This is a genomic window from Zhongshania aliphaticivorans (assembly GCF_902705855.1).
Taxonomy (GTDB): domain Bacteria; phylum Pseudomonadota; class Gammaproteobacteria; order Pseudomonadales; family Spongiibacteraceae; genus Spongiibacter; species Spongiibacter aliphaticivorans_B.
The window spans coordinates 284226-341896 of sequence record NZ_CACSIJ010000014.1; the positions used below are offsets into that span (position 1 = coordinate 284226).

The 57671-nt window shown below is 48.2% G+C and carries 52 protein-coding genes (1 of these 52 only partly in view); 36 read left to right on the top strand and 16 right to left on the bottom strand.

Going from position 1 to position 57671, the window contains the following annotated elements; all coding sequences use genetic code 11:
• The first annotated feature begins 318 nt into the window (after window positions 1-318).
• Window positions 319-2502, top strand: coding sequence for a malate synthase G (locus tag GVJ32_RS13385; protein WP_159240603.1), 2184 nt, complete (start codon window positions 319-321; stop codon window positions 2500-2502).
• 147 nt (window positions 2503-2649) lie between these two features.
• On the opposite strand, the gene GVJ32_RS13390 is transcribed toward GVJ32_RS13385, so the two are convergent.
• Both GVJ32_RS13390 and GVJ32_RS13395 read right to left on the bottom strand, forming a co-directional pair.
• Entirely contained in the window at window positions 2650-3828 is a 1179-nt protein-coding gene (locus GVJ32_RS13390) for a sulfotransferase family protein (protein ID WP_159240604.1), read from the bottom strand.
• Between the two features lie 21 nt (window positions 3829-3849).
• Window positions 3850-4869: an NAD(P)H-dependent amine dehydrogenase family protein gene (locus GVJ32_RS13395; RefSeq protein WP_159240605.1), complete on the bottom strand. Its 1020-nt coding sequence runs from the start codon at window positions 4867-4869 to the stop codon at window positions 3850-3852.
• Between the two features lie 62 nt (window positions 4870-4931).
• Between GVJ32_RS13395 and GVJ32_RS13400 the strand changes: the two genes are divergently transcribed.
• The 12 genes from GVJ32_RS13400 to GVJ32_RS18490 all read left to right on the top strand — a co-directional run bounded on the left by GVJ32_RS13400 (window position 4932) and on the right by GVJ32_RS18490 (window position 16788).
• Window positions 4932-5582, top strand: coding sequence for a TetR/AcrR family transcriptional regulator (locus GVJ32_RS13400; protein ID WP_159240606.1), 651 nt, complete (start codon window positions 4932-4934; stop codon window positions 5580-5582).
• Between the two features lie 575 nt (window positions 5583-6157).
• Entirely contained in the window at window positions 6158-7234 is a 1077-nt protein-coding gene (locus GVJ32_RS13405; protein ID WP_435808086.1) for a sulfotransferase family protein, read from the top strand.
• An 86-nt stretch (window positions 7235-7320) separates the two neighbouring features.
• Window positions 7321-8517 (top strand): DUF1214 domain-containing protein, encoded by a 1197-nt coding sequence (locus GVJ32_RS13410; RefSeq protein WP_159240608.1) that lies wholly within the window; start codon window positions 7321-7323, stop codon window positions 8515-8517.
• 56 nt (window positions 8518-8573) lie between these two features.
• Window positions 8574-9350: an SDR family NAD(P)-dependent oxidoreductase gene (locus GVJ32_RS13415; protein WP_159240609.1), complete on the top strand. Its 777-nt coding sequence runs from the start codon at window positions 8574-8576 to the stop codon at window positions 9348-9350.
• 255 nt (window positions 9351-9605) lie between these two features.
• Window positions 9606-10553, top strand: coding sequence for a LysR family transcriptional regulator (locus GVJ32_RS13420; RefSeq protein WP_159240610.1), 948 nt, complete (start codon window positions 9606-9608; stop codon window positions 10551-10553).
• A 235-nt stretch (window positions 10554-10788) separates the two neighbouring features.
• Window positions 10789-11274 carry an FKBP-type peptidyl-prolyl cis-trans isomerase gene (locus GVJ32_RS13425; protein WP_159240611.1) on the top strand — a complete coding sequence of 162 codons (486 nt, stop codon included), beginning with the start codon at window positions 10789-10791 and terminating at the stop codon, window positions 11272-11274.
• Window positions 11275-11456: 182 nt separating this feature from the next.
• Entirely contained in the window at window positions 11457-12365 is a 909-nt protein-coding gene (locus tag GVJ32_RS13430) for a phosphoribulokinase (protein WP_159240612.1), read from the top strand.
• Window positions 12362-13183 (top strand): HAD-IIB family hydrolase, encoded by an 822-nt coding sequence (locus GVJ32_RS13435; RefSeq protein ID WP_159240613.1) that lies wholly within the window; start codon window positions 12362-12364, stop codon window positions 13181-13183. Before GVJ32_RS13430 ends, GVJ32_RS13435 begins: the two co-directional genes overlap by 4 nt.
• Window positions 13184-13248: 65 nt before the next feature.
• Complete coding sequence (locus tag GVJ32_RS13440) at window positions 13249-14469, top strand: glycosyl transferase (protein ID WP_159240614.1); 1221 nt, start codon at window positions 13249-13251, stop codon at window positions 14467-14469.
• A complete protein-coding gene (locus GVJ32_RS13445) occupies window positions 14470-16248 on the top strand; it encodes a sugar phosphorylase (protein WP_159240615.1) in 1779 nt (592 codons plus the stop codon). It abuts the gene before it with no gap.
• A 201-nt stretch (window positions 16249-16449) separates the two neighbouring features.
• Window positions 16450-16587, top strand: a complete 138-nt coding sequence (locus GVJ32_RS18485) for a BrnT family toxin (protein WP_200841417.1) — start codon at window positions 16450-16452, stop codon at window positions 16585-16587.
• 24 nt (window positions 16588-16611) lie between these two features.
• Window positions 16612-16788 carry a BrnA antitoxin family protein gene (locus tag GVJ32_RS18490; protein WP_353652908.1) on the top strand — a complete coding sequence of 59 codons (177 nt, stop codon included), beginning with the start codon at window positions 16612-16614 and terminating at the stop codon, window positions 16786-16788.
• A 168-nt stretch (window positions 16789-16956) separates the two neighbouring features.
• Here GVJ32_RS18490 and GVJ32_RS13465 read toward each other — a convergent pair whose 3' ends face one another.
• Entirely contained in the window at window positions 16957-18027 is a 1071-nt protein-coding gene (locus GVJ32_RS13465; protein WP_200841418.1) for a DUF429 domain-containing protein, read from the bottom strand.
• 30 nt (window positions 18028-18057) lie between these two features.
• Window positions 18058-18930 (bottom strand): helix-turn-helix transcriptional regulator, encoded by an 873-nt coding sequence (locus GVJ32_RS13470; protein WP_159240616.1) that lies wholly within the window; start codon window positions 18928-18930, stop codon window positions 18058-18060.
• 91 nt (window positions 18931-19021) lie between these two features.
• Here GVJ32_RS13470 and GVJ32_RS13475 point away from each other — a divergent pair, with 91 nt between their 5' ends.
• Both GVJ32_RS13475 and GVJ32_RS13480 read left to right on the top strand, forming a co-directional pair.
• The gene (locus tag GVJ32_RS13475) at window positions 19022-19366 is read left to right on the top strand and encodes a hypothetical protein (RefSeq protein WP_159240617.1); all 345 of its coding nucleotides are present in this window, start codon (window positions 19022-19024) and stop codon (window positions 19364-19366) included.
• A gap of 423 nt (window positions 19367-19789) precedes the next feature.
• Window positions 19790-20302: a DUF1993 domain-containing protein gene (locus GVJ32_RS13480; protein ID WP_159240618.1), complete on the top strand. Its 513-nt coding sequence runs from the start codon at window positions 19790-19792 to the stop codon at window positions 20300-20302.
• Window positions 20303-20334: 32 nt separating this feature from the next.
• On the opposite strand, the gene oxyR is transcribed toward GVJ32_RS13480, so the two are convergent.
• Window positions 20335-21228, bottom strand: coding sequence for a DNA-binding transcriptional regulator OxyR (gene oxyR, locus GVJ32_RS13485; RefSeq protein ID WP_159240619.1), 894 nt, complete (start codon window positions 21226-21228; stop codon window positions 20335-20337).
• 140 nt (window positions 21229-21368) lie between these two features.
• Between oxyR and ahpC the strand changes: the two genes are divergently transcribed.
• The 6 genes from ahpC to GVJ32_RS13515 all read left to right on the top strand — a co-directional run bounded on the left by ahpC (window position 21369) and on the right by GVJ32_RS13515 (window position 29989).
• Window positions 21369-21938 carry an alkyl hydroperoxide reductase subunit C gene (gene ahpC / locus GVJ32_RS13490; RefSeq protein ID WP_159240620.1) on the top strand — a complete coding sequence of 190 codons (570 nt, stop codon included), beginning with the start codon at window positions 21369-21371 and terminating at the stop codon, window positions 21936-21938.
• Between the two features lie 78 nt (window positions 21939-22016).
• Window positions 22017-23618: an alkyl hydroperoxide reductase subunit F gene (ahpF, locus tag GVJ32_RS13495; RefSeq protein WP_159240621.1), complete on the top strand. Its 1602-nt coding sequence runs from the start codon at window positions 22017-22019 to the stop codon at window positions 23616-23618.
• A gap of 485 nt (window positions 23619-24103) precedes the next feature.
• Window positions 24104-25288 carry a Fic family protein gene (locus tag GVJ32_RS13500; protein WP_159240622.1) on the top strand — a complete coding sequence of 395 codons (1185 nt, stop codon included), beginning with the start codon at window positions 24104-24106 and terminating at the stop codon, window positions 25286-25288.
• Window positions 25289-25694: 406 nt separating this feature from the next.
• Window positions 25695-25889: a helix-turn-helix domain-containing protein gene (locus GVJ32_RS13505; protein WP_159240623.1), complete on the top strand. Its 195-nt coding sequence runs from the start codon at window positions 25695-25697 to the stop codon at window positions 25887-25889.
• 6 nt (window positions 25890-25895) lie between these two features.
• A complete protein-coding gene (locus GVJ32_RS13510) occupies window positions 25896-28721 on the top strand; it encodes an SNF2-related protein (protein WP_159240624.1) in 2826 nt (941 codons plus the stop codon).
• A 26-nt stretch (window positions 28722-28747) separates the two neighbouring features.
• Window positions 28748-29989 (top strand): RNA-binding domain-containing protein, encoded by a 1242-nt coding sequence (locus GVJ32_RS13515; protein ID WP_435808088.1) that lies wholly within the window; start codon window positions 28748-28750, stop codon window positions 29987-29989.
• On the opposite strand, the gene GVJ32_RS13520 is transcribed toward GVJ32_RS13515, so the two are convergent.
• The gene (locus GVJ32_RS13520; protein ID WP_159240625.1) at window positions 29954-30274 is read right to left on the bottom strand and encodes a hypothetical protein; all 321 of its coding nucleotides are present in this window, start codon (window positions 30272-30274) and stop codon (window positions 29954-29956) included. The two genes, GVJ32_RS13515 and GVJ32_RS13520, sit on opposite strands and share 36 nt — an antisense overlap.
• Here GVJ32_RS13520 and GVJ32_RS13525 point away from each other — a divergent pair.
• The 5 genes from GVJ32_RS13525 (at window position 30260) to GVJ32_RS13545 (ending at window position 39273) form a co-directional block, all read left to right on the top strand.
• Window positions 30260-32131 carry a site-specific DNA-methyltransferase gene (locus tag GVJ32_RS13525; protein ID WP_159240626.1) on the top strand — a complete coding sequence of 624 codons (1872 nt, stop codon included), beginning with the start codon at window positions 30260-30262 and terminating at the stop codon, window positions 32129-32131. The genes GVJ32_RS13520 and GVJ32_RS13525 overlap by 15 nt on opposite strands.
• A gap of 8 nt (window positions 32132-32139) precedes the next feature.
• Window positions 32140-35106 carry a DEAD/DEAH box helicase family protein gene (locus GVJ32_RS13530; RefSeq protein ID WP_159240627.1) on the top strand — a complete coding sequence of 989 codons (2967 nt, stop codon included), beginning with the start codon at window positions 32140-32142 and terminating at the stop codon, window positions 35104-35106.
• 95 nt (window positions 35107-35201) lie between these two features.
• Complete coding sequence (locus GVJ32_RS13535) at window positions 35202-35897, top strand: hypothetical protein (protein ID WP_200841420.1); 696 nt, start codon at window positions 35202-35204, stop codon at window positions 35895-35897.
• Window positions 35898-36245: 348 nt separating this feature from the next.
• Window positions 36246-36692 (top strand): DUF6010 family protein, encoded by a 447-nt coding sequence (locus GVJ32_RS13540; RefSeq protein WP_159240628.1) that lies wholly within the window; start codon window positions 36246-36248, stop codon window positions 36690-36692.
• A gap of 259 nt (window positions 36693-36951) precedes the next feature.
• Window positions 36952-39273: a DUF6351 family protein gene (locus GVJ32_RS13545; RefSeq protein ID WP_159240629.1), complete on the top strand. Its 2322-nt coding sequence runs from the start codon at window positions 36952-36954 to the stop codon at window positions 39271-39273.
• A 107-nt stretch (window positions 39274-39380) separates the two neighbouring features.
• Here the strand turns inward: GVJ32_RS13545 and GVJ32_RS13550 are convergent, their stop codons facing one another.
• The 3 genes from GVJ32_RS13550 to GVJ32_RS13560 all read right to left on the bottom strand — a co-directional run bounded on the left by GVJ32_RS13550 (window position 39381) and on the right by GVJ32_RS13560 (window position 40510).
• Complete coding sequence (locus GVJ32_RS13550; RefSeq protein WP_159240630.1) at window positions 39381-39623, bottom strand: helix-turn-helix domain-containing protein; 243 nt, start codon at window positions 39621-39623, stop codon at window positions 39381-39383.
• Window positions 39624-39793: 170 nt separating this feature from the next.
• Window positions 39794-40270, bottom strand: coding sequence for a hypothetical protein (locus GVJ32_RS13555; RefSeq protein ID WP_159240631.1), 477 nt, complete (start codon window positions 40268-40270; stop codon window positions 39794-39796).
• Between the two features lie 9 nt (window positions 40271-40279).
• A complete protein-coding gene (locus GVJ32_RS13560) occupies window positions 40280-40510 on the bottom strand; it encodes a hypothetical protein (RefSeq protein ID WP_159240632.1) in 231 nt (76 codons plus the stop codon).
• A gap of 744 nt (window positions 40511-41254) precedes the next feature.
• Here GVJ32_RS13560 and GVJ32_RS13565 point away from each other — a divergent pair.
• Window positions 41255-41680, top strand: a complete 426-nt coding sequence (locus tag GVJ32_RS13565) for a hypothetical protein (RefSeq protein WP_235035134.1) — start codon at window positions 41255-41257, stop codon at window positions 41678-41680.
• Entirely contained in the window at window positions 41673-42383 is a 711-nt protein-coding gene (locus GVJ32_RS13570) for a hypothetical protein (protein ID WP_159240634.1), read from the top strand. Before GVJ32_RS13565 ends, GVJ32_RS13570 begins: the two co-directional genes overlap by 8 nt.
• Window positions 42384-42406: 23 nt before the next feature.
• Here the strand turns inward: GVJ32_RS13570 and GVJ32_RS13575 are convergent, their stop codons facing one another.
• The 4 genes from GVJ32_RS13575 to GVJ32_RS13590 form a co-directional block, all read right to left on the bottom strand.
• Window positions 42407-43471: a succinylglutamate desuccinylase/aspartoacylase family protein gene (locus GVJ32_RS13575; RefSeq protein WP_159240635.1), complete on the bottom strand. Its 1065-nt coding sequence runs from the start codon at window positions 43469-43471 to the stop codon at window positions 42407-42409.
• 10 nt (window positions 43472-43481) lie between these two features.
• On the bottom strand, window positions 43482-44387 hold the full coding sequence (rimK, locus tag GVJ32_RS13580) for a 30S ribosomal protein S6--L-glutamate ligase (RefSeq protein WP_103683820.1): 906 nt from the start codon (window positions 44385-44387) through the stop codon (window positions 43482-43484).
• A gap of 60 nt (window positions 44388-44447) precedes the next feature.
• Window positions 44448-44900, bottom strand: coding sequence for an ATP-dependent zinc protease family protein (locus tag GVJ32_RS13585; RefSeq protein ID WP_159240636.1), 453 nt, complete (start codon window positions 44898-44900; stop codon window positions 44448-44450).
• A 142-nt stretch (window positions 44901-45042) separates the two neighbouring features.
• Complete coding sequence (locus GVJ32_RS13590) at window positions 45043-46491, bottom strand: coniferyl aldehyde dehydrogenase (protein WP_159240637.1); 1449 nt, start codon at window positions 46489-46491, stop codon at window positions 45043-45045.
• A gap of 106 nt (window positions 46492-46597) precedes the next feature.
• Here GVJ32_RS13590 and GVJ32_RS13595 point away from each other — a divergent pair, with 106 nt between their 5' ends.
• A complete protein-coding gene (locus GVJ32_RS13595; RefSeq protein ID WP_159240638.1) occupies window positions 46598-47305 on the top strand; it encodes an SIMPL domain-containing protein in 708 nt (235 codons plus the stop codon).
• 200 nt (window positions 47306-47505) lie between these two features.
• Here the strand turns inward: GVJ32_RS13595 and GVJ32_RS13600 are convergent, their stop codons facing one another.
• Entirely contained in the window at window positions 47506-48291 is a 786-nt protein-coding gene (locus GVJ32_RS13600; RefSeq protein WP_159240639.1) for a DUF2889 domain-containing protein, read from the bottom strand.
• A gap of 134 nt (window positions 48292-48425) precedes the next feature.
• On the opposite strand from GVJ32_RS13600, the gene GVJ32_RS13605 reads away from it, so the two are divergent.
• From GVJ32_RS13605 to GVJ32_RS13615, 3 genes are all read left to right on the top strand, one after another.
• Window positions 48426-48806, top strand: coding sequence for a DUF4345 family protein (locus GVJ32_RS13605; protein ID WP_159240640.1), 381 nt, complete (start codon window positions 48426-48428; stop codon window positions 48804-48806).
• A gap of 4 nt (window positions 48807-48810) precedes the next feature.
• Window positions 48811-49611 carry a DUF4126 domain-containing protein gene (locus GVJ32_RS13610; protein WP_159240641.1) on the top strand — a complete coding sequence of 267 codons (801 nt, stop codon included), beginning with the start codon at window positions 48811-48813 and terminating at the stop codon, window positions 49609-49611.
• Window positions 49612-49841: 230 nt separating this feature from the next.
• Window positions 49842-50717 carry an OmpA family protein gene (locus GVJ32_RS13615; protein WP_159240642.1) on the top strand — a complete coding sequence of 292 codons (876 nt, stop codon included), beginning with the start codon at window positions 49842-49844 and terminating at the stop codon, window positions 50715-50717.
• Between the two features lie 1712 nt (window positions 50718-52429).
• Here the strand turns inward: GVJ32_RS13615 and GVJ32_RS13625 are convergent.
• The gene (locus tag GVJ32_RS13625) at window positions 52430-52921 is read right to left on the bottom strand and encodes a MarR family winged helix-turn-helix transcriptional regulator (RefSeq protein ID WP_200841421.1); all 492 of its coding nucleotides are present in this window, start codon (window positions 52919-52921) and stop codon (window positions 52430-52432) included.
• 131 nt (window positions 52922-53052) lie between these two features.
• Between GVJ32_RS13625 and GVJ32_RS13630 the strand changes: the two genes are divergently transcribed.
• On the top strand, window positions 53053-54273 hold the full coding sequence (locus GVJ32_RS13630; protein ID WP_159240645.1) for a multidrug effflux MFS transporter: 1221 nt from the start codon (window positions 53053-53055) through the stop codon (window positions 54271-54273).
• Window positions 54274-54339: 66 nt separating this feature from the next.
• Here the strand turns inward: GVJ32_RS13630 and GVJ32_RS13635 are convergent, their stop codons facing one another.
• Window positions 54340-55218 carry a LysR family transcriptional regulator gene (locus GVJ32_RS13635; RefSeq protein ID WP_159240753.1) on the bottom strand — a complete coding sequence of 293 codons (879 nt, stop codon included), beginning with the start codon at window positions 55216-55218 and terminating at the stop codon, window positions 54340-54342.
• A gap of 124 nt (window positions 55219-55342) precedes the next feature.
• On the opposite strand from GVJ32_RS13635, the gene GVJ32_RS13640 reads away from it, so the two are divergent.
• From GVJ32_RS13640 to GVJ32_RS13650, 3 genes are all read left to right on the top strand, one after another.
• Complete coding sequence (locus GVJ32_RS13640) at window positions 55343-56116, top strand: ferredoxin--NADP reductase (protein ID WP_159240646.1); 774 nt, start codon at window positions 55343-55345, stop codon at window positions 56114-56116.
• Window positions 56117-56344: 228 nt separating this feature from the next.
• Complete coding sequence (locus GVJ32_RS13645) at window positions 56345-57484, top strand: alpha/beta hydrolase family protein (RefSeq protein ID WP_159240647.1); 1140 nt, start codon at window positions 56345-56347, stop codon at window positions 57482-57484.
• 132 nt (window positions 57485-57616) lie between these two features.
• Window positions 57617-57671 carry the beginning of an MAPEG family protein gene (locus GVJ32_RS13650; RefSeq protein ID WP_159240648.1) on the top strand. 332 nt of this gene lie beyond the right edge of the window, so only the first 55 of its 387 coding nucleotides appear in the window; the start codon lies at window positions 57617-57619; its stop codon lies beyond the right edge, outside the window.

Consider the following 57671-nt stretch of genomic DNA (forward strand, 5'->3'; position numbering starts at 1 on the left):
TTTTGTTGCGGGTTGGGTGGTGTAATGGTGGCTAGTTTACGTGGCGCGCTTTAATTTTTCTAATTTATAGTTATTATTTCGAGTATTCATTTTGAGAATGATGTTTGCGTGATCGTCGTTAAGGATCTATATAGCTACACAAGAGATTTAGCGCAAATGAATAGAAGTGTTAACTCGGCTTAGTATAGCCTTTAATTGCGGCCATGCTATTCATGTTAAAAATATCAGTGATAATATGGATAAATTTGCAGAATTATCCTCAGCTGCTAGGATAGTCGCTTAAATTAATGCCAAATTTTGATTTTAAAAGGAGTGTTTATGTCTTCGGCCATTTCCAGAGTACAGCACAGCGGACTTCAAATTGCCGATGTACTTTATCGCCTGGTCAATGATGAAGTTGCTCCTGGTACAGGCATAAGCCCCGACAATTTTTGGGCTGCATTTGCAGAGATATTGAAAGATTTGGCGCCTAAAAATCGCGAATTGCTGCAAAAGCGTGAAAATATTCAGGCTCAGATCGACGGTTGGCACCGCGCCAATGCGGGCAAATTCGATGCCGCAGCATATAAAGCGTTTCTGCAAGAAATAAACTACCTACTGCCCGAACCAGCGGATTTTAATGTTTCTACAGAAAATGTAGATGAGGAAATCGCGACGTTGGCTGGTCCGCAGTTGGTTGTGCCAGTAATGAACGCGCGCTATGCGCTAAACGCAGCCAATGCGCGCTGGGGCAGTTTGTATGATGCGCTCTACGGCACCAATGTTATTTCAGAGGCTGACGGCGCTGATAAAGGCAAAGGCTACAACCCTGTTCGCGGTGCGAAAGTTATCGCCTATGCACGTCAGTTCCTCGACCAACACACCAGCTTGAGCGATGGCAGCCATACAGATGCGACTTTATATAGCGTTGTTGATGGTGCATTAGCGGTTACTTTGGCCGACGGTAGCGTCACAGGCTTAGAAGATCCTTCGCAGTTTGTTGGCTACTTGGGCGACGCTGCTGCGCCGACTAATATTTTGCTGATCAATAATGGTCTGCATATCGATATTCAGATTGATGACCAGCATCCTATTGGTAAAGACGATGCGGCCCGCGTGAAAGATGTGGTGCTGGAATCTGCGTTGACGACAATTCAAGACTGCGAAGACTCGGTTGCTGCTGTAGATGCAGACGACAAAGTTGAGGTTTACCGCAACTGGTTGGGTCTAATGAAGGGTGATCTTCAAGAAGCCTTTATGAAAGGCGGCAAAGAGCTAGTTCGCACGCTTGCCGCTGACCGCGTTTTCACCGCTGCCGGTGGTGGCGAAACGGTATTACACGGCCGCAGCTTATTGTTGGTGCGTAATGTTGGTCACTTGATGACGAACGGCGCGATCATTGACGCCGATGGTAATGAAGTGCCTGAAGGCATCATGGATGCCATGGTTACTGTGCTGGCAGCCATGCACGACCTTAAACAAACTGGCGCATTGCGCAATTCACGCGCGGGTAGCGTTTATATTGTTAAGCCAAAAATGCATGGGCCTGAGGAAGTCGCCTTTGCGGCGGAATTGTTCTCGCGGGTTGAAGGCGCTTTTGGTCTGGCGCGCAATACCTTAAAAATCGGCATTATGGATGAAGAGCGCCGCACCACGGTGAACTTGAAAGCCTGTATTGCGGCAGTACCTGAGCGCGTTATCTTTATTAACACCGGCTTCCTTGATCGCACTGGTGATGAAATTCACACCAGCATGGAAGCGGGGCCATTTGTTCGCAAAGCGGATATGAAGCAGCAGGCGTGGATCAAAGCCTACGAAGATTGGAACGTCGATATTGGCTTGGCCTGCGGTTTGAGCGGTCATGCGCAAATCGGTAAAGGTATGTGGGCCATGCCAGACGAAATGGCAGCGATGATGGAGGCCAAAATTGGCCATCCGCAAGCTGGCGCCAACTGCGCTTGGGTGCCTTCGCCAACAGCCGCTACCTTGCACGTAATGCATTACCACCAAGTAAATGTGTTGTCAGTGCAGGAGCAATTGGCCAGTCGTCAGCGCGCTGCACTGGACGATATTTTGACTATCCCCGTGGCGCAAAATCCAAACTGGAGCGCAGAAGAAATCCAGCAAGAGTTGGATAACAATGCTCAGGGTATGTTGGGTTATGTGGTGCGCTGGATTGATAACGGCGTGGGCTGTTCAAAAGTGCCAGACATTAACGATGTGGGTTTGATGGAAGACCGCGCAACCCTGCGGATTTCTAGCCAGCACATTGCCAACTGGTTGCGTCACGGTGTTTGTACTGAGGCGCAGGTGCTAGAAACCCTGAAGCGCATGGCGGCGGTGGTTGATCGCCAAAACGCGAGTGACGCTGACTACACACCAATGGCCGATAATTTTGACGACAGCGTGGCGTTTCAGGCGGCATTGGAATTAGTGCTGAAAGGTTGCGAGCAGCCAAGCGGCTATACCGAGCCAGTGTTGCATCGCCGTCGTATTGAATACAAAGCAAAGCAAGCGGGCTAAGTTTTAGTAAACCCCGCGTCTTGTAACAGTTCCTGTCAGTGAGGCTTGGCCCGGATTTTCCGGGCCTTTTTTATTTTGGGTGTTTATAAAATAACGTTGCCTTTGCTCGCGCCGAATGACGTTCAGTAATCGGGACGTGCTTCCGAATCAGCGTTGAATAAACCGCCTAATATAATCGCCGAAGCGCTCGTTAATCATCGCTTCACTCAGGCCAAATTCTTCGAGAGAGTATTCGTGTTTACCAAAGCGGTGCTGTTCATTATTGCTGTGCCACGCTGCCATTGATTGATAGGCGGGCTCAGTTATTTTGCGTCCGGCGCGCTCGTAAACTCGCTCGACAATACTCATGGGGTTTTCCCGCACATCCGCATAGCGAGCATCGACGATGCAGCGATCCAAGCCCAACTTGTCCCTAGAGGCGAGGTAGCGATCCATTGCCATGCCCCAGTAACGCATAACTTCGCGACCAATCTCATGCTTGTCGACAGGGGCCGATCTTAGCGTCCACATCGCACTGACAAATTTAGCCCACGAGGGAATGGTTTGCAGTGGGTCGCGATGGGTGTGCAAAATGGTGGCCTTGGGGAAGTTGGCAAGCAGCGATTCCATATGGGCGATATAGCCCACACCCTTCATCACCCATGGCCGATCTTTTCTGCCGCCGTCCTGCCATTGCAGGTATTGCACCAGTGATTTCATATAGGCAAATGGGGCAGCGCTGGGGCGGGCCATAACCCAGTCTAAATAGCTTGGGGAGAATACCATTTGATTCCAAATCCAGTCGTCAAAGGTAAACATGCCCAGTAGCCAGTCTTCGTCTACTTCTTGTTCTTCCATATGATGGGCGGCGTGAACCGCAGAGTTGTCTGTTGCTACCAAATTGGCACTGCCCGCTTGAGCAATGCGCGGATCTGGCTGACCGGGGATTGCGTCGGGAAAGGGGGCGGGATTCCATAAGCGCCAGAACGCCATTTTTTGCACACTGTCTGGCGCCGACAGAATTTTTTGCATTTTAGTGGTGCCAGAGCGACCTAGGCCTAAAACAATGATGGGATCATTAACCTGCTCTTGCAGAATTTCTGGGTGGGCACTCAGGTCTTGTTGAAATCGCAGGCGATTGACTAAGCAGCGCACAACATCTGCCTGAATACTCTCAAGCCCCTCTTGGTGGAGCGTGATATGCAGAGGGATACTATCCAGCAGTACTTTCATGGGCTCGATAAAGCCCATATCGCCAAAGCTGCGTAGACCGCTGATTTCGATTGCTTGATTTATCAGCGCATCGGGATCGAGAGCGGCAGAAATATCGGATTGGGAAAGCGTCATTATTGTGTACCTTTTCTTCATTTAGTTTAGAGCGCTGGAGCGTAGTGGCTGATAAGTCCAAATTTCGCGGATACCGGGTTCGGCTGCCAGTACGTCAGGGGCGCGATTAAACAAACTGCTGGCCGACGCCATATGCGAGGCCTCTCGCACAATCCGCACCTCCATGCTGGGTTTGCCTTTCACTTTCCAGATTAATTGTTCTACCTCATTGGGCTTAAAGTCCCTATATTCAAAACAGTTATGGAGGGTGACTCCCTCTCGGGTAGAAATATCAACATGCATTCTGGTGCCGACCACATGGCCGGCAGGTATGGTTTCATTTAGCCAGTGACTTTGGTGGTCTTCTTCCCAAATGATGGGCTCAACTTTTTCTTTTACGTCGATGACATCAAGCCCCAAGGCATCCGCCACGCACAGTGGTGGAATGATAGCGATGCCACCTAAGCCACCATTTCCGGCCACGCTTTTTTCTTCAAACTCTTTTACCGTCAAGCCGGCGCCACAAAAGCGAAGTAAGTGCACGCCTTGGCGAGCGATGTCGGTAAAGGAGGTGTGAGTCATAGATTCGATTTCAGTGTTTGGTCCTACCGACAGAATGCCGGCCCAAATCCGAGTCATATCCCATATACCGCTGCCGGTGAAAGTAACGCCATGCTCAAGGGCCAGCGTCTGAATCTGTTCTGCAATCGCGGGGTTGAGGCGGCGGGGGTTACAAGACTCTGCGCCGTGACAAAGAATGTTTGCCCCCGCAGACATTAGGCGCTGATATGAGGGGAAGTTATCTTCTAGGCGATCAGAGACCGCAACAAAGGCTAGGTCTGCGTTTAGCTGCGAGTAATTAGCTGCCTCGCAATCCTCTACTAAAAGACCGATAGGCTCCCTGCCGATGAGTGTGCCGAGATCCTGGCCCACCTTGTCGCCGGCGCGATTGTAGGCGCCGACAATTTTCCAGCCTTTGTCTAAGGCGAAGCCAGCAAGTTGCTGACCGACAAAGCCGAGGCCATATACTGCAATGCGCGGCGAGATGTTTGAAGTTTTCATGTTAGTATTTCCGGTCTTGTTAATGGGTTTTAAATTTATTGGCTTTGGTGCTTACTAATAAAATGGAAAAAGACACGCCGTATCAGCTTATTCGCCCCAATGACGCAATGCGTCGTCAACCGAAACAAGATCGATCTATCAAGGTCGTTAACGCCATTGTCGAGGCTGCGCATAGCATTTTGTTAGAACACGGTCGTGGCGCTTTATCTACAACAACGCTGGAAGTGGTTTCCGGTGTGCCAAAGTCGTCCATTTATCAATACTTCCCCAATCTCGATACTATTGTGTTTGAGGTTTATCGCCTCGTAATCAGAACGCAGCATTTAAAGGGCTATCAAGAATTTCCAAGAGATAAAGAGCACACCGTACTGTCATTTATTTATTGGTTGCTAGATTGGTCTATTGAAATTCATCGTAAAGTGCTCGAAGTTGATAAAACACTACTTGTTGAGCACAAAGGCTTTCTGGATGCTTGGCAAGAGCTAGATGTTAATATCGCCCCCGAAAGCTCTACGGAATCCTTTATTTATGAACAGTTAAAATTATGTTCAGACTTTAAACCTTCCAGTAATGATATGTTGCGTGTTCACGCCCTTGGCCGCGCAGCTCAGCTCATGGTGTATTCTTTAATTAGCGATAATATCGATTTTATTGATGATCCTGAGTTTCGTAATACCCTAGCTAAAATGTGCTACGCCATATTTGCGGACTAGATTTGGATCGCGAGATAAAATTTATTATCTTCAATATTTGAAAATAACTTACCTAATTTTATAGATGAAAGCCATATATTGTGAGTGAGTGATTTACTGGGATTGCTGTAAATCGCCCTAAAAGTTACTCTTAAATAAAAATGGTTGTTGAGGTGGTATAAAAAATCCTTATTATTCAGTGGCTTGTAATGTCTATTTGTATTCCTAAAAGCTGACCTGCATTTCCTTGTTCCACTCTCCTTGTCATTGCTATATTGATCCTCGAAATAAAAATAACTCGGACTTCTTTAAGTCGTCGTCGATATTATTCGTAAAAATTAAAAATATTTTTAGAATTTTACATTCTATTCATGTTGATAATTTCTTATTTAATTGTGTCTGTGATGGTGGTTCTGGATTGCTCCGAGGAACTTCGATGAGTTTTAACTAGATTATCAATAATAACTTTAGGTGATGTAATGACGAATCAAGCAGCAAGTGCAGAAGCTCCAGCAATGCCAGAAGCCATACCATTCTATGTTGAAGACATGCTGGCGGCAGCAAAAAGCGCCACTGGGCTTTCAGATTTTGGCGATATGGGATTTACCACGGGTTTGGAAATTTTGTGTAATTCCCTACGTAACGAAGCAAACCTCCATGAAGGTGGTGTAATCGGGCAANGCCAGGAAATACTGCGTTTATTGGTCAATCGCCTGCGCTATATCGATGATGTAAAACGTCATCCAGAAATACGCGATGAGAAAATTGTCGCACCGATTGTGGTGGTGGGGCTACCACGAACAGGAACCTCAAAATTACAGCGAGTCATGTCGGGTGACCCAGATGTGCAGCGCTTAGAAGTATGGCGTTTATTGAATCCCGCGCCATTTCCTGATGAAGAAGCTGGCAACCCAGTTGGTCGTATTGAGTTTGGAAAAATTATAGAAGATACCTTCCGCACCCAATTTCCGGGTTGGATGGCGCGTCATCCCATGGAGGCGCAAGAGCCTGATGAAGAACTCTTTATTATGGAGATGTCTTTTGAGTCAGCGGTATCGGCAATGCTGGCGAGAGCGCCGACATTTCGCGAGTTTTCGGTAAAGTGCGACCCGCGTCCGACCTACAAAATTTTGTTTGAAATGATGCAGTATTTGCAGTGGCAGGATGGCGGAGCCAAAGGCCGGCCGTGGATTATGAAGTCCCCTGTGCACATTGGTTACCTCGATATTCTGTTTGAATATTTTCCTGACGCGACGGTAGTTCATTGTCACCGCGACCCAGTAAAAACAGTGCCATCATTTGCGACAACCATTCAAGAGCTGCGTAAAACGACGACTGACGATATTGACCCTGTTGAGGTTGGGCAGGAGTGGTTTGAGTATTGGGCGTCGTTGACGGATCGCTACTTAGCGGTGCGCGACAGTCTTCCGCTAGATCGTATTGTGAATGCGAATTTCTCAGAAATATGCGATGACCCCGTCGCGGTTATTCAGCGAATTTATGAAAAAGCGGGGCGAAAAATGACGCCCGAAGCGATTGATGGATGCAAAAACTATAATGAAAGTCGCCCAGCACATCACTGGGGCGAGTATAGCTATACCCTTGAAGAGTATGGCTTAAGTGAAGATGCGATCAAGGCGCGGTTTTCTGAGTATCTGAAAATTTTTGGCTAACAACTAATACCACTCTGATTAATTGCAATTCCTGCGATTAATCAGAGCTTGGCTACCTTCATATGAATAGTTAGGAGTTGTCACAAATGATTAGTTACCAGCTAGATAGTTGGGGCGATAGCTTGCCCCTAAGCACGGAATCACCAGAATTGTGGGATGCATTAAGCGCGGCGATTAAGCAGTTACAAGGTATTGTTTGGGATGATCCTCGAATTACTGATGAGATGGCCAGAGCCGAAGGTGTGCGGTATTTAACGCGACTTGTTGCTGGCGCCATTCCCATGACAATGGAGTCGTGGAACCCAGAGTATCCCAGTTTTTTCACTTTTTTATCGTCACGTATTCAGTACGGTCTGCCGGCGGCAGACGCGCTTTATCAGTGGGCGCCGATACACGGCGACTATGTGTATCGCATCAAGGGCCGTCGCGGCACCGCGCATATGATGGACATTGAAACCCGCCAGGGGCATTTCGCCCATATTGGTGGCTGGGCCTTGTTTGATCGCTGTAGCGAATTTGAATGCGATGCCGATGGCAATATCGAAATAGTGCTCAGTAAAAACGAGCAGCCTGGCAACTGGGTGAAAATCCCCGATGGTCTTGGCGATCTAATTTTCCGTCAGTATTTCTATGACTGGATTAATGAAGAGCCTGCGCAGTTGCAAATTACCCGTGACGACGCGCATTACCCCGCGCCAGCCATTACCCCGGAGCTTATTGCCCAGCGTACTCGTTTACTTATTGATTGGTTGCACAACTTGCCGGCGTTTTTTGCTGAGCAAGTGCAGAGCTATTACCAAGACACGATAAACACGGTGCGGATTGATGAGGTATCTATCGGCTGGGCTGAGTTACGTTATGGCAAGGCCAACTACGAGTGCGAGCTTGATGAGGCCTTGATCATCGAGGTGGTGCCGCCAGAAGCTAAGTACTGGAGCATTCAGTTGTATAGCCAGTATTGGGATGCGCGGGACTGGAATCTCCGTCAAACCTCCATAAATGGTTTTCAAGCTGTACTCGGTCAAGACGGGGTGTTTCGAGCGGTAATTTCTCATGAAGACCCCGGTGTTATGAATTGGTTGGATGCGGCTAATCATCGAACGGGTTTGTTGTCGCTGCGATACTTTCGGGCGAAAACGGCACCCATACCCACAATCAGGCGGGTTAAATTGTCCGAGGTTTCTTCAATAGTCGATGACAGAAAACTGCGTATTACCACAGATCAACGAAGTGATTTATTGAGGCGGCGAGCGGAATCTGTTGTGAGAAGGGCTTGCCTTTAATTCACTATTTCTTATAAAAAATTCGGTTTAAAAATAATAGTCAAAGGAAAAATACTATGTCTTATTTAGAAAATATGTTCTCAAATAAAGGTCGCGTTGCTTTGGTGACAGGCTCGGGCACAGGTATGGGCGTCAGCTTTGCAAAAGCATTAGCGAAATCTGGGGCGACCGTGATATGCGCCGCGCGCCGTTTAGATAAAGTGGAACAAGTGGCTAAGGAGATTAACGAGGCAGGTGGTAAGGCCGTCGCGTATGCTCTGGATATCGGCAACACCGAAAGCGTTAAACAAGTATTCGATCAAGCTTACGAAGCATTTGGCGTGGTTGATATTTTGGTTAATAACGCAGGCCAGATTCAATTTAAACCCTTTCCTGATGTTGAGGATGAAGAGTGGGGAAACCTACTCAATGTAAATTTAACTGGCACCATGCGCATGGCACGAGAATTCTCGAAGCGTCTTCTTCCGTTGGATGTGCCGGGCAGTATCGTCAACATCACCTCTATCACCGGCATTCAAACCTTAAAAAATGTACCTTGCTACGGCAGTGTAAAAGCAGCCTTGAACCAACTTACCAAACAAATTGCAGCGGATATGTTCGATACTAAAATTCGTTGCAATGCCATTGCACCGGGCTATTTTATGACCGAAATGGTGGATTGGTATTTTGAAACAGAGCAAGGGCAGGCTGAAGTTGCAAGACTGCCTTCTAAGCGCATCGGCAATGTGGAGGAACTAGCAGGTACCTTACTGCTGTTGACCAGTCAGGCGTCAAGCTTTGTTAATGGCGTCATTATCCCCGTCGATTACGGTCACAATATCTTACTTGCTTAAGAGTTAGGTTTAGGCTCTTGAAATTCGGTGCAGGAAGGTTGATATACTGCCCTGCACCGGAAATTAGATCTATAAATGCACAAGCCATACGTTGCTCAGTATTGTGCTTGAGTAGATTCATTAATCATTCCCCTTATAGTGATTATTTCTAGCTTGATTGGCCCTGTATCCTCGTTGTTACTTGGCACTGGAAGTACGGTCAAAAAACGACCATAATTACCGCCGATTATAATATTTTGCGGAGCCATTACTTCCATGAATCTGTCGCGCATAGATTTAAACCTACTTGTTTACCTCGACGTTCTGTTGCGGGAGAAAAACGTTACCCGTGCCGCCGAGCAGTTGGGCATTACCCAGCCGGCCTTAAGCAACGGCCTGCGTCGTCTACGTGATTTGTTTAACGACCCGTTGTTGGTTAGAACCAGTGAGGGCATGACCCCGACTGAGCGCGCCATAGAGCTGCAGCCGCAGGTACGTAATATATTGTCCTCGGTTGAGCAGGCGGTGTTGCCGGTATCTGATTTTGAGGTGACGAAAAGTACCCGCGTATTTCGGATTATGGCAAGTGACTATGCAGAGTCGACCTTGCTGGCGCCCTTGTTATTTAAGCTGAGGGACGAAGCGCCCAATATCACGCTTGACGTTCTTACGCCCAGTGACGTTACCTTCCAAGATTTAGAGCAGGGTAAAATTGATATGGCGATCAACCGTTTTGATCGCCTGCCGCAGTCCTTCCATCAAGCTACTGTCTGGCGCGATAGCTTTTCTTGCTTGATGAGCAGTGAGAACAAGGCCTTAGATAATTTCGATATGGATGCCTTCTTGGCTGCGCCCCATATTTGGGTAAGTAAAACCGGCATGGGTGTCGGTCGAGGAATGAGTCAGCGCGACAGCCAGCGTTTGGGTTGGGTAGATGAGGCTCTGGCAGAATGTGGCCACGAACGCCAAATTCGGGTGTTTACTCGCCATTATCAAGTAGCAGCTTTGTTAGCTAAGCATCCAGATTTGATCGCCACGTTGCCGACACAGGTTGCGCGTTTGTATGATGAAGATCCCCGTCTGGCGACGCGCAAGCCGCCCTTTATGATTATTCCCATCGAGCTAAAACTGGCATGGAGTCCCTTATTACAGCATGACCCCGGCCATATTTGGTTGCGCCGCCGTATTGTTGAAGTGGGGCAGGGAATTACTAATCCCGATTGAGTTGCTGAGAACTGCGTGGGATTGGCGGCACTGAAAAACCTCGTAAGAGGTGATAGCGGCGGTGTCACTGATTCTTAGGCTGCCATCAATCTCGGAATCACTAATTTCGGCATGGCTCGCCGATATCGTCAAATAAGACCTTAATATCGGCCAATTTCCAATAAATTATGGCCCTCGCGTGACCTCGTCGGGCAAAACTGTCATGCTTGTCGGCTTATTTTAACGGGAGGCTCCCATGATTATTGCGAATGATTGCGTAGTGGCGTTTCACTACACCCTGACTGATGACAATGGCACTGAAATTGATTCTTCAAAAGGTCAGGATCCACTAACGTATCTTCACGGCCACGGCGGCATCATTCCAGGGCTTGAGAATGAGCTGGCGGGTAAAACCATCGGCGATGCGATGAAAGTCACTGTTCAGCCTGCAGATGGCTACGGCGAACTAAATCCAGAGCTGATTCAGCCTGTGCCGCGTTCCGCATTCCAAGGCGTCGATCAAATCGAAGTTGGTATGCAATTCCAGGCGCAAGGCGCTGGCGGTCAAATGCAGACTGTTGTGGTTAAAGAAGTAGATGATGAGAACGTTACCGTTGACGCAAACCACCCTTTAGCGGGTCAAGTGCTTAACTTCGATGTCAGCATTGAAGCAGTGCGCGCGGCAAGCGAAGAAGAGCTTAGTCACGGCCATGTACACGGCGCTGGTGGTCATCAGCACTAATTGCGCAAGTGTTATAAAAGAGGCCACGCGGCCTCTTTTTTTTACCTGTCATTTTTCCCAGTCAAACTCCCCCATCACCTGTCCCGTCAAATCTGGCAAGAAATCTGCTTAATTTGCTTGTAGTACTTAGCTGCCAAAATGGTCTAAGGTTAATACCGACACGCGTACAACGGAGGGATGTTTTGCCTAACGCTGTGGATACCCTGAGCGCCTTTCTTATCAAAGAGAAGCTGCCGGATAGTTATCGGGAGCAGGCAGAAAGTTGCTTTATTCCCTTTATTGAAACACTTCGCCCAATACTGGGCACAAACGGGCGCGTCCCGGTATTAGGCATTCACGGCTCTCAGGGCAGTGGCAAATCAACCCTCGCAGAATTCATTTATTGGTATCTGCATACGCAGGGTGGCTTAAATGTCGCATTGCTATCATTAGACGATTTCTATCTCACCTTGGCCCAGCGTCAGCAATTGGCAGACACGACGCATCCCTTGTTACGTACTCGCGGTGTGCCTGGCACGCATGATATTCCTTTGGCCTTGGCGACAATTACCAAGCTGCGTTCACTCGCTGCGAATCAAACTTTGAGTTTGCCACGCTTTGATAAAGCCTGTGATGATAGGGCGCCGGAATCGAGCTGGCCGACGCTTAGTGGTCCAATAGATTTAATCGTGTTTGAAGGCTGGTGTGTCGGCGCATCGCCGCAAACGTCTGCAGAGTTGGCTGTTGCGATAAATGATTTGGAGCGACTAGAGGATCTAGATAGTCGCTGGCGGCAGTACGTGAACGCTTGCTTAGCGAATGACTACCAAGCCCTATTTTCTGAATTGGATTATTTATTGATGCTGTGTGCGCCAAGTTTTGACTGTGTTGCAGATTGGCGTGGCGAGCAAGAACGCAAACTGGCCCTACGTCAGGCTGCCGGGACGATGACGCCGGGCTTGATGGATGCCGCAGGGATACTACGATTTATACAGCACTATGAGCGCCTAACAAGGCACTGCCTCGATACGCTACCCGCCACAGCTGACTGCGTAATGACACTGGGAACACAGCGCGAAATCTTGAATGTGCAGTATCAGGAGGCGAAATGACGATGGCGCTTACCCCAGATGTAATTTTTACGGACCTTGACGGCACCCTCTTAGATCACAACAACTACTCTTTTGCGGCCGCATTGCCAGCCTTGGCGCTTATAGAAGAGAAGTCCATTATCTGGGTGTTAAATACCAGTAAAACCTGTGCGGAATTAAATCCACTTTCTAAAAAACTGGGTAATCGCTATCCCTTTATTATTGAAAATGGCGCGGCGGTGGTTGTGCCTGCTGGCTGCGATTTACTGGCGAATGTAGAGATGGAGTGGGTGGATGGCGCTCGTCATAAACAATTTGCCCCCAAGCGCGGTGACATTGTTGCCTTGCTTCATGGCTGGCGGGAAGAAAAGGGCTACCAGTTTTTAGGCTTTAGTGATTTTGATGCGCAAAATTTGCAGGAAATTACCGGCTTGGATATTGCCGATGCTGAGTTGGCCCTGCAGCGCGATTATTCTGAGCCTATATGTTGGCAAGACAGTGACGAGCAATGGCAGCGGTTTAGCGAAGATCTGCGTGAGGTTGGTTTACAGGCCCTTAAGGGTGGTCGTTTTTACCACATTATGGGGCCGGCAAATAAAGGCGTGGCAATGTCGTGGCTGGTTTCTTGCTTATTCCCTACAGGGCCCGCACCACGGGTGATCGCTCTGGGTGATAGTGGCAACGACGTGGCGATGCTCGCCCTTGCGGATGTTGGTGTTGTCGTGAGGTCTGAGCATCACGAGCCACCAGAGATATCTGGTCCGAATGGCGACATCATAGTGACGGAGAAGTGCGGCCCTGCGGGCTGGAATGAGACGCTACTAGAATTATTGAAGTGATACCTTTCACAAGAGATTATTGTGCTGGGCATTTAAGCAATATTAAAAAATAAAACGAGATTTTTATGGGCGATTTTTATCAGAACGGCATTATTACTACGCTACATAATTTGGTCGATAGGTCAGTCGAAGATCTAGAGGCAGAGTTGTTAACATTTTCTAAGCGGCGGCCTATGGCATTAATTTTACCGTCCTTATATTCAGAGCTGGAAGGTACTGCGTTGACGGCCATTATTGATGAAATCGCTAAAGTCGATTACATCGATGAAATTATTATCGGCTTAGATCAAGCGAACGAAGAGCAGTACCGCCATGCATTAAAATTCTTTAGCCGATTGCCTCAGCGTCACCGTGTATTGTGGAACGACGGGCCGCGCTTACAAGCGATAGATCAGCGCCTTAAAAGTAGAGGTCTATCACCGGCAGAGCCCGGTAAAGGTCGTAACGTGTGGTTTTGTATTGGCTATATCCAAGCATCCGGTCGAGCTGAGGCAATAGCCTTACACGACTGCGATATTTTAACTTACGATCGGCGGCTGTTGGCGCAGTTGTTTTATCCGGTGGCGAATCCGGGCTTTAACTATGAATTTTGCAAAGGCTTTTACGCCCGTGTAGCAGACGGGAAAATTAACGGTAGGGTTAGCCGTTTATTGGTCACGCCATTAATTCGCTCACTAAAAAAGATATTTGGCTCATTAGATTATTTAGATTATCTTGACAGCTATCGCTACCCTTTGTCAGGCGAGTTTTCTATGCGTAAAGATGTGCTGAACGATTTGCGAATCCCAAGTGACTGGGGTTTGGAAATTGGTGTTTTGTCGGAAATGTATCGCAACTATTCAACCAACCGTTTGTGCCAAGTCGATATTGCTGACGTTTATGATCACAAACATCAGGACTTATCTGAGGAAGATGACGGCGGTGGTTTATCAAAAATGTCTATCGACATTTCCAAAGCCGTATTCAGAAAGTTGGCAACCAACGGTGTAGTGTTCAATAGCGAAACCTTTCGCTCTATAAAAGCGACCTACTATCGGGTGGCCTTGGATTTTGTCGATAGTTATCGCAATGACGCCGTGATGAATGGCTTGGATTTAGACTTGCATCGCGAAGAACAGGCAGTCGAATTATTTGCTCAGAATATTGTAAAAGCCGGTAATATGTTTTTAGAAAACCCCATGGAAACTCCCTTTATTCCAAGCTGGAACAGAGTGTGCAGCGCCGAGCCAACCCTGTTAGATGACATGATGGCTGCGGTGGTTGCAGATAATGAGGAATACTCCTGAATGGTAGATTTAGCGCCGCAGCAACATTTACGTGAACGACTCAGCGCCCATCTAGAGGTTTTGTATCCAGCCCTTGATAAGAGCGCTTTGCTAGACGAAATGATTGCTCTCATGGCGCTAGATCAACGCTGCTTTATGCCCGAGGCGCACAAAAATCTGTGGGACGAAAGTGACACGCTAGTCATTACCTATGGAGACTCAATCCTGCGTGAAGGGGAATGGCCATTACATACCTTGCACGATTTCCTGCGCAGAGAACTACGCGGTTTAATCAGCGGCGTTCATATATTGCCGTTTTATCCCTATAGCTCCGATGACGGTTTTTCAGTAATAAATTATGTTGAAGTGAACCCCTCTTTAGGCGATTGGAAAGATATCAATGCCATCGCGCGCGATTTTGATTTAATGGCAGACTTGGTCATTAACCATTGCTCCAGTCGCAGTGTGTGGTTTGAAAACTTTAAACAACGTCGCCACCCAGGCATGGACTATTTTGTAGAAGTAGACCCAGCAACGGATTTAAGCGAAGTTGTACGACCGCGCACCAGTCCACTATTAAATGAAGTGCAGACCTTAGATGGCAAACGTCATGTGTGGTGTACCTTTAGTCATGATCAAGTAGACCTTAATTTTCAAAATCCCACCGTATTACTCGAATTTGTAAAAATTATTCGTCATTACTTAGATATGGGCGTAAAAATTTTTCGACTCGACGCCGTTGCGTTTCTATGGAAAGTACCCGGCACAACGAGCTTAAATTTAGAACAAACCCACGAGGCCGTGCGCCTAGTTAGAACCTTGATTGAACACGCGGTACCTGAAGCAATAATTATTACTGAAACTAATATTCCGCTGCGAGAAAACTTGGCCTACTTCGGTAACGCCAACGAAGCACATTTGGTTTATAACTTTTCTTTACCACCGCTGTTAATTAACACCATGGTCAGCGGCAGTTGCAAGGCGCTAAAAACGTGGATGATGGGCATGCCTGCTGCGCAAGATGGCACTACTTATTTCAATTTCATTGCCTCGCATGATGGCATTGGCTTACGCCCCGCAGAAGGCTTGCTCGATGACATAGAAATTAATCAGCTAGTCACGCTAATGCAAAAGAGTGGCGGCAAGGTGTCTTGGCGGGCTTTGGCTAACGGCGAAAATCGACCCTATGAAATAAACATCAGCCTGTTCGATGCCATGCGGCGCCATTTACATCCAGACAACGAAAATGACGGCGAAGATGGTCTGCAAGAGCAGCGCTTTATTTGTGCGCACGCTTTGATGTTAGCGGTTCAGGGTGTGCCAGCATTTTATATACACAGCCTATTGGCAACCGAGAACGACGAAAATCGCGTACTCCATACCAGCCACAACCGTTCTATAAATCGTCATCAATGGGAGGCAGACGNCCTTGAATCTCAGCTAGGCACCAATAGCCATCACGCAAGAATTTTCAAAGTCCTGAAAGAGCTGATCACACTGCGCTCAGCGCAAGCTGCCTTTCATCCAAACGCCGCACAGTATCCCCTGCATTTGGGGGATCAGGTGTTTGGTATTCGTCGTGAAAGTCACAGCAGTGGCGCGGCCATTGTTGCTGTTTACAATATTAGCGCAGAGCCTCAAGAGATCTTGCTGGCAGATTTAAACCTCGATGGGTCCGCGCACTGGCTGGATATCGTAAACGACGGTGCGGATATGCGCAGTCAGACATGCCTTGTACTAGCGCCTTATGGCTACCGTTGGTTGCGTCGCTGTGACAATGTGAATGCCGTCGGTGAATAGATAATACGCTACCATTACATAAAATTTTTACCGGGGATTGGCTGTTGTAATATGGGCAATGCATTTGAACAGTATCGTTCTAAGCCCTTGACTGTAAATACAATGTAGTTATGGTCAAAGCATGGCTCATTTGCGATTTGAATGGGATCCTAGCAAGGATACCTCTAATGTTAAAAATCACCGCATCTCATTCGATTCATCTTGCTTGGAACAAGTATTCATTCTTGCCTATTGGTCGTCTGTCATTGTGTAAGAGAGGGCGAATTTATTCGTATTATCTCCGATCGAAAGGCAGACAAAACAGAACGAAAAGTATATGAAGGTGCTAAAAATGCGTGACAGCTATGATTTCTCGAAGTCCAAATCAAACCCCTACGCAAAAAAGCTAAAAAGCAGGTAGCCATCCGACTTGATGAAGATACGATCGAGTATTTTAAAGGGTTGGCGGAGGACAAAGGTGTACCCTATCAAAGCCTAATAAATCTTTATCTGCGTGATTGCGCGCAGTCGCATAAAGATCTAACGATGAAGTGGCAGTAAAGACTGTTAGCAAGTTGCTTAAATTTGTTCTGTCCGGTTGTTAGCGGATCAGGAAGTGCCCGCTAGATACTGGGAGTGTTTGGCTGTAGTGTCACAATAGCGGGCACATAAATTGACAGTGGACTAAACGCCATGATTTGACGAGAGTCTCATTAGCCCACTGGTAGATCAGTATGGGATTCCTGGGCGCCCGTCTTGGCACTCAGGGCATTTCCGGAGAAATACATCTGTTCCATTCGCGCCATATAAGTGGCCACATTTTGAATTAAGGCATTCTAATTTGTAGGCTTTGGCACGGTGATCAGTGCCTGATTTTCCTCTAGTACCTAATACTCGTTGTTGGTTTCTGTTGATGTAGCCAATGGTCGTGCTTTGGGTAGTGCCGTTTCGGAAGTCTTCTGTAATTCCTACCTTCGGTGGGGCGGTATGCTTTCGGTTGATCGGCTGAGGTCTTGGTTTTAATGGATGTGCAGGGCCGGGGCTGAAACTTGCCACCTGAGCTGTCGGCACCCAGATATAGCCGTCGATTGTGTCGCCGTATACGGCGGCATCTGCCTGTCGTTGGTATAGCCCGGCGATATATAGGCAAATCAGCGCATCTAAACCATCTTCGTTGGATTTCAGTGATTGTCCCGATAGGTCGTTAATGTAGGGCTCATCCAAGAGCTTAAGGACGTGACCGGGTAAGGATAATTTCAATGCTGAGCTCGTGGCCAAGCTTTTGATCATCATCGCTAGTCGGATCTGACCAAGGCGACGTTCAGTAACAGTGCCTTTTTTGTACTTGTGGCGTTCAGGTAGTCCAAATATTTCAACAATACTGGGATGGGGGTAGCATTCGATCTGCCATGGTGTATCAGTGCTCCCCAAATGCTGGAATCCTATTTCGGATAATTGATCGGCTAGTTGGACGCTTAGCGCATTAGGGTACAGTGTTTGATTGGACGGGTGGCAACCCGCAAATCGTGAATGGTAGTTTGCTGATAGCGTTTTTTCACAGGGGCGCTGGCCGGTTACATTGTTGATGATCAGTGGGGCATCCACTGCAATGCCATGGAGGCTTTCTTCCGCCAGCACACTCCTGATATTTTCAATTCCGTATAGAGCAGGCTCTAGGTGTGTTACATCCAAGGTGTCACCGGCTAATTTACCGAGGGCAACTGCGGAGGGGTTTTTAGTGGTTTGCCACGCCAAATCAATACCCGCAAGTAGTACTTCCGTATTCCGATTGTTCGTCAATTGGCTCATTCCCTTGGTTGCAAGTTGGCTTTAAAACAGCCATTTCGATACTTCCGATCGATTTAGCAGCGTGATTTGCTGAATAGTCGGCGGAGTATCTGCTCGTTCGTGCTCGACCCTGAGTAACTGTAAAACATAATTGGCTAGTGCTGCCCGAGTAGCCACTTTGAGTGTACCATTTTCCATCCCAAAGTCTGTTTCGATTAACCGTTTCTGGTCAGCGTTTAAACGTTGATCAGGGCCGATTTCCAAGTTAATTATTTTATTCCACGCTTCATCTTTTTCTGGGCCATTCTCGCCAGGCAATACTGGATCTGGTAAGTCAGAAATTCGGCTCAATACAAAATCGCTAAAAGCCGCTTTCTTTTCGCACCAGGCTCTAACGTGCCAGCGAAGACCATTAAATACAACCGTATGGGGCTGAATAACCCGATATTCCGGCGCGGGATTAGTCAATGAGCTATAGCAAATTTCAAGGCGCTTTCCCTCACGGGCTGCCTGTATCACTGGTGCTAGTACTTCGGGCCGTAAATCGCGCAGTGGCGGACTTATGCGCTCACTTATAGCTGGCGGCGCACAGCCTAGTAATATTGGTGCGCTGTTTAAGTGGTCGCGAATAGACAGTAGCTGCAAATACTCGTCTGCGACGCCAAGCGTGAATCGCGGCAAGAAATTAGCTGTTGGTTTATACCCCTTTAATCGAGGGTCGTAGATGAGATTGTCGCCTGCAAAATCTATTAAGTAGGCATTGATATCCCTAGATGCCTGCTGTCGACCTATACCAAAAGCATTCATCAGATGGTTTGTGGTGAGGCGCCGCTCCCAATAGGCAATGGTCTCAATATGTCGGTAGCGAAGTAGCAAGTCCCATTTTACGTCCCCTAATTTCCCCGCATGTATCATGATGTCCTACCTGAAAATGCGACATGTATATGTATACAATATATACATGTCCTAGAGAATTGCACTATGGTGACTCTGCGGAGGTAACCCTATGAGTAGTCGTGATGTACGCCGTGGAGTAACACGGGCAGGTTGGAATAAGTCGCACTCAGATTGGTATAGCGCCCATTTTGTAATGCTATGTGTGTTGATTGGGGTGGTATTCACTTCGTGGTGGGTGTTTTTAGTCGCGCTGTTCATTTTTTCGGCTCTGGAAACGACCTCAATAGGTGGGAAAGTAATGCTTTGGGTATACGTGATTCCCTGGGCGATGATTCTCGGTGCAATTGGAGCGGCGATCGGGAGCATTCCGGCCGCTTGTGTTTTTGCAATAATCGGTGGCGGTATTGTGTACGTCACGTTGGAGAGTGGCCGTCAATATCTACATGATTTATAAAATATTTCGTGCAGGTAAAGGCCTGCGGCATTTCCCGCTAAATACGTTGGATCTTAAAGGTTTCAAGATCGGCGAAGTCGGTCGGCTGGGATAGCTTGGGTATTTTCGTGGTCTAGGCTGCATCGTTAAGATTCTTCTTTATTCTTTTTGACTGTCCGCTTGTTACCAGCTGCAGCCGTATACCAAAATCATGATCTTCACGGTTTCACCATAATGATAAAGCTAGTCGCTTGAGAGTAAGGGGCCATACACAGAGTTCGCCGATCAGTAGCGTGCATGTGTATCACAATTATCGTCGAGCTTGTTTTGTGCGCGACATAAAATAATAATTCTTGCGCTATTGAATAGAGAGGCCAAGCACCCCAACTCTGTACCAGCAACAAAAACATAAATAGTTCAATTCATTCGCTGAGGTGATCAACCATGTTTTATGACATTACTGTTGTGCAGGCTAGTAAGATGCTGGGCAATTTGAAGGCAATGCTAGAAAAAGCGGCTGAGTTTGCCGAGGCCAAAAAAATCGAACCGGAGGTGTTGTTAACCTCACGCTTAGCACCTGATCAGTTTCCCTTGGTTCGTCAGGTTCAGATGTGTTGTGATACCGCCAAGCTGGGTGCGGCGCGTCTTGCAGGAAAAGCAGACAGTGCACCAAAACATGAAGATACCGAAACGACCTTGGGCGAGCTCTATACTCGTATCGCGGCTGTGCAGGATTATTTGGCCACGTATAGCGCAGCAGATTTTGCAGATACTGCGTCGAAAGAAATTAGTCTGCCTTGGTTAGATGGCAAGAAAATGCTGGGCAGTACGTTTGCTGTCAGTTTTGTTATTCCCAATTTGTATTTTCACGTGACCACCGCCTACTCGATACTTCGTCACAACGGGGTTGATGTCGGTAAGTTGGATTATCTGGGCGGCATCGCTTTTATCGATTAAGTTGAACGCTCGGGCTGTCGCAGCGGCCCGTGCTATTTTACGTAATCGGCCATTGATGTTCTGATCGACGACACCATGGCCCGTACACATTCCATTCTTGAATAGTTGGGTCTAACCAGTAAACAAATCTCCCGGCTCGGTACTGGTGCTTTAAAATGCGTGTATCGCAGTCCGTGTTCCCCTTCTTTTATGGCTAGCTCTGGTATTAAAGTAATGCCCATTCCGCTGGCGATCATATAGCGCAAGGTCTCTAAGCTCGTTGCTTGAAAGCGGGAGTCCTCCTTAGCACCTGCACTAAAGCAGTAGCCCAAAGCTTCGTCACGCAGGCAATGGCCGTCTTCCAGTGTGAGTACCCATTGTCCGTTTAAGTCTTTTAAAGTAAGCGAGTCGCTGTGCGCCAGGGGGTGATTGACGGGGGAGGCCAGCACCAAGGGCTCATCAAACAGGGTGTAGCGCTCGACATTCGCCATGCTGTCCAGCCAACTTAGAATCAACACATCAAGCTTGCCTTCATCCAATTGCTTTAGCAGTACATCGGTTTGGTTTTCGTGCAGGAAGAAATTGATATTGGGCAGTGCGGCGCTGAGTGCAGACATAATATGCGGCAGTAAATACGGCGCCACGGTGGGGATTAAGCCCACATGTAAGTCACCGTTTAGAGGGTCTGATAGGGCCTTTGCGGTTTCTTCAAAGTCTTCTGCGGAGCGCAGAACTTGCCGTGCGCGTAAGAGCAGTTTTTCACCCGCTGGGGTCAGCATCACCTTCTTGCGGTGGCGCTCAAAAAGACTTAGCCCAAGCTGATCTTCCAGCTTCATAATTTGCCCGCTCAGCGTTGGCTGGCTAACAAAGCAGGCGTCGGCGGCACGACCAAAATGGCCGTGCTTGGCAACGGCGTCGAGGTATTGAAGATCGCGAATCTTTATCATTGGCTGCTCAATATGTATTGGTAAAACCTATCAATATCATAATAACGATCGATTAGATATGAAAGTTACCCTTCCGTAGTATGGCTCCTGAGCTTAAGGCAAACCGAATTTACCTTTATCAAAACGTCAGGAGTGACATTATGTTTCCAACAATTATCAACACCAAAGTACAACCCTTCAAAGCCACCGCCTACCACAACGGCGACTTTATTGACGTAAGCGATGCCGACTTACTAGGTAAGTGGTCAGTGGTTGTTTTCTACCCTGCGGACTTTACCTTTGTATGTCCTACGGAGCTGGGCGACATGGCAGATCACTACGCGCAGTTACAAGAAATGGGCGTTGAAGTGTACTCGGTCTCAACTGATACCCACTTTACCCATAAAGCATGGCACGACACATCCGACACCATTGGCAAGATTCAATACCCAATGATTGGCGACCCAACTGGCCGGATTTCACGCAACTTCGGCGTGATGATTGAAGAAGATGGACTGGCATTACGCGGCACATTTGTTATTAACCCAGAGGGTGAAATCAAAGTGGCAGAACTACATGACCTAGGCATTGGCCGCTCAGCTAAAGAGCTGGTTCGTAAAGTACAAGCGGCTCAGTACGTAGCTGAACACGACGGTGAAGTATGCCCAGCAGCATGGCAGCCTGGTGAAGCAACCTTGTCTCCGTCTCTGGATCTAGTCGGTAAAATTTAACACCCCTGTTGGCCTCGGTAACGGGGCCTTTTTTAAACCGAATTTTTAAAATTAATTTAAATATTTCCGGGAGTTGTCATGTTAGACGCGAAAATGAAAATCCAGTTGGAGACTTACCTCCAAAATTTAAAAACTCCGGTAGAACTGGTCGCGTATCTCGATGGCCAAGACAAATCCCGCGAGCTAGAAAGCCTAATGAATGAGATATCTGCGCTGTCTGCGCTGGTGTCCGTTGTTCAGGGTGAGGACGCTACGGCGCGCCGTCCGGCAATGGGTGTGCGCTCGGTAGCTAAGGGCACAGAAATGCGCTTTGCTGGCGTACCGCTCGGCCATGAATTTACCTCATTGGTATTGGCCGTGTTACACAGTGGCGGCCACCCAATGAAAATCGACAAAGACTTGATTGAGCAAGTGCGCAATCTTGACGGTGAATACCGCTTTGAAACCTATATTTCCTTGAGCTGCCAGACCTGCCCGGAGGTGGTTCAGGCGCTGAATATGATGGCGGCAATAAATCCGCAAATTAGTAATGAAATGATCGACGGCTCGTTGTTTCAGCAAGAAGTAGACGATCGCAAAGTTATGGCGGTGCCAACTGTATTTATGAACGGCCATCAGTTTTCTCAGGGTCGCATTGGCTTGGCCGATATTTTAAAGAAAATCGACAAAAATGCCGGCGCACGCAGTCTTAAAAAGCTAGCCGAAAAAGACCTATTCGACATGCTGATTGTTGGCGGGGGCCCAGCTGGCGCATCGGCGGCTATTTATGCCGCGCGTAAAGGTATAAAAACAGGTGTGCTTGCTGACAAATTTGGCGGCCAATTATTAGATACCGTTAGCATCGAGAATTTTATCTCGGTAACTGAAACCGAAGGCCCTAAATTAGTCGCCAATTTAGAAGCCCACGTTGGCGCCTATGACGTCGATATTATGCGCGGCCATAAAGCATCTGCGCTGAGCGTGGCTGAAGACGGAAGCATAGAAGTCAGTGTTGAAGGCGGCGCTGTATTGCGCAGTCGTTCGGTACTGCTGGCAACCGGTGCACGTTGGAGAGAAATGAACGTACCCGGCGAGCAAGAATATCGTGGCAAAGGCGTGGCCTACTGCCCGCATTGCGACGGCCCTTTATTTAAAGGGAAATCGGTAGCGGTCATCGGCGGCGGTAATTCAGGTATAGAAGCAGCAATTGATCTTGCCGGCATAACCGCACACGTCACGGTACTGGAATTCGATAGCAAATTACGTGCAGATGAAGTGCTGCAACGCAAAGCGCGGTCGATGAAAAATATCGACATTATCACCAGCGCCCAAACCACAGAAGTACTCGGCGATGGCCAGCGCGTTACCGGTTTGCAATATACAGATCGTAATACCGGCGATACAAAGAGCGTCACCCTTGCGGGCATATTTGTGCAGATCGGCTTGGTGCCCAACACCGAGTTCTTGAAGGGCAGCGTGGCATTAACACCCCGTGGCGAAATTGAAATTAACGCACGCGGCGAAACATCAATCCCAGGTGTGTTTGCGGCGGGTGATGTGACCACCGTACCGTTCAAACAAATTGTCGTCGCGGTGGGTAGCGGCGCAACCGCAGCGCTGGGTGCCTTTGATTATCTTATTCGGCAAGTGGTTGATGAGCCGGAGGCGTCAGTAAAGGCTGAGGAAGAACAAGCCGCTTAAAGTGCCCACATTGTATACACCTTATTGCCCCTCCTTTTGAGGGGCTTTTTTTGTCTGGATATTGATCAATGGAAAGTCCATTTCCTCTTGCCTTTTCACTGAGAGGAGGTAGCTCTCTGTCATTTATACGACTACCTGCTAACCAAGCTGCATATCAAGCTAAGCGAGTTTCGGACATAAGAAAAACACTATGTCGAAAATACGCCCCTAATTTGACATAAGGGTGGTCTGGGCATATTTCAGCACCAATGTGGTATTTATCGAGCGAATAAGCTGTTTAAGCAGCCTGTCAGTGAACTACCAGAGCCGTTTAATCGTGCCTTACTTCAGTGAAAATGGCGCTAATATAAGGAGATCAGCCAAGCTTCTGGCTTTTGAGCCGAATAGCTCTTATTATTCGGCTCATATTACGATCCAAATATAGGGTTTATTCGGCTCAAGGCCACTACGCCAATTTGTCATAACCACACGCAGTGCACGCAACCATGCAATACATCTGGCAACTTCCGACTTGGCGGCAGGGCACCGCCCCAGCGTTTCGCTGGCGGGAAGAAGCCTTGCGCCCACAGCTAGAGCGAGTGCGCCTGCAACAGGGGCGGCTGCTTGGTCAGTCAGAATCCCTAAGCACAGAAAACCAGGCCGCGCACTTGGATGCGCTAGTACAAACCGCCCTGCGCACCAGTGAAATAGAGGGCGAAAAGTTGGATGCCGCCGCCGTGCGCTCCTCGGTCGTTCGGCATCTGGGGCTAGAGCAGGCGGCTTTTGTAGGCAAAGCGACTAACTTTGTCGGCACCCCGAAAACCGAAGCACTGGCTAAACTGTTGATCGACGCCACCAGTAATATTCATCAAGCCCTTAGTCAAAATACACTGTGCCAATGGCAGGCAGCCTTATTCCCTGAAACGCCAGAACTGCAAACCCTGTATACGCCTGTTTTAAAAGGCCAGTTGCGCAGCGATGCGCCTATGCAAGTCATCTCTGGTCGCCTCGACGATCCCACTGTGCATTTTGAGGCGCCGCCTCGGCAAGGCTTGGAAGATGAGCTACAGCGTTTTACCCAGTGGTTTAACAAACCATCTGCCGAAGTCGACGCCTTGCTGCGTGCTGCCATTGCCCATCTGTGGTTGATTACCTTACACCCCTTCGATGATGGCAATGGCCGTGTTACCCGCGCTGTCACCGACCGCGCGCTGGCCCAAGCCGAATCCAGCAGCATTCGCTTTTATTCCCTAAGCGCCTCTATCATGGCCCGCCGCAAGGAATACTACGAGCAACTGGAGCAGGCGCAAAAAGGCGACCTCGATATCACTCCATGGCTACAGTGGTTTTTATCCGTATTAGAAGATGCCATTGCCAGCGGCCTGCAACGCTTTGAGCGGGTACTCAATAAAACCCGCTTCTGGCAGCAACACGCACAAACCGTATTAAGCGAGCGTCAAATAAAAGTGCTTAACCGCTTTTTAGATAACCAAGGTGAAGAATTTACCCAAGGTGTAAACGCCAGCAAATACCAAGCATTAGCCAAAGTCAGTAAAGCCACCGCCACCCGCGAGCTAGCCGACTTGGTACAAAAAAACTGTTTCGCGAAATTACCCTGTGGCGGCCGCAGTACTCGTTATGCATTGGTCGTTAGCTATGGAACAGGCTCTCCCCCAACAAAAAGCCAATGAGCACGACCTTATGAGCACACAAAATCGTGTCGCCGAATTCTGGAACCTCGGTGATCTGCTGCGCGGGGACGGTGTGACTACCATGAGTACATTAACGAGCTTACCTTTTTAGTATTTTTAAAAATGGTGTACGAGGCCGGGCAGGAAGAGCTCATACCCACAGGTAACCGTTGGCATAATTTAGAAGCCTATAATTCAGCTACACGTTTAGACTAGTATAAAAAACTGCTGATTCATTTTGTGACATCGCTCAAGTCTCATATTGCCTCCCTTTTTTGAGGCTTCAGACAGCGGGTAGTTGTGTCTGTTGGTATTCGTAGATATGCCGGAAGCCTGCTTATTTCTTATTTTACCCAGCGACTAAAACTGCTAAACTCGTAAAAACCGATAAAAACAAGTAATTACAATGACTAATGAGACAAGCGATCAGGTTATGACTCTAGATGAGCTGGCCAATTACTTAAAAGTCCCGAAATCCACCTTGTATAAAGCCGTGCAGGAAGGCCGCATACCAGGCCAGAAAATCGGTAAACAGTGGCGTTTCGCAAAAGCAGCCATCGATCGTTGGCTGGATACAGAAGCAAAGCAAAACGGAGCTTAGACCAGAATGTTTACTAAACATCAAAGCGCCTATTTTGCCCATTGGCTCACGCAAACAGGGAAATTGCAAAACCAAGTGTCCCGCGTCATGGCCTCCGCCAGAGTGGATATGAACCCACACCAAGTTGAAGCCGCGTGTTTTGCACTGAAATCTCCCATTGAGAAAGGTGTTCTATTGGCCGATGAGGTCGGTCTGGGTAAAACCATCGAGGCAAGTCTTGTGATTGCCCAAAAGTGGGCAGAGCACAAACGTAAAATTTTACTGATTGTGCCGGCGTCACTGCGCAAGCAATGGAATCAAGAACTTCTCGATAAATTTGAGCTGCCTTCAACCATTGTGGACAGTAAAATCGCTAGAGATTTAAAAAAGACTGGTGTCTCCAATCCCTTTGATCAAGATGGCCAAGTCATCATTAGCTCCTATGAGTACGTTGCACTGCAAAAAGACCGAGTGCAATTAATCACTTGGGATCTTGTTGTATTTGATGAAGCGCATAAGCTCAGAAACGTTTATCAGAAAAAAGGTAGTAAACGCGCCAAATCTATAGTGGAGGCCACACAAGAAGCAGCAAGCAGGGTACTGCTTTCAGCAACCCCAATTCAAAACAACTTAATGGAGTTGTATGGCTTAAGCCAAGTCATTGACCCCCATTTTTTTGGCGATGAAAAATCGTTTAAAATTCTGTACGTCAATCGTCAGAAAAATAATACGGCTCTACTCGACTTAAAGCAGCGTATACAGCCACTCTGCCACCGCACTCTACGCAGGCAAGTGCAACAAGAAGGTGGAATCAACTTTACCAATCGCTATGCGTTAACAGAGGATTTCACTCCCACTGCGGAAGAGTGGGATTTATACCAGCAACTATCCGAATACCTGCAAGCGCCAGATAACCAAGCTATTAACCCTCAAGCGAAACATCTTGTCAGCATAGGTTTACGTAAAATATTGGCCTCTTCTTCATTTGCCGTTGCTGAAACCTTAAAAGGCATGGTGCAACGCCTGCGAGACAAGCATTTGTTGGATGAAGAATCACTCGCAGATTTAGAGGACTCAGACGATTGGCGGGACAATGACTTCGGTGATTCAGCATCGTCGAGTTCGCACAAAGCGGATAAGCTACGCTTAGAAATCGAGCTATTAAACTCATTTAAGGAATTAGCAGAAGGTATAAAAACAAATGCTAAAGGTGAGGCGCTATTAAAAGTCTTAAATAAAGCAATGGAGATGACTGAAAATCTGGGTGGACAAAAGAAAGCGGTTATTTTTACCGAATCGTGCCGTACCCAGCAATATTTAAATGATCTTCTGAATAACAATGGCTATCAAGGTCGAACAGTTATACTCAATGGCTCAAATGCCGATGGTGATTCTCAAAATATCTATAAGGCATGGATAGAAAAGCACCAAAACTCCGTACGGATTAGTGGTTCTAAGCCAAGCGACATGAAAGCCGCTTTAGTAGAAAAGTTTAAAAGTAACGAAGCGGATATTTTAATCTCCACTGAAGCTGGGGGCGAAGGTATCAACCTTCAATTTTGTTCCGTGTTGATTAATTACGACTTACCGTGGAATCCGCAAAAAGTGGAGCAGCGTATTGGTCGAGTTCATCGCTATGGTCAAAAGAACGATGTCGTCGTCGTCAATTTTGTTAACCGTAAAAATCCAGCGGATCAACGCGTATTCCAGTTACTAAATGAAAAATTAAAATTATTCGAAGGCGTATTTGGTGCCTCCGACGAAGTGCTAGGGGCAATATCCAGTAGTATTGACATAGAGCAGCGAATTTATCAGATCTATCAACAATGTCGTAGTGATGAAGAGATTGAACAGCAGTTTGATCAGCTGCAAGAGGATATGAGAGAGGCGCTGGAGGTTCGCGAGGCTTTAGCCCGTGAATCCTTGATGTCTAATTTTGACCGCGATGTAGTAGCCACACTCAAAAATACCCGTGACAGCAGTCATGACTTTTTGCAGGAATATGAACGCGTATTGTTGGATTTGGCTAAGGCAGAGCTGCCCGAAGCAAAAATTGCGACCAATCACTTTTTTTATGATAACCGCCGCTTTGACTTAAGCTGGCCATTAGCGCAACAAAATGACTCAGAGTTTTTTCGCTTACAAGCCACAGAGCATTTTCTTGCCTGGGATTTGGTTAGACGAGCCAAAGCTCATCCGCTCACAACAGTGCATTTAGAGTTTCAATATGGCCAGCTTGAAGGCAATTATGCAGCGTTAAAAGCGCTTGCTGGTCAATCCGGTGAGCTTGCGGTATTTAACTTAAGCTTTTCTTATAATTTGGGCAAAGCTAATTCGTCACAACTTTTTATTGTCGCCCAAACCGATGCGGGGGTCGTGCTCAGCCAAGAAAATGCAGCACATCTACTCTGTATACCTGCACAAGAGCGCGCGCTTGATACATCCATTAATGAACAGGTTCTGATAGAAAAGATGGATGAGGTGGTGGAAAAGCAAAAGCTGTTAAAAGAAGATGAACTGGATAATTACTTGGAACAGGAATCCGGTAAGTTAGAGCGATGGGCGCAGGACAAACGCAAAGCCCTAATGGAAACGGTCGATGACCTGGACGAACAAATTCGTCAGTTTAAAAAAGATGCCCGCCAGCTGGCCTCGACTAAAGAAAAAATTGAGGCTAAAAAAAGCCTGCGTAAACTAGAGCGCAAACGTGACGACGCACTCACTGAATACCATCGCGCTAAAAAAGACATTGAACAAGAAGAAGATAAACTGCTTGATGAAGTCAGCGCAAAGCTCGAACTATCTTGCAGCTTAACGCAATTATTCAGCGCACGCTGGACACTCAAACTGTAATTGGGGAACACAAAGTGGCGAATACTGTGGAGCGACAACAACTGGTTAAAGATCTGCTATTTCATATCCGCCTAGGGGAAGATTCCAGTATAGAGTTTAAGGCCATCAAGTTTGACGGTAATAAACCCAAAGAGCCCAATAAAGACAAAATGGCCCACGAGATAGCTGCCTTTGCCAATGGGCAAGGTGGGCGCATGGTCATGGGGGTAGAAGACAAAACCCGTAACGTAGTGGGTATTGATGATGCGCTGGTTGCTATCACTGAAGAATGGCTGGTTAATATCAGCCAACAAAATATTAACCCCCCGGTGCGGATTGATACGCGCTTGCTTCAACTGCCCGACCAGCAAGGCAATTTAAAAACGGTTATCTATGTGGACGTGCCCCGTAGCATCTCTGTGCACCAAAGCGCTGGCCGTTACTATCAGCGTGTGGGCTCCACCAAGCAGGAGATGAAGCCAGAAGTGCTTGCGCGTTTATTTCAGCAGCGTTCTCAATCACGACTAATACGTTTTGATGAAACACCTATACCTAATACGTCGAATGCAGATATAGACGTAAGCCTTAAGGAACGCTTTTTAAAGCCGAATATCCCAGAACACGAACAACTCAAAAAACTGCATTTGACTGCCGCCGACGAACACACGCAAGGGCTTTCAGTGTGCGGAGTAATGCTGCTAACACCAGATCCAACACAGTGGTTAAACAATGCCTATATCCAATGTGTGCACTACAGCGGTGATGTGCGTGACGCCCAAGATCAGCTAGACGCACAAGACCTAACCGGTCCCATCGATCAGCAAATAAATGGTGCTCTGGATTTTGTTAAGCGCAATATGCGTGTCAGTGCAACCAAAGACGTAGGCCGGGTGGACATTCCTCAATACGACTTGGGTGTAATATTTGAAGCAGTAGTAAACGCCGTAGCCCATCGCGACTACTCTATGACCGGCCGCAAAATACGCCTGCATATGTTTGCCGACCGTCTGGAGCTATATTCCCCAGGGCAACTATCCAACAGCCTCACCATTGATGGTTTGATGGATAACACCGTTACCCGTANCGAGGCCTTGGTGAATTTGCTCAGCCGCTACTACGCGGCGCGGGAAGAGGCTGGTCGCCAAGCCTTAATCGAACGTCGTGGCGAAGGGGTACCCAAGATCATTAACCGCAGTAAAGAGCTTAGCGGCAAAGATCCTGAATACACAATGATTGATGACGCTGAATTACTGCTAACGATTTTCGCCGCCGTCAAGCCTGAAAAATAGAAGCAAAAAAAGACGCAAAAAATTAAGTCGCAAGGACTCTTCATGACTGATACAAAAATGAACGGTGACTCCCTCAATATCGCCGCGCAACGCAAGCAAGAACTCAAACAGCTGTTCCCAAGCGCATTTACCGAAACGAAAAATGATAACGGTGACATCGTTGAAACCATCGACTTCGAGCGCCTTAAAGCCGAGTTGGGTGAATTCAGTGAACTTTACGACAACCGCCGCGAGCGCTACGGCATGGATTGGCCCGGTAAGCGCGATTGCTTGCGCCTGATTCAAGAGCCCAGCCGCGCCACCTTAAAACCCTGCCGCGAAGAGTCAGTAGATTTTGATACAACCGAAAACTTATTTATAGAAGGCGATAACCTGGAAGTACTAAAGCTTTTACAAAAAAGCTACTACGGCCAAGTGAAAATGATTTATATCGACCCGCCCTATAACACCGGTAACGAATTTATCTACCCCGATAATTTTAGCGAGAGTTTGGATACCTATTTACAATACGCTGGCTTAAAAGAAGCTGGCGGCGAAGGCCGAAAATGGAGCACCAACTGCGCCAACGAAGGCCGCTTCCATACCAAATGGCTCAATATGATGTTCCCGCGTTTGTATTTGGCGCGAAATTTATTGCGGGAAGATGGCGTGATCTTTATTTCCATTGATGACCATGAAGTGGAAAATTTACGGCGGATGTGTAATGAAATTTTCGGGGAAGAAAATCAAATCGCGTGTCTTGTTTGGGAGAAGGGTCGAAAAAATGATGCTAAATTATTTTCTGTCGGTCATGAATATATGTTGGTTTATGCCAGAAGCATAACAAAATTGAAAGAGCTAGGAGCTATTTGGCGCGAAGAAAAGCCAGGAGCAAAGGAAATTTGGGAGAAATATTCAGAATTGCTTGAAAGGCATGGAAACAGCCACTCAGAAATTGAAAATGATTTACAGTCGTGGTTTACATCACTACCTAAGTCCCACCCTTCAAAAAAATGGAGTAGATACAAACGTATAGATGATTATGGCCCATGGAGAGATAGAGATATTTCATGGCCTGGTGGAGATGGCCCTCAATACGCAGTAGTGCACCCTGTGACAAAGTTGCCCTGTGTAATACCTGAAGCCGGATGGCGGTTTTCCGCACCAGAAGAAATGGAACGACAAATAAAAGCAGGATTGGTGGTCTTTCGCGAAGATCATACTAAGCCACCTTTCAGGAAAGCGCATCTTAGGCCTATTGCGTTGGAGATAGAAGATGGCGGCGGTGATGACGAGGAGGAGGGTGAAGGGTTGGCAACACAAGTCCGCGGGAGCTGCATCTATAAGCAGAGCCAAGTGGCAGTAAAGTATTTGCGGAATCTTATGGGTGCAAAACTTTTTGACAATCCTAAAGATCACGTTGAACTAAAGCAACTGATTAAGTACGTGTGTAGTAATGACGACTTAGTAATGGACTTTTTTTCTGGGTCGGGGAGTTTTGCCGAAGCTTCACTGGATGCTGCAAAAGATGGCTTGATAACAAGTTTTATTGCAGTTCAGTTACCTGAGCCAAATTCTGAAAAAGAAAAATCGGGAAAAGCTGCTCTTAAAAATGGCTACAAAACAATTGCAGATATTACGAAAGATCGAATCCGCCGTACCGGAGTAAAAATTCGCTCTGAAGTAGACGGCCAGCTCGATCTAGAAAATAACCAAATCCTCGATCTAGGCTTCAAAGTACTAAAACTCAATCAAAGTAACTTCAAACAATGGCAAGTTCCCAGCAAAGATGCCACCGACGAAGAGCTGCTAAAACAAATGGCTTTAGGCTTGGACTATATCGACCCCAATGCCTCACAAGAAGATTTACTCTACGAACTATTAATCAAAGCCGGTGTTATGCCCACCGAAAAAGTAGAGCAGATTTCATTGGCTGGCCATAAAGTGTTTTCCATTGCCGAGGGTAGCTTGTTAATCCATCTAGAAAAAACCATTGATCAATCACTAATCGATGCAGTGTTTGCAGAAGCACCAGGGCAATTTATGTGTTTGGATAGCGCCTTTCAAGGTAACGACCAGCTTAAAACCAATGCGGTAAAAACCTTTGCTGCGTTTAATAGCGACAAGCAAGGGCTTGACCGTATTGAATTTAAAACAGTTTAGGGGGCGCAATGAAACTTAAATTCGACCCCAGTCTGGATTATCAGCAAGACGCTATTGCCTCTACCTTAGCGGTATTTGATGGCCTGGCAACAGATGGCGAAGCCTACCGTCGTTTGGGGATTGCCAATACCTTGGTGATAGACCCTGATAAATTACTGGCTAATACTCAAAAAATTCAACAACAAAACGTGATTGAAAAATCTGCTAGCCTGTATGCAGATGATGATACCTATCCTTTTCCAAACTTTTCGGTAGAGATGGAAACAGGCACCGGTAAAACCTATGTTTACCTGCGCACTATTTTTGATTTGCACAAGCAAAAAGGCTTGTGCAAATTTATTATCGTGGTGCCCTCGGTGGCGATTCGTGAGGGCGTGCTGTCCTCCCTCAAATTAATGAAGGCGCATTTTAAAAGTCTCTACGGCAATACTCCCTTTGACCATTACGTGTATAACTCCAAAGACCTCTCCAAGGTGCGCCAATTCGCCACGGCCAACACTTTACAGATTCTCATCATTAATATTCAGGCATTTCTGCGCGATGCCGGTGATGTGGAAAGTTATGATGAGTTAACAGATGAGGAAATCAAAAAGCTCTCGGTGATTCACCGCGAGCAAGACAAAATGTCGGGGGTTAAACCCATTGAGTTTATTCAGGATGTACGCCCGGTATTAATTATTGATGAGCCGCAATCGGTGGATAACACCCCCAAAGCCCAGCGCGCGATTAATCATCTAAAGCCTTTGTTTGCCCTGCGTTATTCTGCTACCCACAAAAGCCCCTACCATGTGCTCTATCAGTTAGGGCCAGTAAAAGCCTACGATTTAAAATTGGTTAAGCAAATTTCCGTTGCCTCCATTCAGTCGCAAGCCAATATCAATCAAAACTATTTAAAACTCAGCAAAATAGGCTTTGTGGGTAAAGCGAAAACGCCCTCTGCATCGGTGGTGATTTTTGAAGATGCACCCAAAGGCACCAAAGAAATTACTGTAACACTAAAGCAGGGAACGGATTTAGCTGACCACAGTAATCGAGCCGGTTACGAAGGCTATGTAGTAGATGAAATTTATGCCGAGCCAGGTGCGGAATATGTGCGCTTTGCCAATAATGTTGTATTGGAGCCACAGCAAGAACAAGAAGGTATTCACCAAGAGGTGATGAAAGAGCAAATTCGCCAAACGGTGGAGGAGCACTTTAAAAAAGAGCGCAACTTACAAAAGCAGGGTTTACAGGTAAAAGTGTTGTCGCTATTTTTTATCGACAAAGTGGCCAATTATAAATTTTATGATGAACATGGTAACGAGCAAAAAGGCAAAATAGCCCACTGGTTTGAAGAGGCTTACCAAGAGTACGCCGCATCGCCTTTATTTAGCCAATTACCCAAGCGCAATGCAACACAAGTTCATAATGGTTATTTTGCCGAGGTAAAGAAAAAGGGCAAAGTGGTGGAGTTAAAAGACACCACCGGCAATACCGCCACCGATGCCGAAGTCTACGAACTGATTATGAGAGACAAAGAGCGCCTGTTGGATGACAGCGAGCCCTTGCGCTTTATCTTCAGCCATTCGGCACTAAAAGAGGGCTGGGATAACCCCAATGTCTTCCAAATTTGTACCTTACGCGACATTGGTAGCGAACGTGAACGCCGCCAAACCCTTGGCCGTGGTTTACGTTTGGCGGTGGATGCCAACGGCGATAGGCTTTACGACCCACAAGTGAATCGTTTAACGGTTATTGCCAGTGAATCCTTCGAGCAATACGCTAAAAACCTGCAAAACGAAATGGAAAAAGACATTGGCGGCGGCTTTAAGTTTGGCCGAGTACCAGCGATAGCCTTCGCCACACTGGCAGGCGACGATCAAATAGCACTTGGGCAAGAGAACTCCAAAAAATTATGGCAGCACTTAAAAGCCGAAGATTACTTGGATGCCAAAGGAGATATCACCGCCAAATTTAAACCTGATGATTTGTATTTTAATTTAACCCTGCCAGCGCAATATCAGCCGCTAGAAAATGCCATTATCGACAAGCTGCGCAGCTTTATGTTTGCTGGCCGCGTCCAGGATGCCCGCAAACGAACCCCGGTCAGTTACAACAAGCGGGTGGAACTCAACCCTGATTTTAAAGAACTGTGGAATAAAATTAGTCAAAAAACCCGCTACCTGATCGCGTTTTCTACCGCTAAACTGATTGACTTGGCCTGCCATAAAATTCAAACCATGCCGGTTATAAAGCCTGTTGCGCTAACCATTGACCACACTCAGGCTAAGTTAACACAGGCAGGTTTTGGTGCTGATCGACAAATTCAAACCACACGAGAGCGTTATATCTCTTCTCACACCACCTTGCCGGATATATTAAGCGTACTGCAAGAGCAAACCGAACTCACGCGCACTACGCTGTATGAGATCATCAAGCGCTGTAATCGCTTAGGCGAATTTAAAGCTAACCCGCAAGGCTTTATTTTTGAAGTGAGCAAGCAAATTCATAAAGCCTTGGATGAGCTGCTCGTTGACGGTATTCGCTATGAAAAATTGGCGGGTGAGCACTACAAAATGGAATTGTTTAACGAGCCAGAGTTAGAGGCCTACCTCGACCGTGCTTATCACGTACAACACGCCGAAACAGGGGCTTGTGCGCAAACACCTTACGACTACATCGAATATGACTCTCATATTGAGCATCAAACTGCTCACGCGTTAGATGGCGCAGAGAATGTAAAGTTTTTTTGTAAGCTCCCTCGCTGGTTCAAAATTCCCACGCCTGTAGGCAGTTACAATCCAGACTGGGCCGTGGTATTGGAGAATGACAAAAAAGTATATTTAATACGCGAAACTAAATCCACCCATGACAGCGATAAGCGCCGCATGGAAGAAAACTTAAAAATAATTTGTGGCGAAGCCCATTTTAAAGCATTAGAGGGTGTGGATTATCGCGTTGCTATATCCGCCAAGGAAGTTGTTTCCATCGATTAAAAATTAATGAAGTTTATAGGGGAGGTCTTGAGTTTTTATTTTCATGCATGGTTTCAAGCGATGGAATGGTTGTTGTATATCAATGGGAAGGATTTATGATTAGTAGTATGAGGGAAAAATATCTTGAAGCCTTAAAGACGTGTGATGGCTGGGTGATTGTCTCAGAGTGGGCACTACGATTTGGCGAGCTATATCCCGATCTGCTGGAAAAGGCCAACATTGAAGCTGCAAATCAGGCAAATGATACTACGGGCTTAAGAGAGATAGCCGCGCGCATTAGTTCGATTATCAGCCAAGGTGGCTACGAAGACAAAATAGAAATTGATACAAGTGAGCGTCCAAGAAAGATTCGTTTTATCCCGGAAGGGCAGCGCAGTCAACACGAGTGCCAAGAAATTGAAGAAGATGTTGCTCCTCTGCAACGTAATGAGATCATCCGTTTAGCTAACCTTGTTATGGGGAATCGCGATCAATATAGAGTTAGCGAATTCGAGGCTATTTCAAAACAATTAAGAATATTCTTTGCTCTTGATTTTGAAGTCGACCACTCAAAAGCCTTGCTTAATAAGCTTGAACCTGGAAACCACCATCCTGATAATTTTCAATTAATACTTAAAGCGCACAATGCCAAAAAGAATAATGATAATTGGGAGCGTTTTACTATAGATGAACAAATTTCCTACATTGAAACAGCTATCAAGTTACAGGGTATTGTTGCCTCCAGATTTAATATCGAAATGGAGCAGCAGATATTAGGGTCGCTACTTGAAAGACTGAAGGCTGTTTATTGAGGAAAGTATGAGAAAACGCAGTATAGCGCAGCGATTGCCGATATCAGCCCTGACTGGCGCGCATAAAGTAGTGTCAGCCTGAAAAGACCCAATTCAGGTACCAAAGTACCCATAAAGGGTCTCTTTGCGAGTAAGGTTTTGTTTCTGCTACCGGCGATGCACTGTTTACTAAAACACAGCAGCGAGTATTGGGATTGTTATATACCAGGTCGTCAAGTGAGTTGTTGATCCTGAGTTTCCTAATGCAGAGTTGCGTTTCCTTGTAGTAATCTTGCTTACACAGGTCGTAGCTGCACTTTGTTCCGCCTAAAATAAAATTCGATTCACTGTCGAGATAGAGAGAAAATTATGGCGCTAGCAATCATTATGATCTTGTACGTCAGCATCGGTGTTTTGGCTGCGGTTGGTTCGATGTATCTTTCCTACCGTTTTGTGCCGGTTCGGTATGAGTCTGCGTTGTATAGCGTGTTTCTAGTTTTTATCGCTGCGTTCTATCTTGCATTTACTTCCTATTTTGGCGATGAGTCGGCGTGGCGGCTTGAAACGACAGCGGTTGTCGTCTTTGCCATTTTGGGTTGCCTCGGTATAAGGCTGCCGATATTGCTTATCGCTGGCTACGCACTGCATGGTGCGTGGGATCTTCTTCATGAGATTCATCAGCACAGCGGAGCAGATGTGTTCGTCGGTAGGCAAGCTACGCAGGTACCACTCGCCTATGGTGCGTTTTGTGCGACGTTTGATTTGGCTGTGGCGGCGTATTTGGTGTATCGGCGCAAGGCGTGGCTTGCGGCCTAGTCGTCATCGCGAGCAAAGAAAGCCCGTGGCTAGTTCGCGCCGGGTCTGTTCTGATATTCCTGCGCCAACTCCGACCTTCGTTCAAGTTATTGAGCAATAAGTATTTTCTCATTTGCGCAGCTAATCCCGACTGTTTTTTCCCTCGACGTCTATACTTTCTAAATACTATGTAAGTTGACACTGCACATTTTGCCTATAAAGTGTCGTAGTGGTTTTTGTTTCGTAAGTCAGTTCGCAAGCGCGAGCAGAGGTTGTAGCAGTGAATGTAAAAATAATAACGGTATTGATCGCTTTGACGTTGGCCGCCTGCGGCGGCAGTGGTTCTGGTCGTGGCAGTTCTGCTGGTACGCCAGACCCTGATCCCGGTTCTGGAGGCACGGCTGAAGACTCAGCGCAGCTTCGGGTGTTGTCGAACCGACCCGATTTGGTGTCGGCGGGTGATGTGCTGGTTGAGGTGGTGCTTGAAAATGCCGAGGCGGTAGATGACTTGGTGTTAACCCGCAATGGCAGCGATGTGACTAGTGTGCTGCATGCAAGCCCGGATAACCCCCTGCGTTTGCTGGGTGTGGTTGACGGATTGGCGGTAGGTGACAACACCCTCAGTGCCAATATCGGTAATGACTTAACCGTAGTGAACCATCCCTCGGGTGGGCCGGTGTTTACTGGGCCGCATATTCAACCTTGGAAGTGCCAGGACACCGCAGCGGATGAGGATTGCAATCAGCCGGTAGAATATACGTGGTTGTATAAGTCGACGAATCCTTTAAATGGTGGCTTGCAACCCTATGACCCCGAGAACCCTGCTAGTGATGTGGCGATGACCACGACCGATACCGGCGAAACTCTGCCGTTTATTGTGCGTCAGGAGAAGGGGTATCAGGCCCGTGATCAGTACACGATCTTTACTTTGCAGAAGGTGGGCGAAGATTGGACGCCGGTGCAACCGCAGTCACAGTGGAATCGCCGCCTGTTAGTGACCCATGGCGGTAACTGCCGTGGCGACCGCGATACCAGCTCACCGAAAACCGATGATTATTCAGGGACCATTCCCGGTAACCCGCTTATCGATCAGTCTTATATTACGGCCTTGGGCTTAGGGTGGTCGGTGCTGTCGACTGCGCAGTTGAATTTGGGACACAACTGTAATCTTAGCTATCAGGCTGAATCGTTGATGATGGCGAAGGAGCGCTTTATAGAGCAGTACGGTGAGTTGCGTTATACCGTCGGCACTGGCTGCTCGGGCGGTGCGATTACCCAGAATATGATCGCCAATGCCTACCCCGGTTTGTACCAAGGCTTACTAACTACTTGCACCTATCCAGATGTGATGAGTACCGCTACCCAGTTTGCGGATTACCATATTTTGCTACGTTACTTTAAAACCAATATGAATGATCCCGCGCTATTGGCGCGTGATGGCACGCTATTTACTGTGCTTCAACAGAACGAGGTTTATGGTCATCTGGACGGTATTGTGAATGCCTCTGTAGCAGATTCGGCGCTGTTTGCCGAGGCGGTTGATCCCGCGTCCCACTGCGGAGGCATTAGTGACGAAGAGCGTTTCGACCAAGATACCAATCCTGGCGGTGTGCGCTGCGATGTGCTGAGCTTTATGCAAAATATGATTGGTCCGCGCGAGCAATTCCCCGCAGAGGACCAGCAGCGCGATCATTGGTCGCAAATAGAAAAAGATCTAGGTTATGGTTTTTCTGGTTTCCCCTTGGGGAATGAGGGTGTGCAATACGGCCTCATTCCACTGCAACAAGGGACTATACTTCCTAGCCAATTTTTAAAGCTGAACACCAATATCGGCGGCCTTGATCCGAGTTTGAACGTGACCGCTGAGCGTTTAAAACCGGATTACCCCGCGCTGCCAAATGCCTACCGCACGGGGATTCTAAATACTGCGGTGAATATGGACACGGTGCCGATTATCAATATGACGGGCCCCGATCCGGGCATCGCTCACGACAGTGTGCACGGCTATTGGGTGCGCTGGCGCTTAGAGCGTGAGTTTGGCAACCGCGACAACTTTGTCCACTGGGGTGGTCTAGTCCCCTTGGTTGGTGATCTCACGTATATGAGCCAATCGTTGGTCGCCATGGCGTCTTGGCTAGACGCGATAGAAGCAGACACCAGTGACACACCTCTGGCGGAGAAAATTGTGACTAACAAGCCCGCGAGTGTGCAGGACCAGTGCAGCGGCGTGCCGGGGCAAATGTGTCCTGAAGAGCTCATGTTGGTATTCGGTACGCCGCGCACCCAAGCTGGTGCTGACAAATACGGTGATCAGGTACAGTGTCAACTAAAGCCCTTTAGCCGCGCTGATAATTACGGCTTGGGCAATATAATCTGGCAAGAGGCGGACTGGCAGAAGCTAGAGCAAACCTTTGCTACTGGCGTGTGCGACTGGTCGAAAAAACCGCTGGCTTGGCAGCCGACGATACCGTGGCTGACGTATCAAGATGATCTTGGCGATGTGATTATTGGCGGCGAACAAATGGCCCCCGCTGAGTTCCCTGCGGGCTGGGCTAGTCCTGCGTTTAGTAAAACCTGGGTGCCAGGTTGGCGGCAACCTTGAGTCAGCTGCTAGCTTAATCCTAGCTGTATATGTATTAAATCGGCGATCCTAAGCTTTAACTTGCAAGAGCTTAGGATCTCAATTAATTATTAGATAAGGTGTTAATTTTAAATCAAATCCATTTTGGTTCGGGCAAGTGACGACATAATTTTGCTGAGTAATTCCGGTTGGGAGCGCACGCCAAGTTTTGTGTATATAGCTTTAAAATGCGATCTAATAGTGCTCTCTTTAACGATCATTGCTTCTGCAATTTCTCGAATTACTAAGCCGCTACTTAAATGGCGAGTCACGATGGCTTCGGTAGCAGTTAGGCCATATAAAATTTCTAGCCCCGCTAGATCAATATTCATATTTGCATTTGTGCTAGTGTTTTTAATTTGCAGGAGGATGCCGAGCTCCTGCGTACCAGGCGCTAGGCTGGGAAGTAAATGTGGTTCTATGCTGATTTGATACTGGTCTGTTCGTGCGTAATTGCACCGGATGCGTGATTTATTCTCAGTGAAGTCATTAATATTATTTATCAATTGATTGATGGTGTTACGCAATTTGTGTGGCCGGAACGGAACGATAGCTTTCCAGCATTAATGCAAGTGATGTCTTGCTGCAGAAAGTCCTCGGCCAAAGCATTTTGAGAAACGATGGCTCCGTCTGACCGCAGCAGGTAGGCGGCGCTGTCTATGATGCCGGTGATTGCATCGAATCCACTTTGTAGCGACTCTAAGGCGATATTGCGCTTATAAATGGCTAGTGCGTTTTGCAGGTGGGGAACAAACAGGTTTAGTGTTTGGAGTTCATCGTCGCTAAATGGCTTGTGTTGGTGGCCGCGCTGAATGGTCACGCGAAAGGCTTGGCCAATCTTGGGATCTTCAATATACGCGCCACAGGCATATCGTATATCTAACGGCTTGGTATAGTCCGCATAAAATTCCGATGATAAAAAATGTCGATCTGGTAGTAATTCATTGCTATGAAACTGTAGTGGGGTACGGTCGGCCATCGCCTCTGCCTACACATCAGTGTGTACGTAATGTTCGCCGTAGACTTGCAATTCATCGTCGCTCAAATGACGAGACAGCACAATGTCGGTGGAGTGAGTTTCGATTTCCTCAAACATCAACGTTGTCGAGCGCGACGGTATTTCTGTTTCTAGCATGGCAAAAAATGCCATCCACCCATCGGCTTGGTGAGCGTGTCGATAGAGCTCACCGATAAGTTGGGATAATTTACTGCTCTGCATCAACTATTATGGCCTTGTTTATTACGCTTTGACTCGCTTCCCTGCTGCCATTTTTGATTAGTTCTCCCAAATCTAGGGGAGGCACTCAATAAACTATACCGTTAGACGTAAGTGTGAGCAATTGTATCTGCCCCCGCTGATACCGCGTGGGCTCTAGATGAGCGAATATGGCGAAGTGCTAAGTGTTTTTAGCCGCGAAGCTAAGGTTATTACAATAATAAAGCGCGTAGCGGTGCTCATCTCCGTCGCGTAAAACCAAGGGGATATTTATGGTGAGATTTCTTAACGGGCAAGCTAGTGCGGGCTTGGTGCGTAAAACCTTTGGCGTAGTTGATACTATTTGAAGCGCCTTACAAGCATTGGAAGTTCGCAAGCAATAGCTTTCCGCCCGCTTACTCGTCAGCTTTAACTGGAGATATATTCATGAGCACAATCAAGAAAAGCCATTCTGCCAATACCGTGTGATTGCCTGACAAAGCAGCGGGCTATCTCAAGCTATGTACTGTAAACAGCATGAGATTAAATTGCTCAGATACAGCAACATCTCTCGTTATGGTTCCTCCTTGGTTTGCAAAGCGCTAGCTCTACTTGACATTGATCCTGTAAACGCTATTCTTTGTTCGCGAATCGCGAACAAAGAATAGCTATATGAACCTCAAGCCCCAAGACATTGTATTTCTCCTAAAATTGATAGCCATCGGCAAAAAACCTTGGTCATTCAGTAAGATAGCTATCGAGTTAGAGATGAGCTCGTCAGAGGTGCACGCTGCAGCACAGCGGGCGCTGGCGGCTGGTTTGGCGATTAAACTGGACGCAGATGTCAGGCCTCATATTCGCAATTTGAGTGAATTTCTTGAACACGGTATTCAGTATGTGTTCGTGCCAGAGCGAGGGGCGCTGCAGAGAGGTATGGTCACTGCTTATGCCGCATCACCGCTGAATAGCGAGTTTAGCGGTATTAGTGAAGCGCCACCTGTATGGCCAGATCCAGAGGGTACGGTTCGCGGGGAGGCGTTTTCTCCTTTGTATAAGTCGGCACCTGCGGCGGCGAGGAATGATTCGAAATTATATGAATTGCTGGCATTGGTAGATGCGATTCGTGGAGGGCGCGCCCGCGAGCGGGAAATGGCAAAGCGGATGCTAAAAGAGGCGCTGGAGAGCTATGGCTAGGGTACAAAATCCAAATATAGAAATTTTGATGCTGGCAATTAGTCAGTTGGATGAGCTAGTCGAAGAAATGGTGTTTGTGGGTGGTTGCGCGACAGGCTTACTTATTTCTGACCCTGCGGCTCCACCGATTAGGGTGACTCGGGATGTGGATGCGATTATTCAGGTATTGTCGCGAGCAGATTATTACAAGCTAGCAGATCGGCTGCGTAATAAAGGCTTTTCGGAAGATCACAGCGATGGTGCGCCGCTGTGTCGATGGGTGAATGGCGCAGTGATTTTAGATGTCATGCCGACAGACGAAAACATCATGGGTTTTGGCAACCGTTGGTATAAGGCAGCAGCTGAAAATACTCGGCGAGTGGCGCTGCCGCCGGGACGGGCAATTCTGATGATTACAGCGCCGCATTTTTTAATGACTAAATTGGAAGCGTTCGACGGTCGAGGTAGGGGTGATTACTTGATGAGCCACGATATTGAAGACATTGTGGCTGTGTTAGATGGGCGGGCTGAAATTGCGGATGAAATAAAAAGTAGTGAAATTGATTTGCAGTCGGCATTGGCGGCGCGATTTAGAGCGCTCTTGCTAGATCCGCGTTTTGTGGAGGCTGTGCCTGAGCATCTTCCCTCCGAGCAAATAAGCCTCGCACGGATGCCGGCTATTATGCGTCTTATAAAAAATACTGCGGCGTTGCCCCTGAATTAAGTCGGGGCAAGCGATGTTTTTGCTTACCCCGCAATCGGAGGATGGTCATCGTACTCATCTGCCGTTGGATAAACCTCTGGTTCAAATGCCTCTCTAAATGCATTCACCTGTTCCAGTGCCTCTTCGATATTGGCTTTGTATTTTGCAATGTGAAAGAGTGCGTCGCCTTCATAAACAAGTGGTAAAAAGGTCCGGCCGATGACGATGCCGTCATCGCTGGCGAGTATCTTTACGTCTGAGCTGTTGTCGCCCATTGGGTCGGAAATCAGTGCTAGCACATCGCCTTTACTTACAAAGGCACCTAGCGGAACGAGTGCTCTTAGTACGCCGCTGCTGGTTGCGCGCAGCCATGCGGATTGCCCTGTGATCATGCTGCTGCGTTTGGGCTTTTTACTTCGCGATGCCGGTAGCATGCCAATTTGGCGCATAACATTGAGTATGCCGCTTACTCCGGCGCGAATAGCCACTTCGTCAAAACGCAGAGCTTCGCCAGCTTCGTAAAGCAAGACTTGAATATTACTTTCGCTGGCGATTTCTCGCAGTGAGCCATCCCGCGTTGCCGAGTGCAGAATAACCGGCGCGCCAAAGCTTTCCGCCATGGCGAGGGTGGATTTGTCTTTTATGTCGGCGCGGATCTGCGGCAGATTACTGCGGTGTCTTGCGCCGGTGTGCAGGTCGATACCGTGGGTGCATTTCAGCACAACTTCATTGAGGAAGGTGTGGGCCATGCGTCCCGCGAGGGAGCTTTTGGGCGAGCCTGGAAAGGAGCGGTTTAGGTCGCGGCCATCGGGAAGGTAGCGGCTATTATTTAAAAAGCCGTGAACATTTACGATGGGTATGGCCAGCAGGGTACCGCGCAGTGAACGCAGAGCTTTGTGCTGGAGCAGGCGGCGGACAATTTCGACGCCATTAATTTCATCGCCATGAATGGCTGCGCTCACAAATAGCGTCGGGCCGTCTTTGCGACCACGCACCGCTTTTACCGTCATCGATAATTCGGTGTGGGTGTATAGATTCGCGACTGGCAATTCTATTTGTTGCCGAGAGCCGGCGATGATATCAACGCCGGCGATAGTTAGTTTTTGCATGTTTGTGTTTTCAGCCCGTTCCTCGGGTTTTATTTTTATTCGGTCCGGCATTTTCTTCAATAAATTTTACAATTTCGGCCGCGACATTTTTCTTGCTAGCCGTTTCGATGCCTTCGAGTCCTGGCGATGAATTCACCTCCATGACGAGCGGGCCGCGCGATGAGCGCAAAATATCTACACCGGCAACATTGAGTCCCATAATTTGCGCAGCCTTTACCGCAGTTGCGCGTTCCGCTGGGGTAAGGCGTGTTAGCTCAGCGGTGCCGCCGCGATGCAGATTGGAGCGGAATTCGCCGCTGGCTGCGGTGCGCTGCATAGCCGCAACGACCTTTTTACCAATTACCAGGCAGCGCACGTCGGCGCCACCGGCTTCTTTAATAAATTCTTGCACTAGGAAGTCGGCCTTTAATTCGCGGAAGGCGTCGATGACGCTCTCGGCAGCCTTGGCTGTTTCGGCTAAGACGACGCCGCGACCTTGGGTGCCTTCTAGCAGTTTGACAACCACAGGTGCGCCGCCAACTAATTTAATGAGTTCTTTGGTGTTGTGAACGTCATGGGCAAAGCTGGAAATTGGCATGCCCACGTTTTTACGCGAAAGTAATTGCAGGGCGCGCAGCTTGTCACGGGAGCGGCCAAGGGCGACTGATTCGGTCAGGCTATAGGTGCCCAACATTTCAAATTGGCGGATAACGGCCAAACCATAGGGTGTAATTGAGGCGCCGATGCGAGGAATAATGGCGTCGAAGCCCTCTAGTTTTTCACCTTTGTACCAAACTACAGGTTCATTGGAACTGAGTTCCATATAGCATTTGAGTGTGTCTAGCACTCGCACTTCGTGGCCACGTTCAGTACAGGCTTCAACTAGACGGCGGGTGGAGTAAAGACGTCTGTTGCGTGACAGTATTGCAATTTTCATTATGACGGTATCTCGCGGTTGTGTGGGGCTGGCGGCGGTGTGCTCTGATCCATCCAGACCCTAAATAGTTCCCGTTGCGCGCGGGGGTTTCTGGCTTGCGCAGTAAGATCGGCCAGGGTCGACGGTGTAGCGGTTTTTCATCGCAGTGCGTCCCAATAACATACGGAACATCATCTGCGAGCGGTCTGCTAGTGTTACCTCCGCAGTGAATTGTTCGTTGCCGATGTTAATCGTGGTCTCTACAACATAGCGCATACTGCGGTGACCGCCAGAGTCGGTGACTTGGCGATAGTCTTTTATTGGTGCGCGGCAGTGTATTGGTGCATCAGTTTGGTGTTGTAGCGGCTGCACCTTGAACTCTACCCATTGCTCGCCGTCGACGGTGATGGTGTGAATATCAATAGCGTGTAGCGAGGAGCTGCGTGCACCAGTATCAATTTTTGCTTTGATGCCGTTTATTCCCAACTCGGGCAGACTGATCCATTCGCGCCATCCTAATATTGTCTGTGCCAAACGCTGCCTCTATGTATTAAGACCTTAAGGTGGCCAGCATAGCGGCTTAGATTGCTAGGGAATAGCATTGAAAAGAATTTTTTGTGCGGAGCAGCGACGGCGAATGAGGTCGCCGTCGCTGCTAGGTGTTGCGGTAGGGTACTTATTTTCTGATCATTGTGTTTAGGGTCTTATCGCATTTATCGCCGTAGGGCGGCAGCATACCGCCCAATTTTTGGAAATTGACGTTACTTTGTGTGTAAATTGCCTTGGCATGACTGAAGGTTTTGAAGCCGTCGTGGCCGTGATAACTGCCCATGCCGCTGGGGCCTATGCCGCCAAAGGGCAGGTCTTCGCAGCTAACGTGGAAAATTACATCATTGATGGTCACTGCGCCGGAGGTTGTCGAGTCCAGCACATGGCGTTGCTCTGCCTTGTCTTTGCCGAAATAGTACAGGGCCAGGGGGCGTGGGCGAGCGTTTACATAGTCGATGCAATCGCTGACGGTGGTGTAGGTCTTAATACACATAATCGGCCCGAATAGTTCTTCTTGCATGACAAGCAGGTCGTCGCTGGGGTTGGCGATGAGTGTGAGCGGAATTTTATGAGTGCCCTGCTGCTGACTAAAGTCTTCGTTGGCGGGGTTGATCTCGCGGATGTCGGCGCCTTTTTGGCGAGCATCTTCTAAGTAGCCTAGTAAGCGTTGGTAATGACGCTCATTGACCACGGAGCTGTAATCTGGATTCTCGCGTAGGGTGGGGAAAAGATTGCAGATATAGCTGTTTGCTGCGGTGCAAAAATCGTCGAGCTGGTCTTCTGGGATAAATACATAATCAGGTGATAGGCAGACTTGGCCGACATTGAGGATCTTGCCGGCAAAAATGCGCTCTACGGCCTCTTGCAGGGGGTAACTTTTGCTGACAATAACCGGCGACTTGCCGCCTAGTTCTAGCGTGACGGGGGTGAGGTTGTCTGCGGCGGCACGCAGAATATGGCGGGCGATGCTGGTCGCGCCGGTGAAAATAATGTGATCAAAGGGTAGCGCGGAAAAGCTAGCGCCCACATCCGGCCCGCCGTTGAATACCGCGATTTCATCGCTAGAGAAATATTTTGCCGTCAAGGTTTCTAGTAGGGCGCCGGTTTGCGGCGTAACTTCTGAACACTTGATCATGGCGCGATTACCAGCGGCAAGCACGCCGGCCAGCGGTGCAAAAACGGTATTGAGTGGGAAATTCCAAGTGCCGATAATCCCAATAACGCCCTTGGCTTGGTACTCTACCTTGGCCTTGGCGCCCATTAAATTCATGGGGAATGGCGCTTTACGCTTTTCAGTTTTCATCCATGTTTTAAGATGCTTTTTGCTGTGTTTGAGGCACTCAATGGTGGCGTAGATGTCAGACATCAGGGACTGGTGGCTGCTGCGGTGGCCAAAGTCGAGCGCCAGGGTTTCTACAATGGCGTCGCGGTTATCGAAAATTAAGTCGATGGCGCGTGAGAGCCGGTCGATCCGCAGTTCAGCACTCGCTGGGCCCTCGGTGATGCAAAGCTTGCGCTGGTTTGCTAGCGTGGCGCTCATGGCCGACATAGCGGAACTGTCATTGAGATTGCTCATAGTGTTCTCCCTGTTGCTTTTGTTGTAGGTATGGGTGTGATGTGGTGGGTATGTGGTTTGGCTGAGGGCAGCCCGACCTTTTTATAGATAAAAAAGGAATGTGTAGATGAAAAACCGAGTAGCTAGTATTTTGGGCCGCCAAGTGGCGTTTGCATTGTGTGCTTTGCTGCCGATGTTTGCCGTAGCCGCCACTTTGCCTGACTCGCCACATGTGGTGGTGGCCGCGCTTGGCGAAGTGGAGGCGCTGCCCGATATTGCCAAGCTGCAGCTGCAAATTTCTGAAACTCGCGACACTGCGGTTGACGCGAAAGACCGCGTAGATGAAAGAACCGCGCGGGTACTGACGGCAGTACGTGAGCAAGGCGTGCCGGATGCCGATATTCGTGCCTCGCAGATTCGTATTTATCCCGATTACGAGTGGCAGGACGGCAAGCGTATGCTGCGCGGTCAGCGTGTTGAGCGCAGTATCGACTTGACCCTGACGGATTTGAGTCGCTATGGCGCGGTGCTTGACGGCTTGGTGCAGGCGGGTATTACCGAGTTGGGCAATGTGAGTTTTGACTTGTCTAACCGCGACGAACTGATGGCGCAGGCTGTTCAGGCGGCGATGGCCAATGCTAACGCCAAGGCGGCAACCCTCGCGGCGGGCTTTGGCCGCAGAGTGGCGGGTGTTTATCACATTGATGAAGGTAGCAGCGGGCCGATCAGACAAGAGCGTATGGTGATGATGGACGCGAAAATGAGTGCGGCGCCCATGTTGCTTGGCAAAGAAACCGTGAGTGCCAGTTTGAATGTGGTGTTTTTGCTGAAGTAACGGCTCGTTCGCGGCGGGCTTTGTATTGAAAAAGTGTCGGCCATAAAAAAAGCACCCAAAAAATGGGTGCCAAGCGGGGGTGCTACTATGGAGACCGTTGATAATGGGCTTAGTCATTAACGATGGGATTAGATTAGCGCCAGCCGCATATGGAAAACATTCGTAATTATGCGTACATAAATGGTTGTTTGCGAAGTAGCTCATATCACGGTCGGATCACGAAAGGTGAGGAGTTCTTCGGGGCAGTTACTAAAATCTCGGGCACTGTCGGCGGTGCGTTTTGCTTTTTCGATTTGTGGCGTACTGTAGCTGTAGCAAACACCTTGCATGACATCCGCGTGATCTAAGGCTGCCTGCCCAGCTTGGGTGTTAATGTTGTAGCGGCGGGCGCTGGAAACAAAATATCCCTTTTGTAGCGCGAAGGCGGCTTCTTTGCGGTCGCCATCAAATTCAGCGTTAGCCCACTTGCTGAATCCCTTGTACAGCACGTTGCCGGCGAGGTTTTCTGGCGCGGTAATTTCCCAATTACAGGCTTCCCAGCGGTGGTTTAATTCGCCGTTAACGCGTATTTCAGAGCGCGCGGCTTCGTCGCCAATTTGATCCTCAATGCAAATGTCATAAAACCACTCTGTTTGCTGCCTGCGCGCGTGGCGAATCGCCATCAGCACGAGGTCTAGCAAATGGGTGCAATTGCCACCGGCATCGGTGTGGGGAATGAGGTCTTGAATGTCCTCACACAGCGGCAGCCCAATGAGCTTACGGATGGGCTCGGAGGCACCTGGGCAGGTATCAAAGGGAATTCGCAGTACGTCGCTGTCTATGTTGGTGACATAATGGCCGTCGTGGGTCACGGTGCAGCGGAAGGCATGATTGGTGTCTTCGAGCTCGCCGCGAACAGTATTGCCGATATTTACTAAGCGGATGCGACGCCGATAGCGGCCTCGGCCGTAATTCGGGTTTTTGGGGTAGTCTTCTTCCGCGGGCATACGTGTGTCCTCCACAATAGGCTACGATATTAGCGACTTGCTGGCCAAAGAGAGTGACCGTAGCGGTCTATTTCAGTGACGCTTTCGGTCATTGCTGACGGGCGTGTGCATCTAATAACAATGTGGTGGGGTTTATGGTTGTCTTCTTAATTTACTTAATGCTGAGCTGGTTTGGGATTGGTGCTTGGCTAATTTACGATCCCGCCGCCTTGGAATCCTATGCGGGGGTGGCGGCTTTAACGCCAACCGGCGAAACCGAGCTGCGGGCCATGTACGGCGGGATGGAATTGGCAATTGGCGGCGCGACCTTGTTGGCGTTGTTGCAGCCGCGCTGGCGTTGTCATGTGCTGTTTTTAAATGGTGTGGTGGCTGGCGGGATTGCCGGTGGCCGCTTGGTGGGAGTTGCACTTACAGGCAATATATCGGTATATACCGTATCAGCGTTGACCTTTGAGCTGAGTACAGTGGTGATATGCTTGCTATTGGCTCGTCGATTGCAGCGAAGCGGAGAATAAAACAATGGATGAATATCAGCAGTTAATTGGGGTGATATCCCTGACGATGGGGGTGGCATGGGCGAGTGGTCTCAATCTCTATGCCGCCATTTTGGTGCTGGGGTTTGGTGGTTCTACCGGTGGTATTGAGCTGCCAGAAAACTTACAAATTGTGCAGGATCCGGCGGTTATGTTGGCGGCGGGCCTAATGTACGCGGTCGAGTTTTTTGCCGACAAAATACCCGGTGTAGATACTGGCTGGGATGCTTTACACACGTTTATTCGAATTCCAGCGGGGGCCTTGCTTGCCGCCAACACCGTTGGCGACGTGAGTCCAGCACTGCAACTTGCCGCCGGCATAGTTGGTGGCTCAGTAACCTCGGTAACGCATGCGGCCAAGGCCAGTACGCGGGTAATGATTAATGCGTCCCCAGAACCAGTGAGTAATTGGCTGGCATCTATCTCTGAAGACGTCGCCGTGTTTGGCGGACTTTGGGTGGCCTTAAATCATCCGGTCTTGTTCTTGATTGCCTTTGTCGCCTTCTTGTTATTGCTTATTTGGCTGCTGCCTAAATTGTGGCGTGGAATTGCGCGAATCTTCCGCAAGCTTGGTCAGTGGCTGGGCTTGGTTGACGAAACTAGAGAGGCAATAGAGGACCCCTCTGCGCCTGCGGGTTCGCCACTTTCTCCATTGAAGGAGACACCGCGCAAAACCCTAGTTGAGGCTTTGCAAGGCTTGGAAGAAATGCATAAGTCTGGCGCGCTTAGCGACGTGGAGTTTGAACAAGCCAAGGCATCGGTGATTGCCGAGCATCAATTGGCGTAGTTGAATTGGTAAATGTGATCACGGTCACGGAACGACCTTTATTCCGAGCGTTTTTTTAAAAGAGACCTCAGTATGGCGTCGCTTGCCACTTATGCTGAGGTTTCTAAAAGGAATGCAATCGCGAACAAGCTTCATGCTTCGTTGTGTTAAATACGATTTAATCTACGGCTAAATGAAATTCTCATGCCACATCCATGCCCGCTGTGGCGATTAGGAGTTAAGTTGTCTACATGATAGGAAAAAAACCGAATCGCAAATTTATCGCCGCGCTGTTTTTAGCGGCCACTTGTATTAGCGCGTCTGCGCAGGCAGGGATCTTGCTCGCCGTCCTGACTAAAACGGGGATTCTCGCGATTGTGACGCCAATAACGACGGCGGTAGGTATTGATTTAGACGATACGCTGGTCACGGTAGATGGCGTTGTAACTGAGGTGCTTGGCGGCGACTTAACAGGAGGAGAGTTAAATCTGTCGGAACAGGAGGAGATAGATTTACGTGGTATGGATACTCCCGTTACAAGTGCAGCGGTGAATCTTTTACCACAGACATTCGCAACGGCGCCGGCAGATGATCAGCCCGCATTGATTCCGCTAGTAAACCTAGATCCGGTGTTTATTGTTGGTCAAATACAAACTCAGGAATATCGTTGTTCAGATGCGGATGGTGACGGGGTTTGCGATCAAGATGATCAGTGTTTGAATACGCCCGCAGGCAAAAAAGTGCTTGCTAACGGCTGCTATCTCGACGGCCCTCGTGGAGTGGTGTTGGAAGGCGTTTACTTTGAAAACGACAGCAATCAGCTCAGTATTCCCGCCCAGAAAATTCTTCGCGGTGTTGCTGAGGCGATCAAGCAATCGTCGGCCAGCCATTTTGAAGTAGGTGGTTACACCGACGATGCTGGCGACGCGGAATACAATTTACAGTTGTCAGCTAGCCGCGCGGCGGCGGTGCGTGATTACTTATTTCGCTTAGGCATTGCGAAGCCGCGCCTGAAGGTCAGGGGTTACGGCGAGGCCTCTCCGCGGGCGGATAATACGACGCCGGAAGGCAGGGCAATGAATCGCCGGGTTGAATTGAAAATGGTAACCGCGACTAGTCGAGAATAAGGCTGGGGCGCCTCTGCTCCACTATAAATCGAATATTTAGGAGAACGTAAATGGCAATTGATCTGCCACCGGTTATGCCGCCGCAGTTGGCGACGAATACCCAGATTGAAGCCGCAGGCCGAGAAAGTGCAGAGGCGATTACTGCGGTGGTGGCAGGCATCACTATGCGTGTTCTTGGGAATGAATACCTATCGCCCTCACAAGTGTCAGCCATCTTGTCTGCGGCGGAAACACCATCTGCCGCAATTACCACGTTAACGCGGCGCTATTACAACGCTGGATATTTATTGGTCAGCGTAAATTATTTTCGCATTGACGACACAGTTACCGTGTTAGTGAGTCAATCTACTGTAAAAGGTTTGCGTGGTAATCCCGCAATCACCGCGCATTTTAAAGGGCTGGTTGGCGACTCCGATTTGAATTTGGCAGAGTTTGACCGGGCGCGGGTATTGGCAGATGTGCAGGCTAATCGCGCGGGTCTTGCCTATAGTATCGCTTACGAACAACACTACGATAATCAGGTTATTCTCGATTTTCGTGAAGTGTCGGTCGATGATTACGATGCAACAGATGTCGTGCTGGAAATGAACAATAAAGGTAGTCGTTTTCTAGGTCGTTATTTCGGTCTGGCGGGCGTGCAGCATCGTTTCGCGACGGGCACCGAAGCGAGTTTAGCGTATAAGACAATATTCGAAGACTTGGGCGAAGCCGGCGACGGCGATGGCTATCATCAAGTGGATTTTAGTATTGAACACCCATTTACCTTTGGCTTGTATGGTTTGGATTTTACGCGGATTGAATACCAGCGGCATCCGAAATTGGCGAGCGCTACATCTGGCGGCCTGCTGGGGATTTGTTTGCCGCCTTTATTTAGTTGCACGCCATCAGGAAGTGTTGCGGTAAATCTCGATGCCGAGATTAATATTGCTGCCTTGTCTGGCGAGCAAGTGCTGTACAGCAATCCGGTAAGACGCTGGGCGTTGTTTGAAAAAATAGAATATGTAAGTTCTGAAATTCAAACGGAATTACAGGCGCGGCCATTATTAGATGAGACGTACCAAACCGTAGAGCTGGGTGGTAAGTATTCTGAGCGTGGTGAGCTGGCTAGCTTGCCATCGTATTTTAAGGCGCAGCTTTCTGTGCGGGCGGGCNTTGGTGATGGCGGTAGTTTAGATTCGGATAGTAGCGACGGTGTTGGCATTGGTCAGCGCTCGGCGGAATTCATTATGCTGCGCTCCAAGCTTGGTTATAAGTTTGCTTTGGCTGATCACTATGAATTGGCGATGAATTTAGATGCGCAGTTTAGTGATGGCACCCAGTTGCCACAGCAGCAGCAATATGTGTTGGGTGGTATGAATAGCCTTAGTGCCTATTTGCCTGGGGTGTTGATTGGCGACAATGGCTATTTTGTCCATGCGGCGCTAAATGCTAAATACCGCGCTTGGGGAATGCCTGTCGAAGCGTCGATCTTTGCCGAGTACGGTGCGACTAATTTCAGCGATGTGTCTGGGGAGCTGGGTATGGAGCAATCGCTCGCCGATGCCGGTGTTCGTTTTAGCGCCTCTCTTGGTTACGGCTTTGAAACGGATTTTGTTGCCGCAGTACCGCTGATGGATAAAGTCGCGGATAAGACCCGTGTTGATAGTTTGGAGTCCGATTTCTTTTGGCGGCTACGCTGGACGTATTAGTCGCGCCTAATTTAATAGATGCCTTTATTCGCCTAACAGCATTTTGCTCAGTAAATGATCTAATTGATCCTGTTCTTTTGCGGTCAAATTCCGTAAACGGTCTGCGTGTAAGTGCGCAATAGTGCCAACGAGATTTTCAATCAGGTTTTTGCCTTTCGGGCTCAGCTGTACGAGTAAACTGCGACCATCTTCGGGGCTTGCAGGGCGTTTTATTAAGTTGACAGATTCTAGGCGGTGAAGAAGTTTGGTAAGGCCGCCTGAGCTTATTAGTAATGCTTTGCACAGTTCCGTGGGTGTAATGCGGTGGGGTGTTGCCTGCCGGCGCAGTGTTGCGAGCACGTCAAATTCTGCGCGCGATAAATTGTAATCTTTTAGGCCGAGTGTTGTTTGTTTCATAAATACATCACTGGCGCGAAGTATTCTTAGAACCGCGGGTCTGGCTGCGCTGTACATTTCTGGCCAATTTTCCTGTTGTTGACGGCGGAGCTCCTCAATGGTGGTGCGTTTGTCGTCCATGTTTAGTCTCATGCTTTGTTAGTTTGAAGGCGTAATTGCCACTGCTCGGTTTAGTGAATAATTGGATATTATCTTGCTGGAAAGATAAATTCTAGTTATTATCTTTCTGGAAAGCTAAATACGGAAAATCTATGACTCCCGCAATGCCCCCGCTGAGGCTTATTATTTCCCTCGCGCTTATTTTTGCCTTATCGCCATTGGCAATAGACATGTATCTCCCGACGATTCCTGCAATAGCTGGGGAATTATCTGTGCCTGTGCAAGACGTAGCGATTACCGTCAGTCTTTATATTTTAGGTCTTAGTTTTGGGCAGTTTTTTGGTGGGCCGACTAGCGATTATATTGGTCGGCGCCCGGTGTTATTTATAGGCTTAGCGATATTTGCGTTGGCGAGCCTAGTCATCGCTTATACAGACTCGCTGCAAATATTTTGGTTGGCACGCTTTTTACAGGCTTTGGGCGGAGGCTTTGCCTCTGTGGTTGTACCGGCGATTATCCGTGACCATACCGAAGGGCAGGCAACGGCAAAATTGTTTTCGCATATTATGCTGATTACCATTATTGCGCCGGCCATTGCGCCTAGCATTGGCACACTTTTATACAGTGTGAGTGGCTGGCGTATGGTGTTTATTGTGCTCGCAGTGTACGCAGTGGCAGTGTGTGTCATGGCGGCACTATTTGTTGGCCGAGCTTCGAAAGTAGCGGTGTTAGCTACTACGGCACCGGTTCAGGAAAGCTTGCTTACGCGTTATCGTTTTGTGCTGAGTAACGTAACCGCTATGCGCTATTTGGTGTCTCAGGGTTTTGCGTTTGGTGTAATGATGACATTCGTTGCCAATGCTGCGCTGGTATATATTGATCAATATGGTGTTACTGAAACGCAATTTTCTATGCTGTTTGCTGCAAATATAATTCTGTTGGCAGTTGGCAATAGGGTGAATAATTATTTGCTGAACAGTATTCTCGCCGCACGTATTATGCAAATAGCACTGCTATTTCAGTGTTTCGTCGCTGGCGGTCTACTTTTGGTTACTAGCTTTATGCCGCCGCTGTGGATAGTTGCGCCCCTCATCATGCTGTGTGTTGGCTCTCTTAGCGGTGTGATGGGTAATTCGCAAGCCAGTGCTTTGCAGTTTTTTCCCAATCATAGCGGCATTGCGTCGGCGTTATTAGGCAGTGCGCAGTATCTAATTGGCGGTCTTATAAGTGGCGTATCAACATTATTTATAAGCGATAAAATGTGGCCGATGACCATTACCATGTTTGTAGGTGCTTTTATTGCGTGGCTGTTTGTACCAAAGGTGTCTAAAGCGCCGCTGCAGACTAATTTGAGTGCTGAAAGTAGTCATTAACTTGATATAAAAACAGATCACTACGGTGACTATATTGAGTATTTGGCGCTAATTTTGACATGATCTTTAGCTATTTTTACAAAGCTCGAGCCAGCGTAATATTCCTTCACTGCGGTATTTTTGGCGGTGCAAGATAAAGTAGAAATAGCGTTTTAGATCTCGGCCATTAGCGCTTAATGGCACGAGTCGCCCACTGTCAAAGGCCGCTTGCAGGGACAGGGTTGATAGGCAGCCAATCCCCAATCCGGTTTCAACGGCGCGTTTGATTGCCTCGGTATGTTGCAGTTCAAGGCGGATGTTTAACTCCGGCAGTAGTTCGTGTATTGCCCGGTCAAAGGCTTGTCGAGTACCTGACCCTGCTTCACGTAAGATCCACTGGGCTGAAAGTAGATCGGCGTCACTGAGGTTCTTTTTGTGAGCTAGTGGATGATTGGCGCTGCAAAAGATTTGCAATTCATCTTCTCTCCAGCGTGTGACTTCTAAGTCAGGGTGATGTAACTCGCCCTCTATCAAACCTATGTCTAGGTCGAAATTTAAAACTTGTTGGCTGATGACGGCGGTGTTGGCGACGTTCAGCTGCACTTTAGCGGCGGGGTGGCGGTTGATGAATTCGGCCATGATATCTACCGCAAGGTAATTGCCGATGGTCAGAGTGGCGCCGACTTTGAGTTCACCGACCTGATCGTGTTTACGAAATCCTTGTTCTAGCGCTAATGCTTGGTCGAGTAGTGCCTCGGCTTGGGGGCGCAGGGCGCGGCCTAGCTCGTTTATTTGAAGGCGCTTGCCAATGCGGTCAAATAGCTGAATAGAAAATTGCTGTTCGAGGTCTTTGAGGGCGCTGGAGGCGGCAGACTGCGACATAGACAGTTGTTCTGCTGCACGGGTGATATTTTCTGTGTGGGCAGCGGCAAGAAAGACTTCGAGTTGGCGCAGGGTATAGTGCATATTTGTAAAACCGATATCAAAAATCATAATAAGTCATTTTGCCGATAGCATAGACCTCCCTTACAGTGTTGGCAAGTAAGAGCAGCAGCGCAGGTTTTGCGCGAATATTGAAGAGAGGTTTGCAATGAGCAATATAGTTTCTGAACGAGTTACCAGCGTCCATCACTGGAACGACACCTTATTCAGCTTTAAGACTAGCCGCGATCCATCATTCCGTTTTGAGAACGGACATTTCACCATGATTGGTCTTAAGCAGGGTGAGAGAAACCTAATGCGTGCCTACAGTATTGTGAGTGCTAACTACGAAGAAGAGCTCGAATTCTTTAGCATTAAAGTGGCGGATGGCCCGCTCACCTCGCAATTGCAGCAGATTAAAGTGGGTGATGAAATATTAATTAGCCGCAAACCGACAGGCACTTTAGTGGCAGATAATTTGCTGCCCGGTAAAAATCTGTATCTTCTCAGCACTGGCACAGGCTTGGCGCCCTTTATGAGTATCATTAAAGATCCTGAGGTATATGAGAAGTTTGAAAAGGTTGTGCTAGTACACGGTGTGCGTTACGAGAGCGAGTTGGCTTACCAAGATTTTATCCGTAATCATTTGCCACAGCATGAATTTTTTGGCGAGTTTGTGCGCGACAAGTTGGTTTACTACCCCACGGTTACCCGTGAGAAGTTTGCGAATCAGGGCCGCTTAACGGATTTGATTCGCAGCGGTAAGCTAATGGCAGATGTGGGCTTGCCAGCACTGAACACCGAGGATGACCGTTTTATGATTTGTGGTAGCCCAAGCATGTTAAAAGATACGTGTAGCCTACTTAACGAGGCGGGCTTTAAAGAAACACGCGGCGGTGAGTATGGCCACTTTGTCATAGAACGTGCGTTTGTAGAGCACTAAAATTTTCGGTTCTAGTTTCTTGTCTAAGCCCCGTTTTGGGGCTTTTTGCTTGGTGGGTTGGCGTATTGTCGCGGCTTACTCCCTGTAAAGATTAGCGTCACCTAGCTAAAGCGATGGCTACGGCGAATTTTATTTGCTTATTTATGGCTTGAAGTCGGCTTTAAGGTGGAGTCCTGCTGGCAGCCTTGATAACTTAGGTATCGGCTTTGGTCTGGGCAAGAGAACGCTATGTTTAAAAAAATCGTACTATCCTTAGTGTTACTGCTGGTCGTGGCGGCGGTGTACCTGCAATTTGGACATTTGCCGGAACCGTTACCAGCCGACTCGCAGAGTAGCTATTGGCTGGAAAAGGGAATTTACGATGTCAGCTATTTCGATGTTGAGCTCGTTGATGATACCCGTCCGACACAAAAGAATGGTGACTACGCCGGCAGCAATGAACGCCGCCTGCAAACTCGAATTTGGTATCCGCAAGACTTGGTCGCCTCGGCGCCATTACTTATCTACAGCCATGGCTTTATGTCGTCGCGCAGCGGTGGCAGCTATCTTGCTGAACATTTTGCTAGTCATGGTTATATTGTCGCCGCCATGGATTATCCTTTAACCAATATGAGAGCCCCCGGGGGGGCATTGGTTAAGGATGTTGTCAATCAGCCCGCCGATATTAGTTTTTTAATAGACCAGTTTGTGTCTTGGGATGCGGATGCGGGGCATCAGTTTTATGAGCGCGTCGATGAGAAGCATATTGGTGTTATGGGTTTGTCTTTGGGTGGTATGACTTCGACCTTGGCGGCGTTTCATCCTCGCAGTGCAGATTTGCGGATATCTGCGGCGGTCTCAATAGCGGGGCCGGTATTTGTATTCGGGCCAGCGTTTTATGAGTCGCGAAACATACCCTTCATGATGATTGCCTCACCTATTGATGCCATGATTGATTACAGCACGAATGCCGCGACTATTTTGCCGAATGTAAAAGGTGCGGTCTTAGTGACGATGAATAATGCGTCGCATACAGGATTTGCAGCGCCAAGTCGTTATTTGAGGTGGCTTGATAACGCCGATTTGTTGGGTTGTAGTATGGTGACTCGCGGTTTAGAAAAAACCACCGATGAGCTGTGGGCAAGTGAGTTGGGCGGCCCTGAAGAGGGTGTTTTGGCTGTGCCACAAACCGCATTGTGTACGACCGACCCTTTGCCGCCGGCAATGAGCCCTATTCGCCAGCAATGGCTGACAACACTGGCGGTGTTTCCTTTCTTTGAATCACAATTTGCCCTGAGTGAATTGCGTCGCAAGGAAGCTAGTGAGTATTTACTTAATACCTACGCCAGCGAAATAGCTGAGGTCAGCGTGGTGCGAGCCGCCAAGTAAGTGCAATATACTTTAGAGCTATGAGTGAACTCAGCAGACGGTTATATTAATCGCGCTTTTGGCCAACGCTACTGATTCGTGGTGAGTTGGTCTTTGTATGAGAGACATCAATAATAATTGATAGGTGAAAAAATGACGGTTGCTTTTTGGTGTGTGTTTATTGCGTGTTTGCTGCCGATAGTTACCG

What these genes read in the sequence shown, in the direction of transcription:
- GVJ32_RS13385 (WP_159240603.1), top strand. Translation starts at nt 319, where the DNA reads ATGTCTTCGGCCATTTCCAGAGTACAGCACAGCGGACTTCAAATTGCC.
- GVJ32_RS13390 (WP_159240604.1), bottom strand. Translation starts at nt 3,828, where the DNA reads ATGACGCTTTCCCAATCCGATATTTCTGCCGCTCTCGATCCCGATGCG.
- GVJ32_RS13395 (WP_159240605.1), bottom strand. Translation starts at nt 4,869, where the DNA reads ATGAAAACTTCAAACATCTCGCCGCGCATTGCAGTATATGGCCTCGGC.
- GVJ32_RS13400 (WP_159240606.1), top strand. Translation starts at nt 4,932, where the DNA reads ATGGAAAAAGACACGCCGTATCAGCTTATTCGCCCCAATGACGCAATG.
- GVJ32_RS13410 (WP_159240608.1), top strand. Translation starts at nt 7,321, where the DNA reads ATGATTAGTTACCAGCTAGATAGTTGGGGCGATAGCTTGCCCCTAAGC.
- GVJ32_RS13415 (WP_159240609.1), top strand. Translation starts at nt 8,574, where the DNA reads ATGTCTTATTTAGAAAATATGTTCTCAAATAAAGGTCGCGTTGCTTTG.
- GVJ32_RS13420 (WP_159240610.1), top strand. Translation starts at nt 9,606, where the DNA reads ATGAATCTGTCGCGCATAGATTTAAACCTACTTGTTTACCTCGACGTT.
- GVJ32_RS13425 (WP_159240611.1), top strand. Translation starts at nt 10,789, where the DNA reads ATGATTATTGCGAATGATTGCGTAGTGGCGTTTCACTACACCCTGACT.
- GVJ32_RS13435 (WP_159240613.1), top strand. Translation starts at nt 12,362, where the DNA reads ATGACGATGGCGCTTACCCCAGATGTAATTTTTACGGACCTTGACGGC.
- GVJ32_RS13440 (WP_159240614.1), top strand. Translation starts at nt 13,249, where the DNA reads ATGGGCGATTTTTATCAGAACGGCATTATTACTACGCTACATAATTTG.
- GVJ32_RS13470 (WP_159240616.1), bottom strand. Translation starts at nt 18,930, where the DNA reads ATGATACATGCGGGGAAATTAGGGGACGTAAAATGGGACTTGCTACTT.
- GVJ32_RS13475 (WP_159240617.1), top strand. Translation starts at nt 19,022, where the DNA reads ATGAGTAGTCGTGATGTACGCCGTGGAGTAACACGGGCAGGTTGGAAT.
- GVJ32_RS13480 (WP_159240618.1), top strand. Translation starts at nt 19,790, where the DNA reads ATGTTTTATGACATTACTGTTGTGCAGGCTAGTAAGATGCTGGGCAAT.
- oxyR (WP_159240619.1), bottom strand. Translation starts at nt 21,228, where the DNA reads ATGATAAAGATTCGCGATCTTCAATACCTCGACGCCGTTGCCAAGCAC.
- ahpC (WP_159240620.1), top strand. Translation starts at nt 21,369, where the DNA reads ATGTTTCCAACAATTATCAACACCAAAGTACAACCCTTCAAAGCCACC.
- ahpF (WP_159240621.1), top strand. Translation starts at nt 22,017, where the DNA reads ATGTTAGACGCGAAAATGAAAATCCAGTTGGAGACTTACCTCCAAAAT.
- GVJ32_RS13500 (WP_159240622.1), top strand. Translation starts at nt 24,104, where the DNA reads ATGCAATACATCTGGCAACTTCCGACTTGGCGGCAGGGCACCGCCCCA.
- GVJ32_RS13505 (WP_159240623.1), top strand. Translation starts at nt 25,695, where the DNA reads ATGACTAATGAGACAAGCGATCAGGTTATGACTCTAGATGAGCTGGCC.
- GVJ32_RS13510 (WP_159240624.1), top strand. Translation starts at nt 25,896, where the DNA reads ATGTTTACTAAACATCAAAGCGCCTATTTTGCCCATTGGCTCACGCAA.
- GVJ32_RS13530 (WP_159240627.1), top strand. Translation starts at nt 32,140, where the DNA reads ATGAAACTTAAATTCGACCCCAGTCTGGATTATCAGCAAGACGCTATT.
- GVJ32_RS13535 (WP_200841420.1), top strand. Translation starts at nt 35,202, where the DNA reads ATGATTAGTAGTATGAGGGAAAAATATCTTGAAGCCTTAAAGACGTGT.
- GVJ32_RS13540 (WP_159240628.1), top strand. Translation starts at nt 36,246, where the DNA reads ATGGCGCTAGCAATCATTATGATCTTGTACGTCAGCATCGGTGTTTTG.
- GVJ32_RS13550 (WP_159240630.1), bottom strand. Translation starts at nt 39,623, where the DNA reads ATGAATATTGATCTAGCGGGGCTAGAAATTTTATATGGCCTAACTGCT.
- GVJ32_RS13555 (WP_159240631.1), bottom strand. Translation starts at nt 40,270, where the DNA reads ATGGCCGACCGTACCCCACTACAGTTTCATAGCAATGAATTACTACCA.
- GVJ32_RS13560 (WP_159240632.1), bottom strand. Translation starts at nt 40,510, where the DNA reads ATGCAGAGCAGTAAATTATCCCAACTTATCGGTGAGCTCTATCGACAC.
- GVJ32_RS13565 (WP_235035134.1), top strand. Translation starts at nt 41,255, where the DNA reads ATGAGCTCGTCAGAGGTGCACGCTGCAGCACAGCGGGCGCTGGCGGCT.
- GVJ32_RS13570 (WP_159240634.1), top strand. Translation starts at nt 41,673, where the DNA reads ATGGCTAGGGTACAAAATCCAAATATAGAAATTTTGATGCTGGCAATT.
- GVJ32_RS13575 (WP_159240635.1), bottom strand. Translation starts at nt 43,471, where the DNA reads ATGCAAAAACTAACTATCGCCGGCGTTGATATCATCGCCGGCTCTCGG.
- rimK (WP_103683820.1), bottom strand. Translation starts at nt 44,387, where the DNA reads ATGAAAATTGCAATACTGTCACGCAACAGACGTCTTTACTCCACCCGC.
- GVJ32_RS13590 (WP_159240637.1), bottom strand. Translation starts at nt 46,491, where the DNA reads ATGAGCAATCTCAATGACAGTTCCGCTATGTCGGCCATGAGCGCCACG.
- GVJ32_RS13595 (WP_159240638.1), top strand. Translation starts at nt 46,598, where the DNA reads ATGAAAAACCGAGTAGCTAGTATTTTGGGCCGCCAAGTGGCGTTTGCA.
- GVJ32_RS13600 (WP_159240639.1), bottom strand. Translation starts at nt 48,291, where the DNA reads ATGCCCGCGGAAGAAGACTACCCCAAAAACCCGAATTACGGCCGAGGC.
- GVJ32_RS13605 (WP_159240640.1), top strand. Translation starts at nt 48,426, where the DNA reads ATGGTTGTCTTCTTAATTTACTTAATGCTGAGCTGGTTTGGGATTGGT.
- GVJ32_RS13610 (WP_159240641.1), top strand. Translation starts at nt 48,811, where the DNA reads ATGGATGAATATCAGCAGTTAATTGGGGTGATATCCCTGACGATGGGG.
- GVJ32_RS13615 (WP_159240642.1), top strand. Translation starts at nt 49,842, where the DNA reads ATGATAGGAAAAAAACCGAATCGCAAATTTATCGCCGCGCTGTTTTTA.
- GVJ32_RS13625 (WP_200841421.1), bottom strand. Translation starts at nt 52,921, where the DNA reads ATGGACGACAAACGCACCACCATTGAGGAGCTCCGCCGTCAACAACAG.
- GVJ32_RS13630 (WP_159240645.1), top strand. Translation starts at nt 53,053, where the DNA reads ATGACTCCCGCAATGCCCCCGCTGAGGCTTATTATTTCCCTCGCGCTT.
- GVJ32_RS13635 (WP_159240753.1), bottom strand. Translation starts at nt 55,218, where the DNA reads ATGCACTATACCCTGCGCCAACTCGAAGTCTTTCTTGCCGCTGCCCAC.
- GVJ32_RS13640 (WP_159240646.1), top strand. Translation starts at nt 55,343, where the DNA reads ATGAGCAATATAGTTTCTGAACGAGTTACCAGCGTCCATCACTGGAAC.
- GVJ32_RS13645 (WP_159240647.1), top strand. Translation starts at nt 56,345, where the DNA reads ATGTTTAAAAAAATCGTACTATCCTTAGTGTTACTGCTGGTCGTGGCG.